Raw genomic sequence first — 56,025 nt, 5'->3', positions numbered from 1 at the left:
GGATCGGCCACCTGGAGGGCAAGATGGCCCCCGGCGTCACCGACCTCACCGCCGCCGTCCGCACCTCCTACCACCTGCACCTCGGCCACGGCCTCGCCGTGCAGGCGCTGCGCGCCGCCGTCCCCGGCGCCCGGATCGGCATCGTCAACAACCTCTCCACCATCGAGCCCGCCTCGCAGTCCGACGCCGACCTCGCGGCCGCCGTCCGCGCCGACGGCCACATCAACCGCTGGTGGCTCGACCCGGTCCTCGGCCGCGGCTACCCGCAGGACATGCTCGACCTGTACGGCGTCGAACTCCCGGTCCGCGACGGCGACCTGGAACTCATCGCGGCCCCGCTCGACTGGGTCGGCCTGAACTACTACTTCCGCCAGATCGTCGCCGACGACCCCACCGGCCCCGTCCCCGGCTTCCGCCAGGTCCCCGGCCCCAACCCCGAGCGCACCGCCATGGACTGGGAGGTGCACGCCCCCGGCATCGAGGAACTGCTGCTCCGCCTCACCGAGGACTACGGCGTCCGCGAGATCTACGTGACCGAGAACGGCTCCGCCTACCGCGACACCGTCACCGCCGACGGCCGCGTCGACGACCCCGAACGCACCGCCTACCTCGAGTCCCACCTCGCCGCCTGCGCCCGCGCCGTCGCCAAGGGCGCCCCCCTGGCCGGCTACTTCGCCTGGTCCCTCCTCGACAACTTCGAATGGGCCTACGGCTACGACAAGCGCTTCGGCCTCGTCCACGTCGACTACCCCACCCAGACCCGCACCGTGAAGTCCAGCGGCCACCGCTACGCCGACCTCATCGCGGCCCACCGCGCCCGCGCCTGACCGGTCGCGCCTCCGGACTCCGGACCGGGTAGATTGCGTCTACGTAGATGTCATCTACCGGATCGGAGTCCGGCGTGGTCCCCTCGTTCGTCGGCCGGAGGACGGAACTGGCCCTCCTGGGCAAGCGCCTCGACCGGGTCGCGGCCTCCGGGGCCGGCGCGGCGGTGGCGATCAGGGGCCGCCGACAGGTCGGGAAGTCCCGGCTGGTCCAGGAGTTCTGCGACCGGGCGGCCGTGCCCTACCTGTTCTCCACCGCCACCAAGGGCGCCTCCCCGGTGGAGGCCGTCGCCGGCTTCCTGTCCGACCTGCGGGAGTCCCCGCTCCCGCGCGACGCCGACCTGGTGCCCGCCGCCGCCGCCGGGAGCTGGCCGGACGCGTTCCGGATACTGGCGGCGGCCCTTCCGGACCGGCCGTCGATCGTGGTGCTCGACGAGGTGCCCTGGCTCGCCGAGCAGGACGGCCTCTTCGACGGGGCTCTGCAGACCGCCTGGGACCGGCTCCTGGCGAAACGCCCGGTCCTGCTGCTCCTGCTCGGCAGCGACCTGCACATGATGGAGCGCCTCACCGCCTACGACCGCCCCTTCTACGGCCGGGCCGACAACCTGGTGCTGGGGCCGCTGAACCCCGCCGAGACCGGCGAGGCCCTCGGCCTGGCCCCGGCCGACGCGGTCGACGCGCACCTGGTCTCCGGCGGCCTGCCGGGCATCCTGCGGGCCTGGCCGCACGCCGTGCCCGCGCTGCCCTTCCTGGAACAGGAGTGCGCGGACCCGGCCTCCCCGGTCTTCTCGGTGCCCGAGTCCTCCCTGCTGGCCGAGTTCCCGGCCCCGGACCAGGCCCGCCGCGTCCTGGAGGCCGTCGGCGGCGGCGACCGGACGCACGCCAACATCGCCGCGACGGCCGGCAGCCGCGAGGGCGCGCTGGCCTCGGGCTCGCTGTCGCCGCTGCTGCGCCGCCTGGCCGAGGAGAAGCGCGTCCTCGCCGTGGACGAGCCGCTCTCCACCCGCCCCGGCAGACCCGCCCTCCACCGGATCGCCGACAGCAACCTGCGCCTCTACCTGGCGGTGCTGCGCAGTGCGCAGGACCAGGCCCGCCGGGGCCGCCCGGAGGCGGCCTTCCGGGTGGTGGAGCGCCGTTGGACGGCCTGGCGCGGCCGGGCCGTCGAGCCGCTGGTCCGGGAGTCCCTCGAACTCGCCGCCGTGGACGGGGCGTTGCCCTGGGAACAGGTCGAGGCGGTCGGAGGCTGGTGGAACCGGCAGTTCGACCCGGAGGTCGACCTGGTCGGGGCCGACCGTGCCCCGGTCGCGCGGCGGATCGCGTTCGTCGGCTCCACCAAGTGGCTGCACTCGCCCTTCGACGGACACGACCTCGCGGCGCTGCTCCGGGCGGCCCCCCAGGTGCCCGGGTTCGCGCCGGACGGTGGCACCGGCCTGGTGGTGGCCTCGCTGTCCGGGATCGCTCCCGGCACGGACCCGCGGGCGATCGACCTGGTGTGGGGCCCCGAGCAGGTGATCGGCGCCTGGCAGTGAGACGGGCCGGGCCCCGGGAGCGTGCGTTCGCTCCCGGGGCCCGGCCCGTGTGCTTCCTGGTGGTGGCGGGGCGTCAGCGGCCCTGGAGGGACTTGGCGTTGTCGCCGAAGGACCAGCCCTTGGAGCCGTCCCAGTTGATGGACCAGGTCATCAGGCCCTTCAGCTGGCCGCTGTAGGAGCCGTAGGCCTGGGAGACCAGGCTGGGGGCCATGTAGCCGCCGCCCGCGCCGGGCTGGGCGGGGAGGCCGGGGACCTGCTTGTCGTAGGGGACCTTGATGGTGGTGCCCTGGATGGTCAGGCCGTTGTTGAGGCAGGTGGTCTGGGCGGTGAAGCCCTGGACGGTGCCGGCCGAGTAGGAGTCGCCGGAGCAGCCGTACATCGAGCCGTTGTAGTACTGCATGTTCAGCCACCAGAGGCGGCCGTTGTCGACGTACTTCTTGATGATCGGCAGGTAGGCGCCCCAGATCGAGCCGTAGGTGACGCTGCCGCCGGTGACGTACGCGGTCTCCGGGGCCATGGTCAGGCCGAAGCCGGCCGGCATCTGGGCGAGCACGCCGTCGATGATCCGGATCAGGTTGGACTGCGAGGCGGAGAGGGTGCCGATGCTGCCGCTGCCGGACAGGCCGGTCTCGATGTCGATGTCGATGCCGTCGAAGTTGTACTTCTTCAGGATCGGGACGACGGTGGCGACGAACTTGTCGGCGACCGTGCTGGAGCTCAGGTCGATGCCCGCGGCGGCGCCGCCGATCGACATCAGCAGGGTCGCGCCGGCGGCCTTGGCCTGGCACATCTCGGCCGGGGTGGAGACCTTGACGCCCGCGTCCATGCCGTCCTGCCAGAGCACGGTGCCGTCGGAGAGGATCACCGGGAAGGCCGCGTTGATCACGTTGTAGCCGTGCTGGGCGATCCGGCTGTCGGTGATCGGCACCCAGCCCATGCCCGGGTGCACGCCGTTGGAGGCGCCGTCCCAGTTCTCCCAGTAGCCCTGCAGCACCTTGCCGGCCGGCCGCGGCTTGGTGGCGCAGGTGGCGTCACCGGAGGTCGGGCTGGAGGAGGGGCTCGCCGAGGTGGACGGGCTGGTGGAGGTCGAGGGGCTCGCCGAGGTCGACGGGCTGGCGGACGTCGACGGGCTGGCCGAGGTGGAGGGGCTGGCGGACGTCGACGGGCTGGTGGAGGCGGTCGGCGAGGGGCTGCTGCCGCCGGGGCCGGAGAGCACCACGTCGTCGGCGTAGAAGGCGGGTTGGCCGTACCAGCCGTGCAGGAAGACGGTGACCGAGGTGGTGGTCGCGCCGGTGCTGAAGCTGGTGCTGAGCTGGCCGTACGAGGCGTTGTTCGGCGTCCAGGTGGAGGCGTTCACGCCGGTGCCGGTGGCGCCCAGGTAGGCGTAGCTGCCCTGGACGTAGGCGCTCAGCGTGTACTGGGAGTTGGGCTGGACGCTGATGGTCTGCTGGCACTGGCCGGTGTCCTGGCCGGACGGGGTGGCCTTCAGGGCCGAACTGCCGCCGTGCACCGGGGTGCTGACGACGGCGCCGGAGCCGCCGGAGCAGGTCCAGCCGGTGAGCCCGTTCTCGAAGCCGGGGTTGGCGACCAGGTTGGCGACGTCCGCCGAGGCGGAGACCGAGCCCGCGACGGCGAGGCCGCCCGCGATGACGGCGGCGGCGCTGATCCCGGCGACCGAGCGGCGCAGGGCGGTGGAGGACCCGGCCGCGGCGTGGCCGCTCCGGTGCGACGGGACGGCGCGGACCACGGGCGGGCGCGCGGAGTGCGACCTTCGACGGAACATGCTGTGCTCCCTTTCCCGCCGAGCGTCATGGACATGACCGACGCGTGGGGGCGTGACGCCCGGCTCTGGGGTGAGGTGGGGACATGTGGGGGCTGTGCCCGACCGGATCGTAGGAGCGGTGGCAAAACCCCGTCAATAGGTCTGGACCAATCGCAAGGGGGGTGAATCCGGACGGCGAGGGTCGCCGGTCGAGTCCGCTGCGGGAAATGGCCGGTGGGACACTTTCGTTCGGGTACCCCCGCCGCCATGCTGGACCGGAGCCCCCGCCGTCGAGTGGAACGAGCCCGAGACGTGGACTGCCGCACCCCCGCCGCCCTGCTCGCCGAGGCCTGCGCCGCCGCCGGCTACTCCGCCGCCGGGGCCGAGCTGATCAGGGCGGGCGAGAACACCCTGTGGCGGCTGCCCGGCGCCGTGGTGGCCCGGATCGGCCGGGAGGGACAACTCGCGGCGGCGCACAAGGAGTTGGCGGTGGCCCGCTGGCTGCGCGGGCACCGCGTCCCGGCCGTCCGGCCGCTGGACCGCCCGGCCGCACCGGTCGAGGTCCGCGGTCGGCCCGCCACCTTCTGGCAGGAACTGCCCCCGCACCGGCCCGGCCGCCCGATCGAACTCGCCACCGCCCTGCGCACCCTGCACCGCCTGCCGCCGCCCGCGGGCGTGCTCGGCCCGCTCGACCCCTTCGTCCGGCTGCCGCTGCGGATCGACGGCGCCGGCCTGGACGAGCCGAACCGCCGCTGGCTGCACGGCCGGCTCGCCGAACTGCGCACCGCCTGGTCCGAACTCGCGCTCCCGGCGAGCAGGTTCACCGTCGTCCACGGCGACGCCTGGAGCGGCAACCTGGCGGTCACCGCCGACGCCGCCCACCTGCTGGACTTCGAACGCACCGCGCTCGGCCCGCCCGAGTGGGACCTCACCACCACCGCCGTCGGCCACCACAGCTTCGGCGCCCTCGCTGCCCGCGGCTACGCCGAGTTCTGCGCGGCCTACGGCGCCGACGTCACCGAACGCCCCGGCTACCCGGTGCTCGCCGCCGTCCGCGAACTCCGGCTCACCTGCTACGCCCTCCAGCAGGCCGCCGCCGAGCCCCGCCACCTGCCCCAGGCCCGCTACCGGCTGGCCTGCCTGCGCGGCGAGCACGGGCCCCGCCCCTGGGGCTGGACGGCCCTCGGCTGACGCATCGTCAGGCAGCTTCGTCGGCAGGGGAGTTCAGTCCACACACGGCACCCCGTCCGGGTCGGCGGCGGCGGCGGCCGAGGCAGCGGCGGCAGCAGCGGCAGCAGCGGCAGCGTCGGCCGAGGAGGCGGAGGAGGCGGAGGAGGGCGAAGCGGCCACCGACGGCGCGGCCGGCCCCGTCGCGCCCCCCGTCGCGTCCCCCGTCAGCAACTCCCGGACCGCGCCCGGTTCGGCCCGCAGCCGGGTGCCGTCCACCACCACCGGGAGCGTCGCCACCGTGCCCCGGCCGACCGCGAAGGCCGGCACCTGGCGGACGAAGTCCACCGGGCTCCAGCCCCGGTCCACCACCAGGTCGGCGCCGATCGCCCCGTACAGCGCGGAGAGCTTCCGGGCGTCGGTCAGCGCCCCGCCCGCGCGCAGCTCGGCCAGCACCCCGGACATGAAGGCCTGCGCCCGCCGGGTCCGCTCCACGTCCGCCCCGGTGCCCACGCCGTGCCGCTGCCGGACGAAGGCCAACGCCTGGGCGGGGCCCAGCCGTTGCGGTCCGGCGGGCAGGTGCGCCCCGCTGAAGCGGTCGTCCACCGGCCGGTTCAGGCAGACCGGCACCCCGCCGAGGGCTTCCGCGACCCGGTAGAAGCCCGCCATCGACACCTCCGCGAAGTGGTCCACCCGCAGGCCGCCGAACCGCTCCACCGCGCCCAGCAGCGCCTGCCGCCCGGCCTCCCGCCCGCGCACCCGCAGCTCCGGGCCGGACACCCCGGACCCGCGCAGCCGGTCCGTCGCGGCCCGCTCCGCGTCCGCGTACACCTGGCCGATCGCCACCTGCCCGCCGCCGTCGGCCGGGACCAGCACGTCGCGCGGCACCGAGAGCTGCCGGACCTCGCCGCCGTCCGCCGACACGTGCACCAGCAGCAGGGTGTCCGCCGTGTCCGGGTCCCCGTTCGACCGGCCCACCGGCAGCTTCTGGTCCGGCGCCGGCCGCCCCTGCGCGTCCACCGCCGAGTCCAGGCCGATCAGCAGCACCGTCACCCCGCGGTCCACCGGCGCCGGGGCGTCGGAGGCGTGCGCCGCCTCCAGCGCCGCCGAGGTGCCGCCCGGCAGGCCGTGCGGCACCGTCAGCACGCCCGCGCCCGCCAGCACCGCCGCGGTCAGCGCCCCCGCCAGCAGCACCGACCGCCGCCGCCGGGCCCGCCGCAGCCGCCGCCCCGTCGCCAGGCCGCCGTCCACCAGCCGGGCCGTCAGCTCCGGGTCCGGGCCGCTCCCGGCCTGCCCGAACGCCTTCCCCAACCGCACCTCGAACTCCCCGTCCCCGTCGTCCACTCCGGCACTCCGTCCGTCTCGCCGCGCCCCGCCGTCCACGCCACCACCCCGTCCGTCCTGCCCGTCCTGCCCGCTCCGGCCGTCCCGCCCGTTCCGCCAGCCCTGCCGTTCCCCGGTCACCGCGCCACCAGCTCCGCCAGGTCCGCGCCCAGCAGCCCGCGCAGCTTCGCCAGCGCCCGGGTGCACCTGGTCCGGACCGCCGACGAACTGTCCTTCACGATCGCCGCGGTCTCCTCGACGCTGCGGTCCTCCCAGTACCTGAGCACCACCACCGCCCGGTCCCGGGGCGGCAGTTGGGACAGCGCGTCGACCAGCGCGAGCCGCAGCGCCGAGTCCGGGCCGTCCTCGGCCACCTCCGGCAGCACCTGGCTCGGCCGCTCGCTGCTGCTGCGCCGCCGACGGTGCGTCAGGTACGCCCGCACCAGCACCGTCTGCGCGTACCCCGCGGGGTTGTCGATCCGCCCCGCCCAGCTCGGCCGGTGCAGCCGGTGCCAGTGCGCGTACATCTGGCCCAGGGTCTCCTGCACCAGGTCCTCGGCCAGGAACCCGTCCCCGCCGGTCAGGTAGTACGCCGAGCGGTAGAGCGGCCCGGACCGGGCCGCCGCGAACGCGACGAACTCCTCCTCCATGGCGGCCCGCCGTCGAGCTGCGACCACGTTCTCCCTCTCCCCTCGCCGTGCCCGCCCTATGACGACCCGGAGGGGCCAGGATGTTTCATCCCGGTCCGCGAGCACTTCGCGGGGGCCGTCCCGCTGTCCGGTAGCGGACAGCTCTACCGACCCCGCCCGCTGGAAGGATGGGACGGCACCGCCTGTTCGCGCCCCGCACTGGAGTTCCCCCATGGCCCTGCCCGACGGCTCGCTCAGCCACCGCTACCGGGGCGAGCACCCCGTCCGCACCCTGGTCTTCCTGTTCCGCCCCGACCGCCCCCGGGTCCTCGGCGCGGTCGCCGTCTTCTTCGCCAAGCACGCCCCCGTCTGGCTGCTGCCCCTGATCACCGCCAACATCGTCGACGTGGTGGTCAAGCACCGCGACATCTCGGTGCTCTGGTGGAACTCCGCCGTCCTGCTGGTCATCCTGCTGCTCAACCTGCCGCTGCACATGCTCTACGTGCACTGGATGCACGGCTCCATCCGCCGGACGGGCACCCGGCTGCGCTCCGCCCTGTGCCACCGCATGCAGCAGCTCTCCATCGGCTACCACTCCCGGGTCAGCGCGAGCGTCCTGCAGGCCAAGGTGATCCGCGACGTCGAGGGCATCGAGACCGCCGCCCAGCAGACCGCCGACAACGGCCTCGCCGCGATCGCCACCCTGCTCGGCGGACTCGTCGTCATCGCCGTGCAGACCCCGGCCTTCCTGCCGGTCTTCCTGGTCCTCGTCCCGGCCGGCGCGCTGCTGGTGGTCCGGCTCCGCGAGCGGCTCCGCACCCGGAACGAGTCCTTCCGCCGCGAGGTCGAGCAACTCTCCTCCCGGATCGGCGAGATGACCACCCTCATCCCGATCACCCGGGCGCACGGCCTGGAACGCACCGCGCTGCGCCGGGTCGACCGCACCCTCGGCCGGGTCCTCGACGAGGGCCTCCGGCTCGACCTGCTGAACGGCCGCTTCGGCTCGCTCGCCTGGATCCTGCTCAACGCCCTCGGCGTCGGCTGCCTGGCCGGCTCCGCGCTGGTCGCCTACTACGGCTGGCTGGACGTCACCCCCGGCGCCGTCGTCATGCTCAGCGCCTACTTCTCCTCGCTCACCGGCTCCGTCACCACCCTGCTCACCCTCGCCCCGCAGCTCGGCAAGGGCCTCGCCTCGGTCCGCTCGGCCGGCGAGGTGCTGCAGGCCCCCGACCTGGAGGAGAACGCCGGCAAGGCCGAGGTCGCCGCCGTCACCGGCCGGATCGACTTCCAGAGCGTCGGCCACACCTACCCCGGCGCCGCCGCCCCGTCCGTCACCGGCTTCGACCTCACGGTCCGCCCCGGCGAGACCGTCGCCCTCGTCGGCGGGTCCGGCGCCGGCAAGTCCACGGTGCTCAACCTGGTGATCGGCTTCCTGCGCCCCACCGAGGGCCGCATCCTGCTCGACGGCCGCGACATGGAGGAGCTCGACCTGCGCTCCTACCGGACCTTCCTCTCCGTCGTCCCGCAGGAGTCCATCCTGTTCGAGGGCAGCATCCGGGAGAACGTCACCTACGGCCTCAAGGACGTCCCCGAGGAGACCGTCCGCGCCGCGCTCCGCGACGCCAACGCGCTGGAGTTCATCGAACGCCTCCCCGACGGCCTCGACACCGTCGTCGGCGAACGCGGCGCCCGGCTCTCCGGCGGCCAGAAGCAGCGCCTCGCCATCGCCCGCGCGCTGATCCGCGACCCGCGCGTGCTGGTCCTGGACGAGGCCACCTCCGCGCTCGACTCCCGCTCCGAGGCCCTGGTCCAGGAGGCCCTGGCCCGCCTGGTCCGGGGCCGCACCGTCTTCGTCGTCGCCCACCGCCTCTCCACCGTCCGCGGCGCCGACCGGATCGTCGTGATGGAGCACGGACGCATCGCCGAGATCGGCTCGCACGCCGAACTCCTGCGCACCGGCGGCCCCTACGCCGGGCTCCAGGCCGCCCAGATCGCCTGACCCTCCCCACCCTCCGCCAGAACAGGACCCTCCGCATGACCGACCCGCTCACCGGCAGACTCGTCCGCCTCCGCGAACTGCGCGAGGCCGACCTGCCGCTGCTCACCGCCTGGTGGCGCGAGCCCGGACTCGCCATCCAGCAGGTCACCGGCCCCGTCCACCCGCAGCCCGACGCCCGGCTCGCCGACATGTTCCGGGCCTGGAGCCAGAACGGCGGCACCGACCTCGGCCTCTCCGTCGAAACCCTCGACGGCGCCGACCTGGCCGGCCACGTCACCCTCTACGGCGCCACCCCCAAGGACCGCTGCGCCACCCTCGCCATCATCATCGGCCCGCCCCACCAGGACCGCGGCCTCGGCACCGACGTGCTGCGCACCACCATCCGCTACGGCTTCCAGGAACTCGGCCTGCACCGCGTCGAACTGACCGTCAACGGCTACAACACCCGCGCCCTCGCCGCCTACCGCCGGGCCGGCTTCACCGAGGAGGGCCGCCGCCGCGAAGCCGTCTTCCGGGCCGGCTCCTGGCACGACCAGGTCCAGATGGGCGTCCTCAGCACCGAGTGGCACGAGGACAGCTGACCCGCTGAGGGCCGGGCCGGAGCGCAACGCTGTTCTCCGGCCCGTCGGGCGGGCCCGAGACGGCCCCAGACCCTGTGCTGGGGGCGACCGGCAGCGCCGTGCACCGCGCTGCTGGCTCCGCTCACACCGCGTGCAGCACCTCGGCTGCCCTGAACAGTAGGTAGACCGTGCCGGAGAAGCAGCCCGCGGCCCAGGCCACCGCCGCACTGCGGGAGAGCCGGTCGCGGCGGGCGAAGAGGTAGCCGAAGCCCGCCAGCGAGAGCCCCATCAGGAGGGCGACGCAGACGACGAAGAAGGGGAGCGGGACACCGCTACGGACAGAGTCGTGATTCATGGAGCCGAGCTTCCGGCACCACACGGATGTTGCGTCAGCGGAGACGCGTTGACACTCCGTCGGGCAACACCGATGCCATGGATCATCGCTGTGCCCACCGAGGTGGCAACAGGCCCGGGGAGGGGAACGCTGTTGACGATGTCCCGCAACACCCCTGATCCGCCCTCCGCTGCTCCCTGCATCCGGGAGAGTGGATTCTCATAAAACCGGCCGTGACCGGGAGTTGAAGAGGGTGGGGACTTGGCAGGGGAGAACGACTGCTCGACGGAGCTGACCGTGCGGGTGGGGGCCCAGGTTGCGGAGCGCCAGGACTTCGCCGTGCAGTTGCGCGCCCTGTTCGAACGCCTGGGAACCAGCTACCGCGAGTACGGGAAGAGCCGCTTCGTCTCGCCGTCCACGCTGTCCCGGTACCTGAGCGGCGAGCGGCTGCCGTCCCGGGCGTTCGTCGAGGAACTGCTCGACGACCTGCGGACAGCCGGTCACTCGGTGTCGCCCGCCGACCGGGACGCGGTCCTCGATTCCCGCGAGCTCGCCCTGCGCAACGGGAACCGGGTCCAGCAACTGCATGCCCAGTTGGAGAGCGCCCAGTCGGAACTCTCCGATGCAAAGGCCCGTGGGGAGTCGCTGGCCCGCGACCTGGTCGAGCGGGAGCGCGACCTCAACGGCCTCGAACTGCAGTTGCGCCGGCTGAACGAGGAACAGGAGATCGAGCGCAGGTCCAAGGCCACCGCGCTGGCGGATGTCCTGCTGGAGTACAGGCGGTTGGAAGAAGAACGGGACCGGCTGCGGGCGGAGGTGGACGAACTCCGGCGGGAGGTACTGTCCGAGCGGATGCGCGCGCTGCGGGCGGAGGAGCAGTGCAGCATGCTGGCCTGGGACCTCGCAGAGGTCGGCGAGAAGCTGGCCGATGGATCGTTCGGCTTCCTGTTCCAGGACCTGGAGCGGGCACCCGTGCCCGACCTGGTGGCGCTCGTTGCCGGGGCGGACGCGGAGTACTCGGGCATCGCCACCGAGGTGGTGCGCTCGGCCGGCCAGCTGCGGCCGGTCGACGATGTGGTCGCGCTCTTCGTGGCACTGCAGGACGCGGGCCGCCAGCAGCACGCCGAGCTCGCGCTCCCGGCGGCAGTCGTCGCCCGGTCGGCTGACGATGTCTCGGCCCTGGTCGAGGGTTTCCACCGAGAAGGGCTCGACTCCTACACGTCGATCGTGGTTCGGACTGTGGTGGAGGTCTCGCCGCCCACCGATCTCGTCCACCTCATCACTCGGCTGCACAGTCGGGGGTTCCACGGTCCGGCCGAGGTGCTGACAGCTGCGGTGGCCGTCGCCAGACCGACGGACGAGGTCGTCCCCATCCTGGCCGCGGTGGACCGCCAGGGGCTGGGGGCCCTGGTGGTAGCGGCGCTGCGGGTTGCGGCAGATGAGCGTCCGGTGGCCGACCTGGCGGAGCTCATCGGTGCGTTGGACCGCGCCGGACAGCACGACCTCTGCCGTGTCCTCCTCATCGCTGCCCGAGGGGCGAGGAACCCGGCCGACATGGCTGGCATTCTTACCCGACTGCTTGCGCCCGGCCGTGAACGGCTTGCCGAGGAGGCACTCACGGACCTGGCGAAGGCCGGGCCGCCCCCGACTGTGGTGGCTGCGATCACTGCCCTGCACGGCGCCGGGGCGCACGAGTGGGCGACCGATGCCCGTCAGCAGGCCGTACTGCATCGACCGGTCCCGGACGTCGCCGAGTTGATCTCCGGTTTTCTCACTGAGGGGGTGCTGTCGCACGCGGCGGAGGCCATGGCCGAGTTTCTCCTGGACCGGGAGATCGGTAGCCGGGCCGACCTTTTCCGCCGACCCGACGGGCTAGCGGAGCAGGTCAGCGCAGAAGTCCTCAGCCATGCGGCGGTCACTCTCTCCCGAAACAGGGTGTCATCCATGATCGCGGCGTTCGCTCAGGGCTGCTTGGAGGACCGGGCGGTCTTCCTGCTCACAGCGGCCGTGGCAGGTCGGCCCCCGGGTGACGTGGTGGAGATCCTGGTCGCCCCCCGGCACGGAGCGTTTGATTCCAAGGCCATCCAGGTCGCCCTCCGGGAGGCCGCCCGACTGCTCAATGTTCCTAACCTCGCAGCGCTGATCGTGACACTGGACGAGACGAACCTGGTCGCCTTCGGGAAGATGCTGTGGCGGTCGGCCGTCGACGGCAGCAACCTCCGGCCGTGGCTCCAGGAGGCACTGCAGGAGGAACTCTCCCGGCGGCCCGGCTCCGCCCGCCCGAGCAACTGGCTCCGTGAAGTCCTCCCGCCGCCCGAGGATCTCCCTCGTTCGGCCCCGCCGGGCGGCTCGCCATCAGGGCCTCTCGGCCGGTTCTGGCGCCGGCTGACCGAGCGGGTCGACCGGCCGGGGCGGCGCGAACTGCTCGATCGCATCGACCTGCTCCGCCGTTCCCAGGGGCGGATGGAGGTCGAGAACGCCCGGCTGCGGGCGCAGCTGGATGCAGAGCGGATTCGCCGGGAGGCGGCAGAAACCCGTGCAGCCGAGGCCCGGATGGGGATTCCGAGATGACTACTCCCGGAGCGCCGCCAGGCCGTTCGGGGTGCCGAGGCCCGTGGGGCCGTCGTAGCCCGGAGCGGCTGTGCAGAGGTAGGCGGGGGTGCAGGTGGCGGTCGCGTCGGTGGTGACGTCGTGCAGGGCAGCTGGGTGGCGGTAGGGGAAGGAGGCGGGACGGGGCCCGCCAGAGCGTACGTGGCGGCGATCAGCGGTGCGGCCGCCGAGGTCCCGCCGTAGAGGTACCAGCCGTCGCCACCGTAGGACTGGTAGACGGCGACGCCGGTCGCGGAGTCGGCGACCGTGGCGGGATCGGTGACGGTGCGCCGGCCGCAGCCGATCCCGCCGACCAGACGCTCTCGGTCCAGCCGCGCGCCGACCTCGGGTCGGGCCACAGTGTGGTGCCACCGACCGCGACCACGTGCGGGGAGGAGGCGGGGAAGTCGACGCCTTACCCGCCGTCGCCCGCGGCGGCGGTGATCACGGTTCCTGGGTGGTCGAGGTACCGGCCTTGGCGGCGCAGGGAGTTGGCGGCCTCGGGCGCGCCAGCTGATCGAAACGTACTGTGCGCCGAGCGCCACCGTCGTGTTGACGGCCGCCCCGAGGTCGGAGGCGGCGGCACTGTCGGCCTCGACCAGCAGCCTGGCCCGGGACGCGACCGCGGAGACCACGGCGAGGTCGAGGACGATCTCGCTGGCCCAGGTGATGTCGGTGCGGGGAGCCGGGGCCGCCGCGCTGGCCGGCCTTGCGCAGGCAGCCGTCGTCGGCGGTGCAGGCGGGCAACCCGTAGTAGTGGCGATAGACGCCGAGGTCGGCCTCGGCATTCGGATGGTCGTAGGCATCGACGGCCGCGCCAGCCCCGCCGTCGTCGGGCAGCCCGTACGCGGCGCGCAGCTCGGCGGGCCCGTAGCCCCGGTCGGCCTCGGCGGCGGCGACCGCCCGCAGCACCCGGCAGGCGGCGGTGCCGGGCCGCAGCGGCGAGTAGGGCGGTGCGCAAGGCGGGCCTCCGGGCGTCGGGGACGGAACCGCCCGCCGGAGCTCCCTGCGCCCGCCAGTTCGAACGGGTGCAGGGAGTGTTGGCGGCTGATCGGGCCGATAGGCGTCCTACCGGCCCGCGGTCACTCCGCCGGCAGGTGGTCGACGGTGCCGACGGCGGCGGTGTGGGCGGCGGTACCGCCCTGGCCGTGCCGCCGGGCGGGCGCGCGGCCGGGCGGCTGGGTCGGGCGCTCCTCGCCCGACTCGGCCTTCGCGGTGGGGCGGGAGACCGGCTTGCCGGCCTCGACCCGCAGCGGCTCGTCGTCGTGCAGCACGGGCAGCGCGCTGCCGCGCCGCAGCGTGTACGTGGTGGCGGCGTGGGTGATCTCGACCCGCAGCAGGTGGTCGCGGACCGTCATGGAGAAGCACAGGCGGCGCAGCCCGGCGGGCAGCCGGGGCCGGAAGGACAGCTGCCCGGTGTGGTCGCGCAGGCCGCCGAACCCGGCGACCAGCGCGATGCAGGCCCCGGCCAGCGAGGCCATGTGCAGGCCGTCCCGGGTGTTGCCGCCCAGGTCGTGCAGGTCCATCAGGGCGGCTTCGGCGGTGTAGTCGTAGGCCAGGTCGAGCTGCCCGACCTCGGCCGCGACCACGGCCTGGGTGCAGGCGGACAGCGAGGAGTCACGGACCGTCAGACGCTCGTAGTAGGCGAAGTTCCGGGCCTTCTGCCCGGCCGTGAACGCGTCGCCGCGGACCTGCATGGCCAGCACCAGGTCGGCCTGCTTGACCACCTGCTTCCGGTACAGGTCGAAGTACGGGTAGTGCAGCAGCAGCGGGTACTTCTCCGGCGGGGTGGCCTCGAAGTCCCACAGCTGGTGGTCGGTGAAGCCGTCGGCCTGCGGGTGGACGCCCAACTGCTCGTCGTACGGGACGAACATCTTGTCGGCGGCGTCCCGCCAGGCCGCGGCCTCCTCGGTGTCGACGCCCAACTGCCCGGCCTCGTGCAGGTGCTTGAGCGCGGTGTCCGCCGCGTTCCACAGGTTGGACTGCGCCATCAGGTTGGTGAAGACGTTGTTGTCGGCGACCGCCGAGTACTCGTCGGGGCCGGTGACGCCCTCGATCCGGAAGTTGCCCTTGGCGTCGTGGTGGCCGAGCGAGCGCCACATCCGGGCGGTCTCCACCAGCAGCTCCAGGCCGTGGGTCCGCTCGAACTCGGTGTCGCCGGTGGCCCGGACGTAGCGGACGGCGGCCGCCGCGATGTCCGCGCCGATGTGGAACGCCGCCGTCCCGGCCGGCCAGTACCCGGAGCACTCCTCGCCGCGGATCGTCCGCCACGGGAACACCGCTCCCGCCAGGCCGAGTTGGGCCGCCCGCTCGCGCGCCATCGGCAGCGTGGCGTGCCGCCAGCGCAGCGCCTGCTTGACCGCGTCCGGCAGGCAGTAGGTGAGCACCGGCAGCACGAAGGTCTCGGTGTCCCAGAACGAGTGGCCGTCGTAGCCGGGCCCGGTCAGGCCCTTGGCGGGGATCGCCCGCTCCTCGCTGCGGGCGCCCGCCTGCAGCACGTGGAACAGCGCGAAGCGGACCGCCTGCTGGAGCTCGACGTCGCCGTCGATCTCGATGTCGGAGTCGCGCCAGAACCGGCCCAGGAAGTCGTGCTGCTCGGCGACCAGCCCGTCCCAGCCGGTGTACCGGGCCGCGGTCAGCGCCGCCTCCACCTGGTCCCGGACGGCGGGCAGCGACCGGGTCGCCGACCAGCCGTACGCCAGGTACTTGACCAGGCGCAGCTTCTGGCCGGGGTGCAGCACCGTGGTCGCGGTGATCCGGGCCTGGTCGTCGGAGGACTCGGCGGTGGTGTCGATCCGCTCCGGCCCGTCGATCACGTGGTCGATGGCGGCGGCCACCCGCAGCCCGGAGAACCTGGTCCGGTGCACCAGCACGCCCTTGAGTCCGTCGGCGTGGTGCAGCTCGGCGGCCAGCGGCGCCTCCAGCACGGCCGCGGCCCGCGGGTCGCCGTCGCCCGCGCCGCCCGGCAGCTGCTCGTTGGCGACCAGCTCGGACTGCACCACGATCCGCACCGGGCCGTCCACCGCCTCCACCGTGTACTCGATCGCGCAGACCGCCCGCTGGGTCAGCGACACCAGCCGGGCGGAGGTCACCCGCACCGTCCGCCCGGCCGGGGACGTCCACTCGGCCTCCCGGCGCAGCACGCCGTCCCGGAAGTCCAGGCTGCGGCGGTGGCTGCGCAGCTCGCCGTAGCGCAGGTCGAAGGGCTCGTCGTCGACCAGCAGCCGGACCAGCTTGCCGTTGGTCACGTTGATGACGCTCTGCCCGGACTCCGGGAAGCCGTAGCCGCTCTCCGCGTACGGCAGCGGCCGCAGCTCGAACACGCCGTTCAGGTAGGTGCCGGGCAGGCCGTGCGGCTCGCCCTCGTCCAGGTTGCCGCGCAGCCCGATGTGGCCGTTGGACAGCGCGAACACCGACTCGGCCCGGGCCTGCCCGGGCAGGTCCAGGCCGTGCTCGGAGATCCCCCACGGATCGACGGTGAACGCCTCCGACGGACTCATGCCTGCGTACCCCCGTTCATCGCGACTCCTCCAGCAGCTCGGACAGGTCGTCCACCACCAGGCTCGCGCCGTGCTCGCGCAGCGCGTCCGCCTGCCCGGTGCGGTTCACGCCCACCACGGCGCCGAAGCCGCCGGCCCGGCCCGCCGCGACGCCCGCCAGCGCGTCCTCGAACACCGCGGCGTGCTCCGGGGCGACGCCCAGCTGCCGGGCCGCCGCGAGGAAGGTGTCCGGTGCGGGCTTGCCCGCCAGGTGGTCGCGGGCGGCGGTCAGCCCGTCCACCACGACCTCGAACAGGTCGTCGATGCCGGCCGCCCGCAGCACGTCCCGGCAGTTCGCGCTGGAGGACACCACGGCCCGCGGCAGGCCCAGCTCGCGCAGCCGGTGCAGGTACGCCACCGAGCCGGGGTACGGCTGCACGCCCTGCTCGCGGATCATCCGCAGCACCGTCCGGTTCTTGGCGTTGGAGAGCCCGTTCACCGTCCGGGCGTCCGGCGGGTCGTCCGGCGCCCCCTCCGGGAGCACGACGCCGCGCGAGGCGAGGAACGACCGGGTGCCGTCCAGCCGGGGCCGCCCGTCCACGTACCGGTCGTACTCGCCGACCGGGTCGAACGGCACGAACTCCCCGCCGGTGCGCTCCGCCTCGGCGCGCAGGAAGGTGTCGAACATGTCCTTCCACGCCGCGGCGTGCACCTTCGCGGTCTGCGTCAGCACCCCGTCGAGGTCGAACAGGTAGGCCGTGATGCCGTCCGGGAGTCCCCACATGCTGCCAGTCTCACCCGTGCGCCCCGCTCCATGCCGGTCATCCTCCCGGACCGGCGCGTCGCACCCCTGACGGACCGTCAGTCCGCCTCCGCGTGCACCCCCGGATGCGGGTGGCCGCCCGGGACGAACAGCGGCTGGACCCGCCCGCTCTGCGCCCAGTCCTTCAACCGGACGGCCAGCTCCGCCCAGCGGCCCGCCACCGCGGGGACGGCCACCGCCGCGCCCGCCGACCAGCCCAGGTGCCGCAGCAGCAGCGAGGTGTGCCGCGGCCCGTCCGGATGGTCGAAGAAGTCCCAGGTCACCGTCGTCCCGGCCCAGCCGGCCGGCTCGGGGCCGACGCTGCGCCAGGCCACCCGCTCCAGGTCGGCCCGCTCCCGGCGCAGCCGCAGCGGCTGCGCCGCGTCCGGCACCGCGACCAGCAGGTCCGTGCCGTCCCGCTCGACCCCCGTCGACCACCAGGCGGTCAGGCCCTCGCGGGTGTCCAGCGCCGCCAGCAGGCGGCCCGGGGACGCCGCGACGTCGAACTGCAGGGCGATCTCGGCCATCGCACTCACCTCATCCCCCACCATCCCGCCGCGCCGGGGGCCGGGCAACCTCGTCAGGTGGTGAGCTCCAGGGTCTGGTGGATCGTGGTCGGGTCGTCCAGCAGCCGCACCAGGGTGTGCGCGACCTCCGCGCGGGAGACCTCGCCGAAGCGGTTCGGCGGCGGCGCGAGGTGCGGGTGCCGCTCGGTCGGGGCGTCGGTCAGCGCGGCCGGCCGCAGCACCGTCCAGTCCAGCGGCCGGTCCTTCAGCGCCTCCTCGGCCGCCCACTTCGCCTTCAGGTAGGCGTCGAACTCGGGCGTCACCGCCGGGTCGCCGATCCGCTCCAGGCCCATTGAGGACACCAGCAGGTAGCGCCGCACCCCGGCCCGCTCCGCGGCGTCCGCCAGCAGCACCGCCCCGGCCCGGTCCACCGTCTCCTTGCGGGCCGCCCCGCTGTTCGGGCCCGCGCCCGCCGCGAACACCACCGCGTCCGCGCCCGCCAGGTGCTCCGCCAACTCCTCGGCCGAGGCCCGCTCCAGGTCGCAGACCACCGGCCGGGCGCCCGCCGCGCGCAGGTCCGCGGACTGCGCCGGGTCGCGGATCAGCCCCGCCACCGAGTCGCCGCGCGCGGAGAGCAACTGCGAGAGCAGCAGCGCGATCTTGCCGTGTCCACCTGCGATCACCACGTCCATGGCACCGGACGCTACCCGCGCGGCGGTGGCGGCGGTCCGAGGCGCGCCCGCTCCCGGCTACTTCGGGGCGGGCGTCATCCGGCTGGCCACGCCGACCCGGTTCAGCGCGTTGATCGAGGTGATCAGGGCCAGCAGGTGGGCGAGTTCGACCTCCGCGAAGTGGGCCGCCGCCTCCTCGTACACCCCGTCCGGGACGTGCGTCCCGGCCACCAGCGTCACCGACTCGGTGAGCGCCAGCGCGGCCCGCTCGCGGGCGGTGAAGAACGGCGTCTCCCGCCACGCCGCCAGCGTGTGCAGCCGGTGCTCGGCCTCGCCGTTCGCCCGGGCGTCGGCGGCGTGCAGGTCCAGGCAGAACGCGCAGCCGTTCAGCTGCGAGGCCCGCAGGTTGACCAGCTCGGTCAGCACCGGATCGGCCAGGCCCTCGGTCGCCGCCCGCGAGGCGGCCAGCAGGTGGCGGTAGAACTCCGGCGCCAGGTGGCGCAGCGAGATCCGCTGCGCGGGCGCGGGAACGGGGGCGTCGGCGGTGTCGGCGGCTCCGGTGGCTCCGGCGGCTCGGACGGCTTCGACGGCAGGTTCGGCAGTGGTCACGCGATCGGTCATACGGCCCACCGTAGGCCCGCTTTGGACCAGGAGTGTGGTTCATTTGAGGCATGAGTTCCTGGGCCACTTTCGGCGGCGACCTGCACCTCGACCTCGACGCGGGCCGCGGCCGCGGCCTGGGCCGGCGCGCCGCCCTGGAGGACGCGCTGCGCACCGCGGTCCGGGACGGCCGGCTCGCCGCCGGCACCCGGCTGCCCTCCTCCCGGGCCCTGGCCGTCGACCTCGGCCTGGCCCGCAACACCGTCGCCGAGGCGTACACCCAGCTCACCGCCGAGGGCTGGCTGGCCTCCCGGCAGGGCTCCGGCACCGTGGTCGCCGCCCGCGGACCGCAACCCGCCCCGGCCGCCCCGCCGCCCGGCCTGGCACCCCGCCCGGCCGTCCGGCACAACCTCCGGCCCGGCACGCCCGACCTCGGCCGCTTCCCGCGCACCGCCTGGCTGGCCGCCGCCCGCCGGGCCCTGGCCGCCGCCCCGGACGAGGCGCTCGGCTACGGCGACCCGCGCGGCCGGATCGAACTGCGCCGCGCCCTGGCCGGCTACCTGGCCCGGGTCCGCGGCGTCCGCACCGACCCCGAACGCCTGCTGGTCTGCACCGGCTACACCCAGGGCCTCGGCCTGCTCTGCGCCGCCCTGCGCGAACGGGGCGCCACCGCCGTCGCCGTCGAGGAGTACGGACTGCCCCCGCACCACGCCGTGATCGCCTCGCACGGCCTCGCGGTCCGCCCGCTGCCGCTCGACGAGGACGGCGCCGACACCCGCGCACTCGACCGCACCGGCGCCGGACTGGCCGTCCTCACGCCCGCCCACCAGTTCCCCACCGGCGTCCCGCTCCGGGCTGCCCGGCGGGCCGCCGCCGTCGACTGGGCCCGCCGCACCGGCGGCTACCTGCTGGAGGACGACTACGACGGCGAGTTCCGCTACGACCGGCACGCCATCGGCGCCATGCAGGCCCTCGACCCCGAACGGGTCGTCTACGCCGGCACCGCCGCCAAGTCGCTCGCCCCCGGCCTGCGGCTCGGCTGGCTGGCGCTCCCCGCCGACCTGGTCGAACCCGTCGCCCGGCACAAGCGCCGCGCCGACGGCCAGAGCGGCGCCCTGGAACAGCTCACCCTCGCCGAACTGATCGACTCCGGCGGCCACGACCGGCACGTCCGCCGCAGCCGGCACCTGCTGCGCCGCCGCCGGGACCGCCTGGTCGCCGTCCTCGCCGAACGCGCCCCCGCCGTCCGGGTCACCGGCCTCAACGCCGGCCTGCACGCCGTCCTGGAACTGCCCGCCGACGGGCCCGGCGAGGCCGAACTCCTCGACCGGGCACGGCGGTCGGGCCTCGCCCTGAACACCCTCGGCTGGAGCCTGGCCCCCGGCGCGACCCCCGCCCCGGCCCGGCCGCCCGGCCTGGTGATCGGCTACGGGGCCCCGCCCGACCACGCCTTCGAGGCCGCGCTCGACGCGCTCTGCGCGCTGCTCGCGCCCTGACGGCCCGTCAGTGGCGGCTGCTGCCCACGTAGAACAGCAGGAACAGGAACGCCACGAACACGTGGCCCGAGACGATGTAGATCCAGACCCTGATCCACACCCGGTTCGAGGCGCGGTAGCCCGCGTCGATGGTCTCCTTGTACTTCGGGACGGCGGCGTGGGCACGGGCACGGGGGTTGGCGAGGTCGGCCATGGCACGGTCTCCTGACACTGGTGGGGGACTGGCTGGGACGGACTACAGGCGCGGGGCGTCGCCCAGGCACAGGTCGCCGCCCGGGCTCTGCATCAGCGTGTGGACGAAGATCAGGTCCAGGCCGGACGCCGAATCGGCCGCGATGCAGTGCGGCGTCAACGAGTCGAAGTGCGCCGAGTCGCCCTCGGCGAGCAGGTGGACCCGCTCGCCCAGGGTCAGCCGCATCCGGCCCTCCGTGACGAACAGCCACTCCTCGCCCGGGTGCACCCGCACCACCGCGTCCTGCACGCTCGGCGGCACGTGCACCCGCAGCGCCTGCATGGCCCGGCCCTGGGCCCCGGCCCGCCGGTACCCCCAGCCGCCGGCCCGCCCCGGCTCGATCACACCGCCCCGGATCACCGGGTCCGGCTCGCCGGGCTGCTCCCCGAGCAGCTCCGCCACGCTGGTCCCGTACGCCCGGGCCAGCCCCAGCAGCACCGGCAGCGAGGGCTGCCGCCGCCCGGTCTCCAACCGCGACAGGTACGCTGGCGAGAGACCGACCCGGGCCGCCGCGGCCTCCAGCGTCAACCTGCTGGAGCTCCGCCGTTCCCGCAGTCGCGCACCGAGGCCCGCGACCTCCTGGTCCTCGCCGAGAGGGCTTTCCGTCATGGGGCCCAGTCCACACCCTCCCTGCCCCCCGGGCAACAAACTTGCCTCCCTGGCAAACCCCTCCCGGGCCTCCGCCGCCCCCTCCGCACAGGGCCGGACCCGGCCGTGCGGCCTTCGGCCTGCTTCGCGGCGTTGCCGTGCGGCCTTCGGCCTGCTGCTCCTCTCCTCTCCTCTCCCTCTGTCTGCTTCCGGATTCTTTTCGTGCGGGCGGTGCCGGCCGGCGAGGCTCTCAGGGGCGGGGGATGTTGCGGAGGTTGGAGCGGGCCAGGTCGAGCATCTTGCCGACGCCGCCGGTGAGGACGGTCTTTCCGGCGGCCAGGGCGAAGCCCTTGAGCTGGGCGGCGGTGATGTGCGGCGGGATGGAGAGGGCGTTGGGGTCGGTGACCACGTCGAGGAGGGCGGGGCCGGGGCGTTCCAGGGCTTCGGCGAGGGCGGTGCGGACCTGGTCGGGGTCGGTGACCCGTTTGGCGGGGACGCCGCAGGCGCGGGCGATCGCGGCGTAGTCGACGTCGCCGTTGTCGATCTCGTACTCGGGGTAGCCGGAGACCAGCATCTCCAGCTTGATCATCCCGAGCGCCCCGTTGTTGAACACCACCGTCTTCACCGGCAGCCGGTACTTCGCCACCGTGAGCAGTTCGCCGAGCAGCATCCCGATCCCGCCGTCGCCCGACAGTGACACCACCTGCCGACCGGGGAAGGCGAGTTGGGCGCCGATCGCGTGCGGCAGCGCGTTCGCCATCGAGCCGTGCAGGAAGGAGCCGATCACCCGGCGGCGCCCGTTGGGGGTGAGGTAGCGGGCGGCCCAGACGTTGCACATGCCGGTGTCGACGGTGAAGACGGCGTCGTCCGCGGCGGTCTCGTCGAGCACCGCGGCCAGGTACTCGGGGTGGATCGGCCGGTGCCGTCCGATGTCCTTGGTGTAGGCCCCGACCACCGTCTCCAGGGCCTTGCAGTGGCGGTCCAGCAGGCCGTCCAGGAAGCTCCGGTCGGTCTTCTGCTCCAGCAGCGGGAGGACGGCCCGCAGGGTGGCCGCGACGTCGCCGTGGACGGCGAGCTCCAGGGGGGTGCGGCGGCCGAGCCGGGTCGCGTCGTGGTCGACCTGCACGGTGCGGGCCTGCGGGAGGAAGGAGTCGTAGGGGAAGTCGGTGCCCAGCAGCAGCACCAACTCGGCTTCGTGCAGGGCCTCGTGGCAGGCGCCGTAGCCGAGCAGGCCGCTCATCCCGACGTCGAAGGGGTTGTCGTACTGCACCCACTCCTTGCCGCGCAGCGAGTGCCCGACGGGGGAGTTCAGGGTGCCGGCCAGCCGCATCACCTCCTCGTGCGCGCCCCGGACGCCGGCCCCGGCGAAGACCGTCACGGTGCGGGCCCCGTTCAGCGCCTCGGCGAGGGCCCGCACCTGGGACCACGGCGGCGCGGCCACCGCCCGCTCGGTGAGGAAGGTGCTGCGGCCGGTCGGCCCGGCGGCCGGGAGCGCGGCGACGTCGCCGGGGAAGGCCAGCACCGAGACGCCCGGCGTGCCCAGCGCGTGCTGGATGCCGATCCGCAGCAGCCGGGGCAGCTGGGCCGGGTTGGTGAGCATCTCGCACCAGCCGCTGCAGTCGGTGAACACCCGCTCCGGGTGGGTCTCCTGGAAGAAGCCGGTGCCGATCTGCGCGGACGGGATGTGCGAGGCCAGCGCCAGCACCGGGACGCCGCTGCGCTGCGCGTCGTACAGGCCCTGGATCAGGTGGGTGTTGCCGGGGCCGCAGCTGCCCGCGCAGACGGCGAGCCGACCGGTCAGCTCGGCCTCGGCGGCGGCCGCGAAGGCCCCGGCCTCCTCGTTCCTGACGTGCACCCAGGAGATGCCCTCGGTGCGGCGGATGGCGTCCACCACCGGGTTCAGGCTGTCGCCCACCACCCCGTAGACCCGCTCGACCCCGGCCTCCCGGAGGACCGCCACCAGCTGGTCGGCCACGCTGCCCACAGGACCACCTCATGCCACGACGCACCACGACAGGAACGGACACGAAGCACCATATCGGGCGAAAACCGGCAGCAGGCCGACCGCCTCGCCAGTACCGCGTCAGGCAACCTCCGCCCGTCGCGACGCCCGGCACGCCCTCTCGCCGCACCGGCCGAAAACCCGAGTACACCCAGTACAAGGGCTTCCGTCCGGCACGCCGAGAGCACGCACCGGACGCCGCTCCTTGACGGCGAAGGCTGCCTGACGCGGCACTAGAGGGTGGAGCCGAGCGCCTCGCAGGCGCCGGTGGTGGAGTCGACCAGCGGACCGGCCACCGGGTACTGGGCGAGGTCGCGGTGGCACAGCTCGGCGGTGCTGGGCAGCGGGCCCTGGTAGCCGGTGTCCAGGCCCTGGGCCTGGCCGAGGCCGCCGGCCTGGGCGAGCGGGGTGGCGGAGGCGGGCGCGGCGGCGAGGGCCAGCCCGGCCACCGAGAGGGCGGCGAGCGCGGTGAGCTTCTTCATGGCAGGTGCAACGAGCGTCGCCCCCGCCCGGTCACGTCGACCGGGGCCGGGCGGAGGCGCGGTCCGACAATCGGTTCAGGAGGTGCGCACCGGCAGGGTGCTGATGCCGTTGCTGACGAAGGACGCGATCGGCTTCGGCTCCGCGCCCTCGGCGAACCGCAGGCCGGGGAAGCGGGCGAACAGCTCGCGCAGCGCCGTTTCGGCCTCCAGCCGGGCCAGCGCCGAGCCGATGCAGAAGTGCGGCCCGTGCCCGAGCGAGAGGTGCCGGGCGTCCCGGGTCAGGTCGAAGCGGTCCGCCTCCGGGTAGTGGTTCGCGTCCCGCCCGGCCGCCGCGTACGAGGCCAGCAGGGCGTCGCCGGCCGGGATCAGCACGCCGCCGACCTCGATGTCCTCGGTGGCGTAGCGCATCGGGAACTGGCCGACCGGGCTGTCCCAGCGCAGCGTCTCCTCGACCACCGCCGACCAGCCGACCGTCCCGTCCAGCACCAGGGCCAGCTGCTCGGGGTGGGTGAGCAGGGCCCGGACGGCGTTGCAGATCAGGTTGAGGGTGGTCTCGTGGCCCGCCACCACCAGCTGCATCAGGATGCCGATCAGCTCCGGCTCGCTCAGCCGGTCCTGTTCCTCGCGGGCGGCGATCAGCGCCGTGGTCAGGTCCTCGCCGGGCTCGGCCCGCTTGGCGGCGACCAGCCCGGCCAGCAGCCCGGCCAGGTCGCGGGCCGCGACGGCGCCCGCGCCGGGCGTGGCGGACGAGCTGACCAGGGTGTTGGACAGCTCGTGCAGCCGGTCCTTCTCCAGGTCGCCCAGGCCCAGCAGCTCGCCGATCACGTACATCGGCAGCGGCAGCGCGAACTCCCGGCGCAGGTCCAGCTCGCCGTCCCGCCCGGCCATCGCGTCCAGCAGCTCGCCGATCCGCCGCTCGATCGCCGGGGCCAGCGCGGCCACCCGGCGCGGGGTGAGGGCCTGCGAGACCAGGCCGCGCAGCCGCCGGTGGTCGCCGCCGTCGGCGGTGGTCATCCCCGGGATGGTGATGAAGGTCATCAGCGGCCAGCCCTCGGGCAGCCGGTTCTCCCGGAACAGCCGCCAGTGCTCGGCGCCCTTGGCCACCCGCGGGTCGGCGAGCAGCTGCTGCAGCGTGTCGTGGTGGGTTATCGCCCAGACCACCACGCCGCCAGGGAGTTCGACAGGCGTCGCCGGGCCGAGCGCGCGGAGCCGTCGGTTCTCGGCGTGCTGGTCCCCGCCGAGGGGGTCGAGTCTGTGGGCGACGGGCGCTGCGGTGCGGTCCATGGGGTCCTCTCGGGATCGGTGCGGGTCGGTACGAAGGCGCTGTACAGCACCGGGAGGCTGACCAGGGCACGCGACCAGGGCGACTGGCGCCAGGTCAACTCGTGCGCGGGGACGGCCAGCTGGAGGTCGGGGAGGCAGTGCAGCAGGGTCTCGACCGCGGTCTCGACGATCAGCCGGGCCGGGTCCTGGGCCGGGCAGACGTGCGGCCCCGACCCCCAGGCCAGGTGCGCCCGGTTGCCGGCGATGCCCCCGGCGCCGTGCACCGCCGGGTCGTCGTTGGCCGCGGCCAGGCCCTGCACCAGCATGTCGCCCGCGCTGATGTACTGGCCGCCCAGCACGGTGTCCGAGACCGCCCACCGGCCGGGGAAGTTCTGCACCGGCGGGTCGCGCCACAGCACCTCGTCCAGCGCGTCCGCCACGGTGGCCCGGCCGCCGGTCAGCGTGATGCGGAACCGGCGGTCGGTCAGCAGCAGCCGCACCGTGTTGCCGATCCAGTTGATGCACGGCTCGTTGCCCGCCACCAGGATCACCATCAGGTGGTGCACCACCTCCTCGTCGGCCAGCCCGACCGGGTGGTCGAGCAGCCAGGACACCAGGTCCTCGCCCGGCTCCGCGCGCCGCCGCCGGACCAGCTCGGAGAGCAGGGCGAAGAACTCGGCGGCGGCCCGGTGCGAGTCCGACCCGGAGTCCACCAGTGCGGTGATCAGCTCCACCAGCCGCGGGCCGTCCGCCGCCGACAGGCCGAGCAGCCGGGTGAACACCAGCAGCGGCAGCTGCCGGGTGAACTGGGCGACCAGGTCCGCGGTGCCGTCCGGCCCCCAGCTCCCGATCAGCGCCAGCGCGGCGGCCTCGGTGGTCTCCCGCAGCTCCCGGTGGTCGATCCGGGCCAGCGTGTCGGCCACCGCCGTGCTCAGCCGCTGGTGCTCGGCGCCGTCCATGCTCTGCAGGGTCGGCCGCCACATGATCATCGGCACCAGGTGCGAGTCCGGCCGCAGCCGGCCCTCCCGCAGCACCCGCCAGCGCCGCGAGTCCTTGGAGAACTGCTGCTCGTTGCGGGTCAGTTCGAGCAGCTCCTGGTAGCCCAGCACCAGCCACGCCTCCGCGCCCGGCTCCAGCTCGATCGGCGCCACCGGCCCGTGCTCGGCCCGCAGCCGGGCGTACAGGCCGTGCGGGTCCTCGGCGACCGCCCGGCCGTACAGCGGCGCGCCCGGCGGCCGGGTGTACGGGCAGCCCCCGGTCGCGGTCTGCTCGGGAACGGTCACGACGGCTCCAGGGCGCCGGTGTACAGGTGGTCCACGAAGTCGACCAGCAACTGGTGGGCGGCGTCCGGGTCGCGCACGTCGCAGGACAGGATCGGCACCCCGGGCAGCAGGTCCAGCGCCGCCCGCAGCTCCTCCTCCGGGTGCTCCGGGGTGTCCGGGAAGACGTTCACCGCCACCGCGAACGGGATGCGCTGCTCCTCCAGCAGCCCGAGCACGTCGAAGCACTCCTCGATCCGGCGGGTGTCCACCAGCGCGATCGCCCCCAGCGCCCCGCGCGACAGGTCCTCCCACAGCGGCCAGAACCGCTGCTGGCCCGGCGTGCCGAACAGGTACAGCGCCAGCTGCTCGGACAGCGTGATCCGCCCGAAGTCCAGCGCCACCGTGGTCGTGGTCTTCAGCGGGCGGCCCGTCAGGTCGTCCACCTCCGCCCCGGCCTCGGTCATCGTCTCCTCGGTGCGCAGCGGCGCGATCTCGCTCAACGCGCCCACCAGCGTGGTCTTCCCGACCCCGAACGGGCCGGTCACCAGGATCTTCACCGCCCCCTGGACGGTGTCCGGCAGGTACACCGGTTCAACGGAGCTGGCGGAGGCCAACGAGCACCTCCTCCAACAGTCCGGCCGGAGCCCGCTCGGCCTGCCGCACCGGCGGCAGGACCTGAACGGCCCCGGACTCCCACAGATCGCCGACCAGCACCTTCGACACGCTGATCGGCAGGCCCAGGTGGGCCGCCACCTCGGCGACCGACAGCAGCTCCCGGCACAGCGCCAGGATCGTGCGCTGCTCCCGGTTGACCGCCATCGGGTCCACCCGGGCCCCCGGTACGGTCCGCACCAGGCTCTCGAACTCCAGCGCACCCCGGCCCGCCCGGCTGCGCCCCCCGGTGATGACGTACGGCCGGACCGGCCCGCGGCTCACCGCAGGTCCCCTGCCCCGGCGGCCTCCTGCCGGGGCGCGACGCCCAGGTGGCTGCCGATCCGGGCGACCAGGGTCTGCATCTGGTACGCCACCAGGCCCGCGTCCACCGTCTCGGCCGCCACCACCGCCAGGTGGGTGCCCGCGCCGGCCGCCACCAGGAACAGGTAGCCGCCGCCGTACTCGATCACGATCTGCCGGGTCGTGCCGTCGCCGAACCCGCTCGCCACCCCCCGGGACAGCGACTGCAGCCCCGAGCAGGCGGCGGCCAGCCGCTCGGCGTCGTCCCGGCCGATCCCGGGGCTGCGGCCCATCTCCAGACCGTCGTTGGACACCACGACGGCGTGCTGGACCTCCGGGACGGAGACGATCTCCGTCAGCATCCAGCCGAGGTCAGGGTTGGTGGTCATGGGAGTCTCCCGAGCGCTGGGGCAGTTGGGGGGAAGCGGGGAAAGCGTCCGGCCGGGCCGCCGAGCGGCCCTCGGCGGTGCCGGACTGGAACAGCGACATGAACGCCTGCGCCTCGCGCGCCGATCGCGGCGGCGCCGACTGCTCCTGGGCCGGGAAGGAGCTGCGCGGGACACCGCCCCGGCGGTTGACCCGCCGGGGCAGGCCGCCGCCCTGCGGCGGCACGGCGGGCGGCGGCCCGGCCGGGGGGAAGGCCGGGCGGGCGGACGGCCCGGCGGCGGGGGCCGCCGGGAACACCACCGGGGAGCCCACCGTCAGCGGGTCGGTCAGCAGCGCGGACGGCAGCAGCACCACCACCCGCACCCCGCCGTACGGGGACGGCGCGGAGTGCACGGTCACCCGGAAGCCGTACTGCCGGGCCAGCAGGCCGACCGCGGCCAGGCCCAGCTGCGGCACCTCGCCGATCCGGGAGACCTCCAGCGCGCCGTCGCCGGCCAGCGCCGCCGCCGCCTTCGCCACCGTGGTCGCGGTCATCCCGACGCCGCAGTCGTCGATCTCGATCACCGCGCCGTTGTGCACCGGCAGCAGCGACACGTACACCTGCGAACTGGGCGGCGAGTAGCGGGTCGCGTTGTCCAGCAGCTCGGCCACCGCGTGGATCAGCGCCTCGGCGGCCGCGCCGAGCACCGCGGTCTCCAGCCGGCTGCTCACCACCACCCGCTGGAACGGCATGATCCGGGACTGCGCGCCGCGCACCACGTCCTCCAGCGGCACCGGCTCCGGCCAGTGCCGGCCGGCCCGGGAGCCGCACAGCACCGCCAGGGTCTGCGCCAGCCGGGCCTGCTGGGCGGCCGCGTGGTCGGCCCGCAGCAGGCCCTCCAGCAGCACCGGGTCGTCGTGGGTGCGCTCCATCTCGTCCAGCCCGGCCTGCTGGTCGTGCGCCATCACCAGGATGCGGCGGGCCACGGTCAGGAAGGCCCGCCGGGTCGCGGCGTTGATCTCCTGCTCCCGTCGGACCACCTCCACCCCGGCCTGCCGGTCGGCCAGCTCGGCCGCCAACTTCACCCGGTTCTCGGCGAGTTCGCCCTCGACGGCGGCCAGCCGGCCGCGCAGGGTACGGGTGACGGCCCGGTACCGGGCGGCGGCCGCGAGGGCGAGGAGGGCGAGCAACGCGACTGCTGCCAGGCACCATTGAGTGGTCGTCACGCGCGAATTCTAGGGCGGAGATACTACTGGCGTATGAACGGAACGGCCCCTCGGCGTTCGGATCACGACAAAACCGGTCACTGCCGGGGGCGGTCGGTGGACGATCCGTCCGCCGACCGGTGCAACAGCAGCAGCGCCACGTCGTCCGGCCGGACCTCGCGCTCCGTCGCGCTCGGCGCCAGCAGGTCCGCCAACCGCTCCAGCGCCCCCGGCCGCCCCAGCCGCTCCGCCCCGCCCGCCTCCGCCGTCCACCGCCGCAGGCCGCCCAGCAGCCGCCGCACCGACACGTCGTAGTCCTCGCCCCGGGTCTCCACCAGCCCGTCCGTGTAGGCCAGCAGCGTCTCGCCGCGCTCCAGCCGGGCCCGCGCCGACGGGTAGCGCACCCCCGGCAGCACCCCCAGCGGCGGGCCGCCCGGCAGCTCCAGCTCGGCCGCCCCGCCCGCGCCGATCCGCACCGGCTGCGGATGCCCCGCCCGGGCCGCCCGCAGCGCCCCCGTCGCCGGGTCCAGCACCACGTACAGGCAGGTCGCGAACAGCTCGGTCTCCATCCGGGACAGCAGCCGACTGGTCCGCTCCAGCACCGCCGCCGGATCGTCGTCGCCGTCGCCGTCCGTCGCGTACGCCCACAGCCCCGAACGCAGCTGCCCCATCACCGCGGTCGCCTCCGCGTGGTGGCCCTGCACGTCCCCGATCACCAGCCCGACCCGGCCGCCCGGCAGCCGCAGCAGGTCGTACCAGTCGCCGCCGACCTGCATCCCCTCGGTCGACGGCAGGTAGCGGGCCGCCGAGGCGATCGACGGCAGCACCGGCAGCGACCGCGGCAGCATCGCCCGCTGCAGCTCGCCGGCCCGCTCGTGGTGCACGTCGTACAGCCGGGCCCGCTCCAGCGACTGCGCCAGGATGCCCGCGAACGCCGAGAACATCGTCCGGTCCCCGGGGTCGAAGCCGCGCCCGTCGGCGAAGGTGATCAGGCAGGAGCCGACCTGCCGGCCCGAGGCCACCAGCGGCAGCACCGTCCAGGCCGGCGGCGCGCCCGGGCCCGGGACGTCCGGGCCGCCGAACAGCGGCGTCGCCCGGGCCGCGTGCTCCGCCGCCCCGTCCGACCCGTCCGCGCCGGACCGGCCGCCCCGGGACACCGGGGCCATCGGCAGCAGCCGCTCCTGGTCCACCAGGTCCAGCACCACCTCGGACGCCCCCAGGGCGGGCCGGACCACGTCGGTCAGCGCCGCCGTCACCTCGCGCACCGTCACCGCCCGGGTCAGCGCCCTGGTCAGCGCCAGCAGCAGGGTCGACCGCGCGCCCTCCCCGCCCGGCCCCGGCGGCCCCGGCCGCCACTCCCGCCCGGTCAGCAGCCCGGCCGCCCGCACCGGCCGCCGGTCCCCGTCCAGCACCACCTCGCCGGCCTCGTCCACCAGCACCACCGAGCCGTCCGGCCGCACCGCCCGGTACGACAGCCGGTACGGGCCGCCCGCCGCCAGCGCCTCCGCCAGCCCCGCCCGCAGCTCCGGCAGGTCCTCCGGGTGCACCACCGACGCGGGCTCCGGCGCCAGGCCGTCCGGCCCCGGTGCCCGGCCGACCACCCGGTGGGCCCGCACGTCCCAGCGGGTCTCGCCCGTCACCAGGTCCCGCTCGAACACCCCGGCGCCCGCCGCGCGCACCGCCGCCGACGCCGCCCGCTCCGTCGGCCGCGCCAACCGGGCCAGCCGGTGCGCGGCCGCCTCGGCGAAGGTCTCCAGCAGTTCGACGTCCTCGCGCGGGACGGGGCCCCCGCGGGTCAGGGCGAGCGTCAGCGACCCCACCGGGGCGCCGTCCGCCACCAGCGGCAGCACGACCGACACGTCCGGCCCGGCCGGATCGACCGCCCCGGACCCGGCGACCGGCCGCAGCACCCCGTCGCCGTCCGGCAACCGGAGGGCGGAACCCGCCGCGGCGATCCAGTCCGGCCCCTCGGCCAGCAGCGCCGCCAGCACCCCCGCCGGGTCGGACGCCCGCAACAGGGCGCGCACGCAGCGCAGTTCGGCCCGGCCGACAGGTCGGGGCGCGCTCTGGTCCATGGGCAGCGCCCGGCCCTTCCGCTCGACGTCCCGGTGCCGACCATCTTATGGACGCACCGGGCGTACCGGCGGTTTCACGACACGTGGTGATACGACCGTTTCGCCCCGGGCCGCACCCCGCCCTACTGGCCGTCGACCTCGCCGTACCCCCGCTGGCACCCGGCCGCCACCGGCCGCCGGGACCGGAACGACCAGGCCACCGCGATCCCCCGGACCACCGAGGCCGCCAGCCCCGGCTCCCCGCCCCGGGCCGGACGCGGGTGCGCCACCGCGGCGGGACGGCCCGCCGCCCGCCGCCGGGTCGGCGTCAGTACGATCCCGGGCGCGATGTGCTGGGTCGGCTGCGTCATTGCCCTGTCCTCCGTGCTCGTCGGTCGGGGACCCGTACGGGGTCTCCGAGCGATATGACCGCCCGACCGGCGGGCGGCGTTACACGGAGTCGGGACCGAATCCCCGACGTGCCGTCAGATCCGTTCGAACCGGCCCGGACCACCCGGCCCGGATCGGCCTCAGACCTGCGGGGTCTGCGCCACGCCCTGCGCCACCGTCTCCGCGAAGTCCTCGCCGATCGGCAGGTCGGGGGCGGACACGGCGTCCTTGAGCGGGCCGCCGCCGACGTGCTCCGGGGCGGCGTGGGCGGCGCTGGGCGCGGTCAGCGAGGCGACCACACCGACGGCGAGGGAGGCAAAGGCGAGCATGCTGCGCTTCTTCATACCGGGTAGAACGCGGCACCCCGGCCGGAGGTCACGGGGCCTTCGCGCCCGGCCAGCCGGCGAAGCCCTCGATCAGCACCCCGGTCAGCCGCTCCAGCGTGGTGTCGGTCCCCTCGGCGAGCTGGAACGCCCCCGCCGTGGTCAACGAGGCGTAGCCGTGGGCCGCCGCCCGCAGGGTCCGCACCGCGTGCACCGCCTCCGAGCCCTCCAGCCCGTACCCGCGCAGCACCGCGAACAGCACCCGCACCAACCGCTCCGCGGCGGCCTGCAGCTCGGCGTCCGGCTCGGGCGCCTGCGGCAGCGCGGCGTAGCGCCGGGGGTACGTCAGGGCGTAGTCGGCGTAGGCGGTGAGCAGGGCCCGGACCGCCTCGTCCCGGGACAGGCCGAGGACGGCGGCGGCCAGGTGCTCGGCGAGCTCCTCGGTGGTGCGGACGGCGATCAGCCGGCGCAGCTCGGGCAGGCCGCCGCTGACGTGCTTGTACAGCGAGGGGGTGGCCACCCCGGCCCGGGCGGCGACCGCGGCCAGCGTGAGGGCGGACTGCCCCTGGGCGTCGACCAGTTCGAGGGCGTGGTCCACCACCGCGGCGGTGGAGAGTCCGGCGCGGGGCATCAGCGGGCGTCCTCGTTCGGCTCGTTCGGCTCGTCGGTCTCGTTCGGCTCGCCGGCCAGGCCCGCCAGGAAGGGCAGCAGGGCGTCGGCGACCGCCCGCGGGTGGCTGGCCATCGGGTAGTGGCCGGCGTTGCCGATCATCACCTTGCGGCCGCGCAGCGCGGTGGCCTGCCGGTCCGCGATCAGCTCGGGCTTCGGGAAGTCGGGGTCCTTGTCGCCCATCAGCACCAGGGCCGGGACGTCCACCGCCGCGCACCAGCCGACCGGCGCCGAGTCGCCGCCCAGGTAGCCGCGCAGGGCGGCCTTGCGGGCGGGCTCGCGGAGCATCGCGGACAGGTCGGCCCGGTAGGCGTCGAAGTCGGCCGGGCGCTCGGTCGGGTAGTAGAACTTCTGCAGCGCGCCCCACAGGCCGGGGAAGGTCGCCACCAGCGGGCCGACCAGGCCGAACAGGGCCTTCTGGAAGCCGTTCAGCGGCAGGTTCTCGATGAACGCGTCGATCAGCACCACGCCGCCGGTGCGCTCGGGGGCCAGCGCGGCGGCCCGGACCACGGTGGCGCCGGTGTAGGAGCTGCCGACCAGCACCGCGCCGCGCAGGTCGAGGTGGGCGAGCAGGGCGACCAGGTCCTCGGCGATCGCGGCCGGGGTGTAGCTGTCGAACCCGGTCGAGGACTCGCCGAGGCCGCGCAGGTCCATGGTGACCACCCGGTGGCCCGCGGCGGTCAGCAGCGGGGCGAGGTGCCGGTAGGCGGAGCGCTTGTCGAGCATGCCGGGCAGCAGCACCACGGGGACGCCGGCGCCGGGGGTGTCGTCGTAGGCGATCCGGCCGCCGGTGACGTCGAGGTACCGGGTGGTGGTGCCGAGGGTGCTGTTCATCGCGGGCCTCCTGGGCGGGCGTCCGGTGCTCCGGGCCCTGGCGGTCCGGCTGCTTCCGATAGCCATAAAGCTAAGGCTAATAGCCTTAGCCGTCAACCCGCCGGCCGGGACCGGCCCGACTCGGCCCGACTCGGCGTGGCCCGGCGTGGCCCGGCCCGGCGGTCAGATTCCGTCCACCTTGAACGGGTCGTGCTCGGCGAGCAGCTTCTCCAGGCGGGCCTGGTCGACCCGGCTGGTGATCGCCCCCTCGTCCTGGCGGTCCCGGATCACCTTGGCCAGCGTGAACGCGGAGGTGATCAGGTAGAGCATTCCGACGGCGAGGAAGGCCCGCATCCAGGCGCTGACCGGCAGGTAGGCGATTCCGAGGGCGAGGGCGACGGCGGCCAGCGAGAAGGAGGCGACGGACTGCAGGTAGTAGGCGGCGGTGGTGCGCTGCGGCACGGGAGCGGTCATGGCCCCAGGGTCCCGCCGGGGCGGCGGCCGGTCGTGAGTACGGATACTCAACGGGCCCGTCACGATCCGTCATGGGCCACCTGGCGAACCATCACAAATCGCCCATAGGGCGTCAGAAAACTTTCATCGCCTCCCGGGAGGAGCTTGGAATCATGGGGTCCATAGGATTAACGTTTGATAACGCAGCGCGGTCGGCAACGCCGTATCCAAGCGGCACCGTGCGCCACGCCTAATCCCACGGGTCTGCCTCCGGGCGACCCGGGAGCCGGGGAACCACTTTCCACCGGGGTGAATCGGAACGGCCCCAGGGCCCGACCGTAGGAGACCTTCCACCTCCGAACCCGTCAGCTAACCCGGTCGGCGGCAGGGAAGGAAGGAGCACGCCTCCGTGGCGTCGACGTACCCCCAGAGCACCGGCACCAAGGTGCTCGACCACCCGACCGGCAACGAGGGCGCCCGGCACCGGCTGCCCCGCCAGTCCTCCCGCTCCAACGCACCCCTGCTCGGCGTGACCGCGGTGACCGCCGCCTTCGGAGCCACCGCCTTCGCCCAGGCCCCGGCCGCCGCCCCCGCCATCGTCAGCCCCGACGAGGCCTCGGACGGCCTGCTCGCCGCCGACCCCGGGCTGGCCCTCGCCGCCCGCATCCAGCAGCAGGCCGACGGCCAGCGCACCGCCGCCGACGAGTCCGCCCGGATCGCCGCCGCCAAGGACGCCGAGGCCAAGCGCGCCGCCCAGCAGGCCGAGGCCAAGCTCGCCTCGCACACCCTGCCGGTCGCCGACTACACGCTGAGCGCCGAGTTCGGGCAGGCCGGCGTGCACTGGTCCCGCCTGCACACCGGCCTCGACTTCGCCGCCCGCACCGGCACCCCCGTGGTCGCCATCGGCGCCGGCACCATCACCTCGGCCGGCTGGTCCGGCTCCTACGGCTACCGGATCATCCAGACCCTGCCCGACGGCACCGAGATCTGGTACTGCCACCTGTACCGGATCAGCGTCGCCACCGGGAAGGTCACCCCCGGCACCGTCCTCGGCTCCGTCGGCGCCACCGGCAACGTCACCGGCCCGCACCTCCACCTGGAGGTCCGCCCCGGCGGCGGCGCGCCGATCGACCCGCTGCCCTGGCTGCAGAAGCTCGGCCTCCAGCCGTAACCCCCGCGCTCCCGACGGCCGGGCGACGCCTCCGGGCGGACCCCGGCCGTCCGCACGCCCGGCCCCGTCCGCACCGGGCCCGCCGGTTCCGGCCCGTCAGTTCCGGCCGCCCCCGCGGCGGCCGAACGCGGCCAGGCCGAACAGCAGGCCGCCCGCCAGGAAGAACGGCTCGTAGAGGAAGGTCGCGAAGCGGGCCATCGTGTCCAGGTCCGCCACCGACTCGTGGCCGAACGCCAGGGCGGCCCAGTCCGGTATCGACGGCAGGGCGTGGAACACCAGCAGGGCGGCGGTGGCCCGGGCCGCGAGGAGCAGCCGAGCGGCCGGTATCCGGCCGGTCGGCGGCCGGAGCAGCGCCAGCGCCAGCGCGGCGGCCACCGCGCACATCGGCACCGCCGCGATGTCGATCACCAGCAGCGGGGTGTTGTCCAGCACCGACAGCTCGTCGGGCAGGCCGACCCGGCCGCCCAGCAGCCAGTACAGGTGCACCAGGGAGAACAGCGCCGACCAGCCCGCGGCGGCCAGGGCGGCGGCCCGGCGGACGGGAGCGGTCAGCGGGAGCCGGGGGAGCGGGGCGGCGACGGAGCGCGCGCCCGGAGCGGTCGTGGTGTCCATGCCCCAAGGATGCTCCCGCCCCCGGCCCCCACGGATCGTCCGTACGGCCACGGTTGATGGTCCGTCAGGTCGATCCGCGGGTCGTCCGACCGGCCGACCCACCCCGAGCCCACCCCGAGCCGGCGCTACCCCACCCGAGGTACGCCCCGGCCGGAACCGCACGTCACGGGGGCTCCGCGCCACCGGGGCCGCACCGCCGGGGTCAGTACTCCGCCGGGGTCAGTACTCCTCCGGCGCCAGGTCCGGGAACTCCTCCAGCAGCAGCCGGGCCAGCCCCGGCACCGTCCACTCCCCGCACAGGTCGATCGCGGCCTGCGCCACCGCCTCCTCGAACTGCTCGAACTCCCCGGCCAGTTCGGCCGGCATCGGCAGCCCGCGGGCGTTCAGCTCGGCCAGGTTCCGGTACGAGCGCGTCATCAGGCCCTGCTCCAGCAGCCGCCGCGCCCCGTCGGTGGACACCCCGACCAGCAGCGGCCGGCCCGGCTGGTCCCAGTTGCCGTCCCCGTCCAGGTCGGGGGCCCGGTCGAAGGCCGCGTGCCGCTCCTCCTCCGGCAGCTCCCGGAACGCCGCCAGCCACGCGCGGACCGCCGCCGGGTCGTCCGCCGGCACCCCGTCCGCGCGCAGCAGCAGCGCGTACAGCCGCGGCCAGGTCACCAGGTCGGCCCGGCGCAGCAGCGACACCAGCACCTCGCCCTGCCACTCCGCCTCCGCGAGCAGCTTCTCCCGGCGCTTCGCGTTCAGCCGCCGCGCCGCCCGCTGGTGCTCGATCAGCAGCCGCACCGCCGCCGCGTACTGCGCCGGGTCGCCCACCGGCTGGACGTACAGGTGCAGCTGCTCGTACAGCAGGTGCTCCAGCACCGGCGAGGACAGCTCGGGGAAGCCCTCGTGCAGCCGGGCCCCGCCCAGCTCCAGCAGGGTCAGGACGGTCCGCACCGCCGGCTCGGGCACCGGGTCGAGGCCCGCCTCCGCCGCCCAGGACAGCAGTTCGGCGGCACGGGTGCGCGGGATCAGGTGCAGGTCTTCGTCGTCCACCCAGGTACGGTAACCGGTCCCCGCGGGCCCGCCCGGCACCCCGACCCCCGGCCCCGCCCGCCCGCGGGGGTGGCCCGACCCCCGGTCGGGGCGGGGGTTAACCCCACCCGGAAGTCGGCAGCAGACCTCATTCCGACGGACCCCTCCGCTGCGGCACCTTGGAGACGTGCCCGGCACCGCCGACCGGCGGCGCCGACCGACCACCCGAACCGAAGGGCCTGCGGATGTCCACCGCTGCGTACCCCGCCGCCACCGGCGGCCACCACCACCTCGGCCGACCCGGGTTCTGGCGCGCCCCGTTCTCCGGACACACCTACCGCGAGTACAGCTACACGGTCAGCGGCCTGCCGCTGGCGATCCTCGGCTTCACCCTGGTCGTGACGCTGTTCAGCACCGGCCTCGGCCTCGTCGTCACCATGCTCGGCCTGCCCGTGCTCGCGCTGCTGCTCGCGGTCTCCCGCGGCCTCGGCGCCGCCGAGCGGCTCCGCGCCCGCACCCTGCTCGGCCTGGAACTCCCCGAGCCGCCCGCGCTGAAGGTCACCCGGGAGGGCGCCTGGGGCGCGATCACCGCCCGGCTGGCCGACCCGGTCGGCTGGAAGGCCGCCTTCCACCAGTTCGTGACGTTCCCCTGGGCGGTCCTCAGCTTCACGCTCTCCACCGTCTTCCTCAGCGTCGGCTGGGGGCTCGCGCTCTTCCCCTGCTACCAGTGGGTCTTCGCCCGCTACACCCCCTGGAACGGCTACCGGATCGCCGACTGGACGGACTCGCACGGCGTCCAGCACGTCTACGACATCACCGAGACCTGGCAGATCGCCGCCGTCACGCTGCTCGGCCTGGTCTTCCTGTTCCTCACCCCGCAGGTGATCCGCGCCCTCACCAACGCCAACCGCTTCGCCGACCGCGCCCTGCTGGCCGGTCGCTGAACAGCCGCCGGACGGCCGCCGGACGTGCGCCGGAAGATTGCCGGACCGTCGCCGGACGTGCGACACCCCCGGGCCCGTGGTCGGATGGCCGCGGGCCCGGGCCGCACCCCGGGCCCGCCGAACGTCCGGAGGACACCCATGACCAGCCCGGCCGCCAGCACCGGACCGACGGGCCGTCAGCGGCCGGGCGGCGCACCCGTCCTGGTCACCTCCCGGCCGCTGGACGAGTACTGCGCCGCCTTCGGCCTCACCCGCGCGGCCCTGGGGCGGCTCCCCGGCCCCGTCCTGGACTGCCCGGGCGGGGCCGCCGCCCTCGCCGCCGAGGCCCGCGCCCTCGGCTGCGAGGTGGTCGCCGCCGACCCCGGCTACGCCCTCGGCCCGCACCGGCTGGCCGCGCTCGCCGCCACCGGCCGCGCCACCATGGCCGAGGACCTCCGCCGCCGCCCGCCCCGCCGCCTCCCGGCCGGCCACCGCCGCCCCGAGAAGTACCTGCGCAGCTGGGACCGCGCCCGCCGCCTGTTCGCCGCCGACGCCGCCACCGGCCCCGAGCGCTACATCGCCGCCGCGCTGCCCCGGCTCCCCTTCGCGGACGGCAGCTTCGCCCTCACCCTCAGCGCCTACCTGCTGTTCGCCTACCCCGCCGTGTTCGCCCCCGCCGACCAGCTCCGCGCCCTGCGCGAACTCGCCCGGGTCACCGCCCCCGGCGGCGAGGCCCGGGTCTTCCCGCTGTACGACCACCTCGGCCGCCGCTGCCCGCACCTGCCCGAACTGCGCGCCGCGCTCCGCCACCACGGCATCGCCAGCCGGGTGCTCAGCACCGGCCCCGCCCAGCACGTCCTGGTCCTGGGCCGCACCCGCTGACCCGACCCGCACCCGCTGACCCCCGGCCCTCGCCGACCGGCCCCGGGAACGCAGACGGCCCGTGGGCTGCTTCCTCGGGCCGGGCCCCGACGGACGGGGACGGCGGTCGAGGCACCGGGGATGTACCGGTGAGCCCACGGGCCGGGTGACTGCTGGGAATTAGCCTGAGCCGGGGGCCGAAGGCCCCGACACTGCACAGGCAGGGGCGGCTCTAGCGAGCAGCCACCTCACGCATCCTGAAAGAACTCAACTCAGGATCACCTCCTTTCAGTGTGCCGCCACCATAGGCACCGCCCACCGCCCCGGGCAACGGATTTATCCGGCGGGACCGGACCGGAACACGACGAAGGCCCGGAGGCGATGCCTCCGGGCCTTCGTGCTACTGAGTAGCGGGGACAGGATTTGAACCTGCGACCTCTGGGTTATGAGCCCAGCGAGCTACCGAGCTGCTCCACCCCGCGTCGGTGAACACGACTCTACGGGAGTCCCGCGCAGAAGGGAAATCCAATCCCGCCACACGCGTCACCGCAGGTCGGTGCCGGGGTCCGCGAGCGGTTCCGCAGCCGGTGGCTCGGGTGGCTCGGGTGCCTCCGGCGGCTCCGCGGGTGGCGGCGGCCCGGTGGCCGGCTGCCGGGTGCGGCGGGTCTGCGCCCAGACCGCGAAGCACACCAGGGCCGCGAAGCACGGCACCATCACCAGGCCGTAGACCAGCAGGAAGCCGTCCGTGCCCAGCCCCGCCGCCGCGTTCCACACCCCGTGCAGCCCCATCGCCAGCAGCAGCCCGACCGGTGCGCCGAGCCGGGCCGGCAGGCGGCGGGCGGTGGTCAGCGTGACGGCCAGGCCGAGGCCGGTCATCGCGGTGAACAGCGGGTGCGCGAACGGCGACAGCAGGGCCCGCAGGACGAAGGTGTGCACCGTCCCGTCGAAGTCCCGCAGGCTCGGGGCCTGGCCCAGGCCGATCGCGTCGATCCGGGCCTGCCGGTCCGCGGTGAACGCCCGGCCCAGGTACAGCGCGTTCTCGGTGAAGGCGAACCCGCAGGCCGTCACCCCGCCCAGCACCGTGCCCGCCGCCAGCGTCCGCGGGCTCGACCGGGCCCGCTGCCGGCCGGCCGGGGCGGGCCGGAAGTGCGGCACCGGCCGCTCCGGGCCCCGCCGGTGCCAGAGCAGACGGCGCAGCCGCCCGCACGGGCGGTCCGGCTCGCAGCGGTGCCCGCGCCGCAGCGGCACCAGCAGCACCAGCAGCGCCGAGCCCTTCGCCACCTCCTCGATCAGCGGGGTGGCGAACTCCGCGCCCAGGGTCTCCCCGCGCAGGCCCTGGTGGGCGAGCAGGAAGTCGCTCGCCCACCCGTTGGCCAGGATCGCCACGGTGGTCGCGGCGCACGCCCCCCAGGCCAGGCAGAACAGGGTGTGCCGGATCGGCACCCGCGCGGTCTGGTTCAGCCAGGCCAGCGAACCCAGCACGAACGGCAGCGGCAGCAGCGCCAGGCCCAGCCCGACCAGCAACCCCGTCGTCCCGGTCTGCCGCTGCACCAGGTGCAGGATCAGCACGCCCGAACCGGCCAGCGCCAGCGCCGCCAGGGCCGAGGAGAGCGCCGGCAGCCGCAGTCGGCGCAGCAGCGGGAGGGCCGGCAGCCGGCGCAGCAGCGGGGGCACCGTCCGGCTCGACGGGGGAGCGGTCGACTGCCGGGGCACCCGCCCCGCGGCCACCGAGGACCGCGACCGCCCCGGGAGCAGCCCGCAGGACCGGCGCGCGGCCGGCTCCGGGAGCGACCGGAGGCCGGTGGGGGGCGTCGGGGACTCGGCGGCCATGGCGGCCGCCCCCACGGGCGGCCCGGGGGAGGCCCGGCCGCCGGGCGGACTGCTCACCTGCAGCAGGGTAGGGGAAGCCCGCGTTCCGGTGGGAGGGGTCGGTACGATCCGCACCCGGAGGGTGACCGATCGTCAGCACGGTCGCACGGGTTCCGCCGGGTGCTCGGCCTCCCTAGCATGGCGCCATGGGGGAGAAGAAGCAGTCGGAGCAGTTGCCGCCGTCCGGGCGCCGGGAGGTCACCGGGCCGGACGGCGTGCGGGTCGAGATGTTCTTCCGGGAGCCGTTCCCGCTGGGGAAGGGCGACTGGGGCGGAGCGCTCGTCCATCCGGTCGGCCTGCTGGTCGTGATGGCCGCGCCGGTGCTGTGGGGGATCGCGGGCCTGGTCCGGATCGGTCGCGGCCGGCGCCGGTTCGGGGTCCGGGTCCTGGTGCACGCCGCCGAGCCGTACGAGCGTCGGCGCGGCTTCGACGACCGGGGCCAACTCTTCGCCTACCAGGCCTGGTTGGCCGAGGAGATCGGCGAGCGCGGCGCCGCGGCGGTCCCCCGGGGAGCGGCGGCCGGCGGCTCGTGACATCCGTCATGCGGACCTGGTGACGGTGCATCCTGGGCCCGGGCGGGGCCGCCCGGGCAGAGTGGTGCCACCGCCGGACAACGGGTTCGGGCGGGTCGCGGGGACGGACCGGGGGACACCATGAGCAGCATCGCCATCGACACCTACGCCACCACCACCGCCGTCCTGGCGGAGCCGGTGCAGCCCGTGCAGCCCGTGGAGTTCGTGAAGCCCGCGGCGCCCGCGGAGCTCGCGGCGGAGGAACCGCCGAGCGCGGCCGCGATGCGGCTGCCGGTCTGGTTCTTCGGCTTCGAGGGCGTCCTCGCCGGGGCCTTCGACCTGCTGCGGGCGCTGCCCGACGCCTGGCCCGCCCTGGTCGCCCTGGGCGTGGTCAACCTCGCGGTGTCGCTGACGATGATGCGCGGCCGGCTCAAGCTCGCCAAGCTGATGTGGCGCGGCAAGGGCACCCGGAACACGGCGCTCGCGCTGGTCGGCCTGCGGATCGGCAGCCACTTCCTGCTCGGGCTGCTCGGCGCGGCCGTGACCGGCGTCCTCGGGCACCTGCTGTTCGGCCTGCTGATGTCCGCGGTCACCGTCGCGCTGCTGGCCTACGCGCAGCGGACGGCGCTGGCCGCGCTGCTCGCCGCCGGGAAGATCACCGCCTGACCGGCGGCGGGCCCGGCGGGGCGGCTTAGCGGCGGCGGAACAGCAGGTCGTGCACCACGTGGCCCTTGGCCAGGCCGGCCCGCTCGAACTTCGTCACCGGACGCCAGTCGGGCCGCGGCGCGTAGCCCGGCACGCTGTCGGCCGGGTGCTCGGCCGGCTCCAGCCAGCCCGAGCCGTCGCCCTCGGGGTGCAGGTTGTCCAGCTCCGGCGAGGCGTCCAGGACGGCCAGCATCTGCTCCGCGTACGGCTCCCAGTCCGTCGCGCAGTGCACCAGCGCGCCCGGCGCGAGCCGCGGCAGCACCAGGGCCAGGAAGGACTCCTGGATCAGCCGGCGCTTGTGGTGCTTCGGCTTCGGCCACGGGTCCGGGAAGTACACCCGCAGACCGGCCAGCGAGGCGTCCGGCAGCATGTCGCGCAGCAGGATCACCGCGTCGCCCGCGGCGAGCCGGACGTTGTCGGAGCCGTCCCGCTCCAGGAACTGCAGCAGGTTGCCGTGGCCCGGGGTGTGCACGTCGGCGGCGAGGATGCCCGCGTCGGGGGCGGCGGCGGCCATCGCGGCCGTGGTGTCGCCCATCCCGAAGCCGATCTCCAGCGTCACCGGACGGCCGGCGAAGAGCGTCGCCAGGTCCAGCGGCGTCCCGTCGATGGCGAGGCCGTACCGCTCCCAGCCGCGGTCCAGCGCCCCGGCCTGGGCCTTGGTCATCCGGCCCCGGCGGGGCTGGAAGCTGCGGATGCGCTGCTCGCGGTGCTGGGCCTCGGTGGCCTTGTGCGGGTACATGGGCGCGGGGTAGCCCGCCGGGGCGGCGGACAGCCGGGCCGACGCGGACAACTGGGTGCTGGGGGCGGAGGAGGTCACAATCGCACCAGTCTAAACGGGTGACGCGGCGGACCGGGCGCGGTCGGTCGACCGCCCGGCACCCGCCCGGGACCCGGCCCGCCGCCCGGCCCGTCGCCCGGGGTTCAGCCCGCGGCCAGCGCGGCCACCGCCCGGCGGGCCACCTCGCGGCCGATCCCCAGCGAGGCCGTCGCCGCCGGGGAGGGCGCGTTGAGGACGTGCACCACCCGGCGCGGGGAGCGCCGGTCCGCCGGGTCGAAGCCGGCGAAGGCGAAGTCGTCGAGCAGGGTGCCGTCGGCGGCCACCGCCTGGGCCCGCACCCCGGCCGCGGTCGGGACCAGGTCGGCCTCGGTGACGGCGGGCAGCAGGCGGCGGACCGCGGTGGTGAAGGCCCGCTTGGAGAGCGAGCGGTGCAGCTCGCCCAGCTCGTAGCGCCAGTGCCGGCGGGCGATCCGCCAGGCGCCGGGGAAGCGCACCGTCTCGGCGGTGTCCCGGGCGCTGAACGTCCGCCAGTCGTAGCCCTCGCGGGCCAGCGCCGGCACCGCGTTCGGCCCGACGTGGACGTCCCCGTGGACGCCCCGGGTCAGGTGCACGCCGAGGAACGGGAAGGCCGGGTCCGGGACGGGGTAGACCAGGCCGCGGACCAGCTTGCGCCGGTGCGCGGCGAGTTCGTAGTACTCGCCGCGGAACGGCACGATCCGGACGCCGGGGTCGTCGCCGGCCAGCCGGGCGATCCGGTCGCTGTGCAGGCCCGCGCAGTTGACCAGCACCGCGCAGCGGATCTCGCCGTGCGGGGTGGTGACGGTGACCCCGTCGGACCGCCGGGCGATCCCCAGGACGGTGGTGGCGAGCCGGAGTTCGGCCCCGCGCTCGCCGGCCAGCGCCGCGTACCGGCGGGCCACCGCCGGGTAGTCGCAGATGCCGGTGGTGGCGAGGTGCAGGCCGGCGATGCCGGACACCTCGGGCTCGTGCTCGCGGATGCCGGCCGGGTCGAGTTCGAGCAGCGGGATGCCGTTGGCCCGGCCGCGCTCGGCCAGGTCGGCGAGCCGGGGCAGTTCGGCCCGGTCGGTGGCCACGATCAGCTTGCCGGTGACCTCGTGCGCGATGCCCTGGTCGCGGCAGAACTCGACCATCTCGCGGGCGCCGCCGGTGGCGTACCGGGCCTTGAGCGAGCCGGGCCGGTAGTAGACGCCGCTGTGGATCACCCCGCTGTTGCGGCCGGTCTGGTGGGTGGCGAGCGCGCTCTCCTTCTCCAGGACGGTGACGCCCAGTTCGGGGTGCTCCCGGGTGAGCGCGTACGCGGTGGACAGGCCGACGATGCCGCCGCCGACCACCAGGACCTGGACGTCGTGCTTCAACCCCGCACCCCTTTGCGAACGTTCGGACCGGACCCGCCCCGATGGTGCCACGGGCGGGCCCGGCGCGCGTAGGGGTCGACGGGCCGTCAGCCGGTGGTCAGCACCAGCCGGGCCCGTTCGGTCAGCTCCTTGACCCGCTGCTCGTCCCGGTACGGCTCCAGCCGGCGCAGCAGCTCCACCATGTACTCGCGGCTGCGGTGCGAGGAGATCCGCCCCGCCACCTCGACGGCCCGCTCGCCCGCCGCGACCGCGGCGTCCAGGTCGCCGGCCTCCGCCTCGGCCATCGCCGAGACCACCAGCCGCAGGCCGTGCGAGCGGACGAAGCCCTCGGTCGGCCGGGCCAGCGCCTCCCGGGTGAACTGCCGGACCTTGCTGGGCACGCCGAGGTCGCGGAAGCACTCGGCGGCGTCCGCCGCCAGCCGGTCGTAGGCGTAGAAGTCGATCCAGGTCGGGTCGGCGTCGCCGGGCCGGGACCGGTCCAGCGCGGCCTCGGCGGCGGCCAGCGCGCTGCCGCAGGCGGGGGCGTTGCCGGCCTTGGCGTGCGCCCGGGCCTCGACCAGGTGGAAGAAGCTCATGGTGCGGGCGGTGGCCAGGCCCCGGTTGCGCTCCAGCGCGGCCTGCGCGAGGTCCACCGCCTCGTCCGGGAAGGAGCGGTAGGACGCCTGCAGGCTCATCGAGGCCAGCACGTAGCCGCCGAGCGGCACGTCCCCCGCCGCCCGGGCCAGCCGCAGCGCCTGGATGTAGTAGCGCTGCGCGGCCTCGTGCTGGCCGGTGTCGAAGGCCATCCAGCCCGCCAGCCTGGTCAGTTCGGCGGTCGCGCCGAACAGCGCCCGGCCCACCGCGTCGCTGTACGAGGCGAGCAGCAGCGGGGCCGCCTCCACCCGCAGGCACTCCGGCACCATCGAGGAACGCCAGTCGCCGCCACCGTACTTGGAGTCCCAGCGGCGGGCCTCCTGGGCGGCTTCGCGGAGCTTCGCGGCGTCCACGTGCCCGACTCTCCCCCGGTGCCCGGGGGCACCGGGAGGTGCCCCCCTGCCCGTCAGGTCCGGGACGGCCTCGCGGGCCACCGAGCCGTCCGCGGGCGTGATCAGCCAGCGCGAGACCGGCGTCGCGTACGCGGCCACCGAGAAGGTGCCGGCCAGGCTGTCGCTCCACCGGCCGCCGCCGGGCCCGCGCCGCAGGTCCAGGTCGACCCGCCAGAGCTCGGTGGCGGAGCGGACCGCCTCCGGGACCTCGCGCGGGAACTCCAGGCCCAGCTCGGGCGTGGGGTGCGAATCGGCCAGGCCGATCTCCTCCAGCGGCACCGGGCGGCCCAGCTTGTTGCCGAGCGCGGTGGCGATCAGGTGCGGCACCGGGCGCTGCGGAACCATGCCCTTGGTCACCCAGCGGGCCACCGAGGTCTTGTCGTAGCGGAGGGTCAGGCCGCGTTGCGCGCCCAGGTCGTTGACCCGGCGGGCGAGCCCGGCGTTGCTGATCTGGGCGAGCGCGAGGAGTGCCCCGAGCCGGTCGTTCGGCCCTCGTGAGCTGACGGTCATGGTGGCGGTGGCACCCCCTGGCGACGTCGTGCGCGGATGGCGACGGGGCGCTGGGACAGCAGCACGCCACCGGACTGCAGCACCTAGCGTAGTCGCCCGCCTTCCCAGGGTTAAGAGGTCGCATTCCGGTTGGCGGGAACGCGCCGCGTCCGGGCGGGGCGCGCGGGGGCCCGCGGCACGGTCCTCCGGCACCTGCCGGACGCTCGTGCTCCGGTCCCGTGCCCGTGTGCGCCACCCGTGCTCCCTGTCCGCAGCGGCAGGTGGGCGATTCGCTGGACCCCGTGGATCGGCCCGCCGTCGAGGACCCGGCGGGCCGGGGGAAACGCCGCCCCGATCCCCGCGGGCGGCGGCGCGTCCGGGAGGGCATGCGGATGCCCTCCCGGTCCGTGCGGCGCCTTTCGGCCAAAAACGGCCGGGCCGTGGCGTCCGCGGACCGGTCCGGCGCCCCCGCGACCCGTCACCGACCGTACCCCGAAGGGGAGTTCGAGACCCGTACGGTCCGGGCCCCGGAGGGGGAGGCCCGGGCCGTGCGTTCCCGCGACCCCGGAAAGCCCGGCTCCCGACGGCCCCGGTGGTGGCACGATGTCTCCTGACGGCGCGCCAACCCCGTACGCCCGCCCGGCCGTTCGCCGCGCGCGCCCGCACCACAGGTGGAGGCGCGATGCGGTGGCTCACCGGATGGGGCGGCCGGACCGCCGCCGACCCGACCCTCGCCGCGGTCCGCCCGATCGCCGGCACCCTGCTCTGGGGCGGCCCCGGCCCGCTCTGGGCGGTCGGCGACTGGCGCCCCGACGAACTGCGCCTCGCCGTGCTCCGCCCCGGCGGCCCCGCCACCGTCCGCGGCGGCCTCGACCCGCACGACCCCGCCGACGACGCCGGCCACGACACCCCCGCCACCCTGCGCCTCGCCGTCGCCGGCCGCTGCGGCGCCACCGACCGCGAACTCGCCGACGGCCTCGCCGCCGCCCGCGGCGGCGCCCTGCGCCACCTCACCCGCTGGCCCGGCAGTTACACCGTCGTGCTGCGCACCGGCACCCGCTCCACCGTGCTGCTCACCGACCTGGCCGGCGCCCGCCCCGTCTTCCACGCCCCCTTCGCCGGCGGCACCGCCTACGCCACCGCCGCCCTCCCGCTCGCCGACCTGGTCGGCGCCCCCGTCGACGCCGGCCACCTCGCCGCCCGGCTCGCCACCCCCGAGACCCCCGAGACGCTCGGCGACCGCACCCCCTACCGCGGCGTGCACCGCGTCCCGCCCGGCCACGTCCTCGGCATCCGCGGCGACCGCGCCGACCACACCTCCTACCTGGAGGACCCCGCCGAGGAGCGCGCCGAGGCCCCCGCCGTCCGCGAACTCACCCGCGCCCTGCTGGAAGCCGTCCGCTGCCGGGTCCGCGCCACCGCCCCCACCGACCGGCCCCGGCTCGGCGTCGACCTCTCCTACGGCACCGCCTCCGCCACCGTCGCCCTGCTCGCCGCCGCCGTCCCGCTGCCCGCCGGACCCGGACCCGACGCCGGACCCGACCGGCCCACCGCCCGCACCGGAGCCGTCAAGGGCTCCTGGGCCCGGCGCCCCGACCGGCCCGAACCCGAGTCGCTGCCCGCCGTCACCCTCGGCGACGCCACCGGACTCGCCCTCGCCGTGCACGCCCCCCGGCTGCGCCACCTCGTGCTCGACCCGGTCGCCCCCTACACCGGCCTCGCCGACCCCCTCGCCGGGCCGCTCACCGACGAACCCGGCCCCGTCCTGACCGAGGCCGCCCGCTACGCCGCCGCCCACCGGGCCGGCGGCGCCGACCACCTCACCGGCCACGGTGCCCGCCAGGTCCTCGACGGCCACCCCGCCCGGCTCTCCGACCTGATCCGGGCCGGCCGCCCGCTCGACCTGCTCGCCCCGCTCGCCGCCCTGGCCGGCGCCGACCGGGCCACCGCCGGCGCCCTCACCGGCACCCTGCAGACCCCCGTCACCGTGCTCCGCGCCGCCCGCCGCCTCGCCCGCGGCCGCTACGCCGACGCCCTCGACGAACTCGCCCACCGGCTGACCCTCCGTCAGGAACCTTTCACCGGACGGACGATGGGAAACTCCACGGTCGCCGAACTCGCCTGGCACCGCCCCGGCCCCGCCGCCCACCTGCTCGCCGACGAACCGCTCGCCGCCCTCGCCCAGCACCTGCGCACCGCCGCCCGCGGCCCCGCCCCCGCCGAACCCCCCGGCGCCCGCCGGGCCCGGCTCGCCCTGCACCGGCACGCCGCCCACTACCGCACCCTGGAACACGCCGCCGAACAGCACGGCCAGCGCCTGCACGCCCCCTTCCTCGACAACCAGGTGCTCCGGGCCGCCCGCCTGCTCCCCGACGACCTGCGCCTGCAGCCCGGCTCCCGCCCCGCCCTGCTCGCCGCCGTACTGGCCGGCGCCGGCCGCACCGACCTCCCCGCCGACTGGGGCCGCACCCCCGGACCCGACCGGCACGACCTGGCCCGCCGCGGCCTGCGCGCCGCCGCCCCCGCCCTCGCCGAACTCCTCGACCGCCCGCTGCTCGGCGAGGCCGGACTGCTCGACACCCCCGCCGCCCGCAAGGCCCTCGCCGCCGCCGCCGACCCCGCCCGGACGGCGTCCCCCGCCGCGCTCGCCGCCCTCGCCGAGGTGATCGGGACGGAACTCTGGCTGCGCCGCCTCGCCGCCCGCCGCCCCGGCTCCTCCTGGACCGGCCTGCCCGCCCCCCGGCGCACCGCGCTCGCCACCTGACCGGCCGCCGGTCCGCACCGGGCCCGCGACCCGGCCGTCCGGCTCGCGCGCCTGCACGGCCGGAGGACGGCCCCGGGGTAGCGTCGGTGCCCGTCCCGCCCCTGCCCCCGGAGGCCCGCGATGACCGCCGAGCTGCCCGTCCGCGCCGAGCCGCCGCCGCCCGGCCCCGCGATCCTCACCGGCTGCGACGGCTCCGACGCCTCGCTCTGGGCCCTCGACCGCGCCATGACCGAGGCCGAGGCGCACGGCCTCCCGCTGCACGTCCTCGCCGTGGTCAACCCCTCGCCGACCGGCTACCCGCCGGGCATGGCCGACCTGGTCCAGGAGAGCGTCGAACGGCTGACCGCCAGCATGTCCGACGGCCTGCGCCGGGCCGTCGCCACCGTCCAGGCCGCCCGCCCCCGCCCCTACGCGGGCGAACTCACCCTGCACGTCGTCCTCGGCAACGTCGTCGACCTGCTGCTCCGGGCCGCCGCGGGCCGGCACACCCTGGTCCTCGGCACCCGCGGCAACGGCGGCTTCGCCCGGCTGCTGCTCGGCTCGGTCAGCACCGCCGCCGTCCACCACGCGACCTGCCCGGTGCTGGTGGTCCCGCCGCCCGCCGCGGAGGGCTGACCGGTCCGTCCCGGGTCCGGTCCGTCCCGTTCTGGAATGACTCCTGATGGTTGAGCGTTCATCTTCTTCCGGAGGCCGACCGGCCGCCGCGAACCGCCCGACAGGAGTCACCCCCGCCATGAAGGTCGAAATCTACTCGGACATCGCCTGCCCCTGGTGCTACGTCGGCAAGCGGCGCTTCGAGCAGGCCCTCGACACCTTCGAGGGCAAGGACGGCGTCGAGGTGGTCTACCGCCCCTACCAGCTCGTCCCGGACGCGCCCGAGCAGGCCCGCCCGCACCGCGAGTGGCTCGCCGAGCGCTACGGGCCGCAGTCCCTGGCCATGGACGCCCGGATCACCGAGGTCGGCCGCGACCTCGGCATCGACTACGACTTCGACACCGTGCAGGAGGTCAACACCCTGCGCGCGCACCGCCTGCTGCACCTCGCCGAGACCGAGTACGGCCCCGCCGTCCAGGCCGCGCTCAAGGAGCGCCTGCTCAAGGCCCACTTCACCGAGGGCGTGAACGTCGGCGACACCGAGGCGCTGGCCGACCTCGCCGCCGAGGCCGGGCTCGACCGCGGGCGCGCCGCCGCCTACCTGGCCGGCGACGAGGGCGAGGCCGAGACCAGGGCCGCCCTCGCCGAGGCCCGCGCCATCGGCGTCACCGCCGTCCCCACCTTCGTCTTCGAGGGCAAGTGGGCGGTCCAGGGCGGCCAGGAGGCCGAGACCTTCCTCCAGGTGCTCCGCCAGGTCGAGGCCGAGACCGCCCAGCGGATCGTCCCGCTCGCCCCGGCCGCCGACACCTGCGAGGACGGCGCCTGCGCGATCTGACCGGGCCGCCGGCTCAGCAGGTCAGCCGGGCCTGGGCCCAGTCCGCGAGGTCGACGACCGGGACGGAGCCCGGGACCGGCGTGACCAGCAGGCGGAGGGCCGACTGCCCGTCGAGCGGGACGTGCACCGGCACCGGGCGGTCCCACGGGGACATCTCGGGGGAGCTCCACAGCACCGTGCCGTCGTCGCCCTGGACGGAGAACACCGCCCGGCCGAACGAGACGCCCAGGTCGTCCAGCCCCACCACCGCGTCGAACGCCCGGCAGGGCCGGTTCAGGTCGATGGTGACCCGGGCCGGCACCGGGACGGCCAGCACGTGCTGGTAGCGGTTGCCGTGCAGCCAGGCCGCCGGCCGCTGCAGCACCGGGCCGCCGCCGCGGATGGTCGGACCGGCCTCCGCGGCCCGGTGCCCCCGGTTCAGCGGCAGCTCGTCCAGCCAGAACTGGCTGACCACCGGGGTGGGCGACGGCGTCGGGGTCGGCGTGGGGGTCGGCGTCGGTGACGGCGCGGGGTCCGGCGCCGGCGCGGGCGGCGGAACCTGCCGGGGCGTCGGGGTCGGCTTCGGCGTGGGAGTGGGCGTCGGGGTCGGCGTGGGAGTCGGCGTCGGCTCCGGCTCGGGAGTCGGCGTGGGCGTCGGGGACGGCGTCGGCGCCGGCGCCGGGCTCGGCACCGGCGCGGGCGTGTCCGGTGCCGTGGTGACCGGCGGCGCGGCCACCGGCGGGGCCGGCGCGGGCGAACCGGTGAGCGCGAACGCGGCGACCGCGGCGGCGACCACCGCGATGCCCGCGGCGATGCCCGCCTTCGCGGCCGTGCCCAGCCCCTCGCCGGCCGCCGCGGCACCGCCGCCGCCGGAGGACCCGGCCCCGCCCGCGGCCCCCGCCGCGGCACCGGCCGTGCCCGTCCCCCCGGTGGCCGTGCCGCCCACCACGGCCGCGCCGGTGACCGCCGCGCCCGTGACGGCGGCGCCGCCGACCGCCGCGGCCGCGACCGAGAACCAGCCGGTGCCGATCCAGAGCAGCGCCCCGCCGGGCAGCACGGCGCGCAGGCTGTGGTTGATGTCGGCCAGCTCCAGGTACGCCGCCGTGCACCGGGTGCAGTCCTGGACGTGCTTGCCCACCTCCGCGGAGGCGCGCTTGCGCAGGGAGCCGCGGGCGTACGCGCCGAGCCGGTTGGCGTACGCCGCGCAGCCGGACTCCTGGCTGCCCGACACGTGCGCCTGCAGGAACGCGGCGGCCAGCCGGTCGCGGGCCCGGTGGGCCTGCACCGCGGTCGCGTTGGCGGTCTTGCCGAGCATCACCGCGACGGTCTTCGGCGACTCCCGCTCGACCTCGGTGTGCCAGAGCACCACCCGGTCGTCCTCGGGCAGTTCGGCGTACGCCCGCATCACCATCCGCCGGTCGGCCAGTGCCAGCGCCCAGGCGTCCGCGCCCGGGTCGGCCAGGTCGAACTCGATGGTGGCGGCGGAGCCCTCGGCGAAACCGGTGAAGTCGTCGACCAGCTGCTCGCGCCGGTCGGACCTGGCCCAGGCCGCCGCGACGTTCCGGACGGCCGTCAGCAGGTACGCGCGGACCGCGAACTCCGGCCCCTTGCCCGCCTTGAGCGCCTGCAGGGTGCGGGCGAACACCTCACCGGCCAGGTCCTCGGCGGTGAAGCTGTCCCGGCAGCAGGTCCGGGCGTAGCGGCGGACGGCGTCCGCGTGCCGCCGGTAGATCTCCTCGTACGCGGCGTCCTCGCCGGCCCGCACCCGGGCGGTCAACTCGGAGTCCGAGGCCGGGCGTTCCCCGTCGACCGGATCGGCGGGCGCGGGCACCGTGGCCCGCAGCTCGTCCGGGACGAAGGAGTCCTCGCCGACGAACGCCTCCGGGGCGACCCCGCCGAGGCCGGCCGGGGCCTGGCCCGGCACCCGCCCGCTCAGCGACTCCCGGGCGGGACTGCCGCCCTGGTCCGGGACCTGCCCGGGGGCGACCGGACCGGCACCGAACTCCCCGGCCTCGTTCTGCTCCTCGGGACTCACCGGGCACCGCCCCGCGGCGCGGCGTACGGAACGGGCCGCCCCCCGGATTCGAGGGCGGTCACGGTACGCAACGGGACAATGGCTCCAACCACGGGCAAAGGATGGCATAGCGCAGCGACCACCGGTAGCCGCTTCCGCCCCGGCCCACTCTTCCGGGCCGCCGCTCGCCGAGGTGTTCGGAACCCGGCGGCACAGGCACCGCGCGTATTCGGACGGCCGGTCGCCCGACCGCCCCGCAACCCGCGGCCCGGCCGGGCCCGTCACTCGAACGATGCGCCCGGACGGTTCCCCGCCCCGGCCATCGTCCCGTACGGTCCGTCAATCCGTCGACCCCCCGGCCCTGTTCGACCCCAGGTCCGGTGCGCCGCGGCGGCCGGGCCGCCGGATCAGGCCGCGCGCAGCCCCTGCAGCAGGATCTGCAGCAGCCGGTCCCCGGCACTGCCCTCGCCGGACTCGCCGGCCGGCATCGCCGCCGCCGCGTGCACCGGCACGGCCGCCGTCAGCACCAGCACCACGTCGGCCACCGTCACCCCGGGCCGCAGCTCGCCGGCCGCCCCCGCCCGGGCCACCAGCGCCGCCAGCAGCTGCAGCAGCAGCCGCGGGTCCGCGCTCTGCTCGGTCGGGTCCGCCGCCGACTGGCCGCCGAACGGCCGGAGTTCGGTGCCGCGCTGCTCGGGCACCCGGCCGATCTCCTCGGCGTACCGGAACGCCTCCGGCGGCAGCAGCCGGCCCGCGCCCGAGGCGGCGGCCCGCTGCAGGAAGCCCGCCAGCGCGTCCCACGGGCCGGTCAGCCCGCCGTACAGCGACTCCCGGGCCTGGGTGGTCAGCCAGGTGACCTCCTCGGCGGCGATCCGCTGGACCAGCACCTCCTTGCTCGGGAAGCGCCGGTACACCGTGCCGACCCCGACCCCGGCCCGCCGGGCGACCTCCTCCATCGGCGCCCCGTAGCCGAGCTCGCCGAACACCTCGCGCGCGGCGCGCAGCACGCTCTCCAGGTTCCGCCGGGCGTCCACCCGCAGCCGGGAGTTCGCCCCCCGGCCCGACTCCGCCACCCGCTCGCCGGGCGGGAACGCGTACCGCTCCCGACCGCCCGGGCCGCGCTGCTCCGGCACCACATCCACCGCGGCCCTCCCGAACGCAGACACCGGCACCCGCCCCGCCAACTGATCCTGATCCGACATGCGATACCTCCCCCGAGGCGCCCCGTCGTGGGCACCCGCACGGCTACTGCGCCATGGCGCGCGTCCCGGTCCGACGTCCGCGCACTACCTTCCCCGGTCGACCGCCGGGCAGTCCGCACCAACGCCACCGGATACCGGGCGATCGGACCGGCACCATCGGCGGCCCGAAGCACAATCCGACCATAGTTCAGGGAAGTTCGCCGCAGAAGTGGACCACTCGACGCACCGGATCGGACCGATCCCCGCTCCACTCCGGACAAAACCCTCGCCGAACCGGCCCTCACCCTACGTGAGACCCGTCACGGCACTCCGTCACCACCCCGGTGGGGCGTTCCGCCCGCGACACCATTCTTTGCCCGCTCTTGACGCACCATCAGGAACCCCGAAGGCCACGCCCCCCTCCGCCGAGGACGAAACGTGCGCGTTCCCCCGCCGGAACCGACCGCCATTCGCCGGCGCGACGGCGCCCGACCCCCTTTCCACGACCGGATTCGGTCCGATCCGGCCCGGAGTGTGGACAAGAGGCCACCCCCGGGTGCGTCATAGGGGGAACGTGAAACGGGTCACAGCACGAGGGCCGGCCGGAGGTGCCCCATTCGAGTCCTGATCATCGGCGGCGGCTGCGCCGGACTGAGCGCGGCCCTGCGCCTCCAGCAGTTGCTGCGACCGCAGTTGAAGGACCGCCGGATCGAACTGACGGTCGTCGAACCGCAGCCCTACCTGACCTTCCAGCCCCTGCTGGCCGAGGTCGCCGCGGGCTCCATCGACCCCCGCCACGTGGTCGTCCCGCTGCGCGCCGCGCTCCCGGACTGCCGGGTGCTCACCGCCCGGGTCACCCGGATCGACCACGCCTCCCGGACCGCCTGGGTGGACGCCGCCCCGCGCGGCGAACTCCGGCTCCCCACCGAAGTCCCCTACGACGTCCTGGTGATGGCCCCCGGCTCGGTCTCCCGCACCGCGCCCGTCCCCGGCCTCGCCGAGCACGGCATGGGCTTCGCCACCGTCGGCGAGGCGGTCGCCCTGCGCAACCACGTCCTGGAACAGCTCGACCTGGCCTCCTCGACCCGCGACCCGGAACTCCGCCAGGCCGCCCTGACCTTCGTCTTCGTCGGGGCCGGCTACGCGGGCGTCGGCGCGCTCGCCGAACTGGAGGACATGGCCCGCACCGCGACCAAGGGCTACCACAACCTCGAACCGGACGACCTGCGCTGGGTGCTGGTCGAGGCCAAGGACCGGATCCTCGGCGAGGAGACCTCCGAACTCGCCGACCACACCCACGCCGAACTGCGCGAACGCAACATCGACGTCCGGGTCGCCACCACCCTGGAATCCGCCGCCGACCGGATCATGGTGCTCTCCGACGGCAGCCGCTTCGCCGCCCGCACGCTGGTCTGGACGGCCGGGGTCCGCCCGGCCCCCGTGCTCTCGCTGACCGACCTGCCGCTCGACGGCGCCGGCCGGATCACCTGCCTGCCCACCCTGCGGGTGGTGGACGCCGAGGGCGTCGCCCTCCCCGACGCCTGGGCGGCCGGCGACTGTGCCGCCGTCCCCGACCACACCGGCGAACTCTGCGCCCCCAACGCCCAACACGCCCTGGATCAGGCCAAGTTGCTGGCCGAGAACCTGGCCGCCGAGCTGGCCGGGAACCCGCTCACCGGCTACCGCTCCGACCGGCCCGCCTGCTCCACCTCGCTCGGCCTGCACCGCGCCGTCGCCCACACCAGGCGCGGCACCCGGCTCACCGGCCGCCGCGCCTGGTGGCTGCACCGCGCCCGCCAGCTGCGCCGACTGCCGAGCCGGGAACGCCGGGTCCGGGTGCTGATGGACTGGCTGTTCGGCGGACTGTTCCCGCGTGAGGTCGTCTCGCTCGGCACGATCGAGCACCCGCGCGCCGAATTCGAGTCCGGATTCGAGTCCGACCCGGCCACCGGTCCGGGCGGCTGATCCAGCGTTTCCGGGGGAGTCCGGCGGGGGCCGGAAGCACATCCCCGGCGCGCGTGTCACGAGACGCGCCGTACCGGGGGCGCGACTTCCGGAATCGCGCCGGAGCCTGACAGGATCGACCCGACGGGGCCATTACGGCGAGTGTCGTATCGCATACACATTGTGATAATCACACCGCGATGGTCCATCGAACAGGCACCACCCCCATCAGCCCCCGAGGAAGCGGCCGACGTTGAACCTCATGCGCTGGAGCGCCCGGCTCACCGGAGCCCCCTGGCGGGTCGCCCCCGCCACCGCGGACGACACCGTCACCGTCCCCGGCCCCCGCGAGCCAGCCTTCGCCGCCGACCTCCGCGACCCCGAGCACCTCTACGACCTCCGCGAGGTCCTCCGCCGCCTGCCCGCCCCCGTCGCCCTCACCCACGGCCCGCACCACCTGCTCGGCTACGCCAACCAGGCCTACCGCGACCTGTTCGGCCCCCGCACCCCCGGCCGCCCCGCCGCCGAGTCGCTCCCCGAACTCACCACCCTCGGCGTCCTCCCCCTGCTCGACCAGGTCCTGCGCAGCGGCCGCCCCCGCAGCGTGAAGTCCCGCTGCATCCTCGGCCTCGGCGGCAACCGCTACTACAACATCGCCTGCGTCCCGCTCGGCCCCGAGGAACGCGCCACCCCCGCCGGCGTCCTGGTCTTCGCCACCGAGGTCACCGACCAGGTCCAGGCCGCCGGCCGCCTCCGCGAAGCCGAACGCCGCCAGCGCGAGGCCGCCGTCACCCTCCAGCACAGCCTGCTCCCGCAGAAACTCGAACAGCCCGCCGACCTCCACGTCGCCGCCACCTACCAACCCGGCGGCGCCGACGCCGCGGTCGGCGGCGACTGGTACGACGTCATCGGCCTCGGCGGCGGCCGCACCGCCCTCGTCATCGGCGACGTCATGGGCCGCGGCCTCCGCGCCGCCGCCGTCATGGGCCAGCTCCGCACCGCCGTCCGGGCCTACGCCCGCCTCGACCTCCCCCCGCACGAGATCATGACCCTGCTCGACGGCATCGCCATGGAGATCGACGCCAACCAGATCGCCACCTGCACCTACGCCGTCTGGGACCCCGCCACCACCACCCTCGTCTACGCCTCCGCCGGCCACCTCCCCCTCCTGCTCCGCGGCCCCGACGGCACCGTCCTGCGCGGCGAGGAACAGAACGGCCCACCCCTGGGCACCGGCGGCGCCGGCCACCTCTCCCACACCCTCCGCCTCCTCCCCGGCACCACCGGCGTCCTCTACACCGACGGCCTGGTCGAACGCCGCGACCAGGACATCGACCACGGCCTCGACCTGCTCGCCGACACCCTCGCCGGCCCCGTCGCTGCCCCCGACACCATCTGCGCCCGCCTCCTCCGCGCCCTCGGCGTCACCGCCGAGCACGACGACGACGTGGCGGTCCTGGCCTTCCAGGTGCCACTTGATCCCGGCCCCGCCGATGTGTAAAGTTCTTCGAGTTGCCCGACAGGGAGCACCGAGCACGCAACAGCGTGGACGGTCCCGGGGCGGCCAATCCCTGAGAACCATCAGTTGATCCGTAGCGGGTCGCGTTCTTTCGCGGCTTCGTTCGTATTTGCTGTGCGCTTTTTCGGAGATTGCGGCGGATTCGCTTTTCGGAGCGGGGATCGGCTAGAGTTTGAAACGTCGGACGGGCCGTCAGGTCGCAGAAGACGAAAGTGAGTCGGGAAAGAGCACGAGCTCGGATCTGATAAGCTGGAAACACGAAAGAACGAAGCGCCCGGAGGGTCCGCAGGAATGCGGTCCGAAGGAAGCGTCCGTTCCTTGAGAACTCAACAGCGTGCCAAAAGTCAACGCCAGATATGTTGACATCCCCGGCCAGCCGGTATCGGTTGGTTGGAGATTCCTTTTGAAGTAAAAACACTAGCGAGGACGCAGTGCGCGGGACCGCCTTATTCCGGTGGTTGCTGTGCCGCTCCCCGTGGAGACATTCACGGAGAGTTTGATCCTGGCTCAGGACGAACGCTGGCGGCGTGCTTAAC

Annotated in this window: 48 protein-coding genes, 1 tRNA gene, 3 pseudogenes and 1 riboswitch (1 of these 53 only partly in view); of the genes and pseudogenes, 17 read left to right on the top strand and 35 right to left on the bottom strand. The window is 75.2% G+C overall.

The window, feature by feature from the left end; all coding sequences use genetic code 11:
• Positions 1 to 827 carry the 3' portion of a GH1 family beta-glucosidase gene (locus ACIQBJ_RS08935; RefSeq protein ID WP_400705992.1) on the top strand. 517 nt of this gene lie to the left of the window's left edge, so 827 of the gene's 1,344 nt are visible here — the last part of the coding sequence; its start codon lies off the left edge, out of view; the stop codon is at positions 825 to 827.
• Between the two features lie 47 nt (positions 828 to 874).
• Entirely contained in the window at positions 875 to 2,353 is a 1,479-nt protein-coding gene (locus ACIQBJ_RS08930; RefSeq protein ID WP_400705989.1) for an ATP-binding protein, read from the top strand.
• A 73-nt stretch (positions 2,354 to 2,426) separates the two neighbouring features.
• Here ACIQBJ_RS08930 and ACIQBJ_RS08925 read toward each other — a convergent pair.
• Together ACIQBJ_RS08925 and ACIQBJ_RS08920 are read right to left on the bottom strand one after the other, a co-directional pair.
• Positions 2,427 to 3,386 (bottom strand): annotated as a pseudogene (locus ACIQBJ_RS08925) (chitinase); the annotation flags it as partial.
• 228 nt (positions 3,387 to 3,614) lie between these two features.
• A pseudogene (locus tag ACIQBJ_RS08920) lies at positions 3,615 to 4,136 on the bottom strand (carbohydrate binding domain-containing protein); the annotation flags it as partial.
• A gap of 291 nt (positions 4,137 to 4,427) precedes the next feature.
• On the opposite strand from ACIQBJ_RS08920, the gene ACIQBJ_RS08915 reads away from it, so the two are divergent.
• Positions 4,428 to 5,306 (top strand): phosphotransferase family protein, encoded by an 879-nt coding sequence (locus ACIQBJ_RS08915; RefSeq protein ID WP_400705986.1) that lies wholly within the window; start codon positions 4,428 to 4,430, stop codon positions 5,304 to 5,306.
• A gap of 33 nt (positions 5,307 to 5,339) precedes the next feature.
• On the opposite strand, the gene ACIQBJ_RS08910 is transcribed toward ACIQBJ_RS08915, so the two are convergent.
• Positions 5,340 to 6,626, bottom strand: coding sequence for an LCP family protein (locus tag ACIQBJ_RS08910; protein WP_400705983.1), 1,287 nt, complete (start codon positions 6,624 to 6,626; stop codon positions 5,340 to 5,342).
• 116 nt (positions 6,627 to 6,742) lie between these two features.
• A complete protein-coding gene (locus ACIQBJ_RS08905) occupies positions 6,743 to 7,255 on the bottom strand; it encodes a SigE family RNA polymerase sigma factor (RefSeq protein ID WP_400708097.1) in 513 nt (170 codons plus the stop codon).
• 211 nt (positions 7,256 to 7,466) lie between these two features.
• Between ACIQBJ_RS08905 and ACIQBJ_RS08900 the strand changes: the two genes are divergently transcribed.
• Positions 7,467 to 9,233, top strand: a complete 1,767-nt coding sequence (locus ACIQBJ_RS08900) for an ABC transporter ATP-binding protein (protein ID WP_400705980.1) — start codon at positions 7,467 to 7,469, stop codon at positions 9,231 to 9,233.
• Positions 9,234 to 9,268: 35 nt separating this feature from the next.
• Complete coding sequence (locus ACIQBJ_RS08895) at positions 9,269 to 9,814, top strand: GNAT family N-acetyltransferase (protein ID WP_400705977.1); 546 nt, start codon at positions 9,269 to 9,271, stop codon at positions 9,812 to 9,814.
• 121 nt (positions 9,815 to 9,935) lie between these two features.
• Here ACIQBJ_RS08895 and ACIQBJ_RS08890 read toward each other — a convergent pair whose 3' ends face one another.
• Positions 9,936 to 10,148, bottom strand: coding sequence for a hypothetical protein (locus tag ACIQBJ_RS08890; protein ID WP_400705974.1), 213 nt, complete (start codon positions 10,146 to 10,148; stop codon positions 9,936 to 9,938).
• A 240-nt stretch (positions 10,149 to 10,388) separates the two neighbouring features.
• Between ACIQBJ_RS08890 and ACIQBJ_RS08885 the strand changes: the two genes are divergently transcribed.
• Positions 10,389 to 12,698 (top strand): hypothetical protein, encoded by a 2,310-nt coding sequence (locus ACIQBJ_RS08885; protein ID WP_400705971.1) that lies wholly within the window; start codon positions 10,389 to 10,391, stop codon positions 12,696 to 12,698.
• A 1,100-nt stretch (positions 12,699 to 13,798) separates the two neighbouring features.
• Here the strand turns inward: ACIQBJ_RS08885 and ACIQBJ_RS08880 are convergent.
• The 5 genes from ACIQBJ_RS08880 to ACIQBJ_RS08860 form a co-directional block, all read right to left on the bottom strand.
• Complete coding sequence (locus ACIQBJ_RS08880; RefSeq protein ID WP_400705968.1) at positions 13,799 to 16,216, bottom strand: glycoside hydrolase family 65 protein; 2,418 nt, start codon at positions 16,214 to 16,216, stop codon at positions 13,799 to 13,801.
• A 16-nt stretch (positions 16,217 to 16,232) separates the two neighbouring features.
• The gene (locus ACIQBJ_RS08875; protein ID WP_400705965.1) at positions 16,233 to 16,979 is read right to left on the bottom strand and encodes an HAD family hydrolase; all 747 of its coding nucleotides are present in this window, start codon (positions 16,977 to 16,979) and stop codon (positions 16,233 to 16,235) included.
• Positions 16,980 to 17,056: 77 nt separating this feature from the next.
• Positions 17,057 to 17,524, bottom strand: a complete 468-nt coding sequence (locus ACIQBJ_RS08870) for an SRPBCC domain-containing protein (protein ID WP_400705963.1) — start codon at positions 17,522 to 17,524, stop codon at positions 17,057 to 17,059.
• Positions 17,525 to 17,577: 53 nt separating this feature from the next.
• A complete protein-coding gene (locus tag ACIQBJ_RS08865) occupies positions 17,578 to 18,195 on the bottom strand; it encodes an SDR family oxidoreductase (protein WP_400705960.1) in 618 nt (205 codons plus the stop codon).
• A gap of 57 nt (positions 18,196 to 18,252) precedes the next feature.
• The gene (locus ACIQBJ_RS08860) at positions 18,253 to 18,795 is read right to left on the bottom strand and encodes a carboxymuconolactone decarboxylase family protein (RefSeq protein ID WP_400705957.1); all 543 of its coding nucleotides are present in this window, start codon (positions 18,793 to 18,795) and stop codon (positions 18,253 to 18,255) included.
• Between the two features lie 50 nt (positions 18,796 to 18,845).
• Here ACIQBJ_RS08860 and ACIQBJ_RS08855 point away from each other — a divergent pair, with 50 nt between their 5' ends.
• Positions 18,846 to 20,270: a PLP-dependent aminotransferase family protein gene (locus tag ACIQBJ_RS08855; RefSeq protein ID WP_400705954.1), complete on the top strand. Its 1,425-nt coding sequence runs from the start codon at positions 18,846 to 18,848 to the stop codon at positions 20,268 to 20,270.
• A gap of 7 nt (positions 20,271 to 20,277) precedes the next feature.
• Here ACIQBJ_RS08855 and ACIQBJ_RS08850 read toward each other — a convergent pair whose 3' ends face one another.
• The 16 genes from ACIQBJ_RS08850 to ACIQBJ_RS08775 form a co-directional block, all read right to left on the bottom strand.
• The gene (locus ACIQBJ_RS08850; protein WP_400705951.1) at positions 20,278 to 20,463 is read right to left on the bottom strand and encodes a DUF6126 family protein; all 186 of its coding nucleotides are present in this window, start codon (positions 20,461 to 20,463) and stop codon (positions 20,278 to 20,280) included.
• Positions 20,464 to 20,505: 42 nt separating this feature from the next.
• The gene (locus ACIQBJ_RS08845) at positions 20,506 to 21,111 is read right to left on the bottom strand and encodes a helix-turn-helix domain-containing protein (protein WP_400705948.1); all 606 of its coding nucleotides are present in this window, start codon (positions 21,109 to 21,111) and stop codon (positions 20,506 to 20,508) included.
• A gap of 229 nt (positions 21,112 to 21,340) precedes the next feature.
• Positions 21,341 to 23,074, bottom strand: a complete 1,734-nt coding sequence (locus ACIQBJ_RS08840; protein WP_400705945.1) for a pyruvate dehydrogenase — start codon at positions 23,072 to 23,074, stop codon at positions 21,341 to 21,343.
• Between the two features lie 251 nt (positions 23,075 to 23,325).
• A complete protein-coding gene (locus ACIQBJ_RS08835) occupies positions 23,326 to 23,574 on the bottom strand; it encodes a hypothetical protein (protein ID WP_400705942.1) in 249 nt (82 codons plus the stop codon).
• A 75-nt stretch (positions 23,575 to 23,649) separates the two neighbouring features.
• Positions 23,650 to 24,735, bottom strand: a complete 1,086-nt coding sequence (locus tag ACIQBJ_RS08830; RefSeq protein WP_400705939.1) for a cytochrome P450 — start codon at positions 24,733 to 24,735, stop codon at positions 23,650 to 23,652.
• The gene (locus ACIQBJ_RS08825) at positions 24,720 to 26,120 is read right to left on the bottom strand and encodes a cytochrome P450 (RefSeq protein ID WP_400705936.1); all 1,401 of its coding nucleotides are present in this window, start codon (positions 26,118 to 26,120) and stop codon (positions 24,720 to 24,722) included. Before ACIQBJ_RS08825 ends, ACIQBJ_RS08830 begins: the two co-directional genes overlap by 16 nt.
• Positions 26,117 to 26,713 (bottom strand): GTP-binding protein, encoded by a 597-nt coding sequence (locus ACIQBJ_RS08820; protein ID WP_400705933.1) that lies wholly within the window; start codon positions 26,711 to 26,713, stop codon positions 26,117 to 26,119. The genes ACIQBJ_RS08825 and ACIQBJ_RS08820 overlap by 4 nt, the downstream gene beginning before the upstream one ends.
• Positions 26,691 to 27,035: a DUF742 domain-containing protein gene (locus tag ACIQBJ_RS08815; protein ID WP_400705930.1), complete on the bottom strand. Its 345-nt coding sequence runs from the start codon at positions 27,033 to 27,035 to the stop codon at positions 26,691 to 26,693. Before ACIQBJ_RS08815 ends, ACIQBJ_RS08820 begins: the two co-directional genes overlap by 23 nt.
• Positions 27,032 to 27,442 (bottom strand): roadblock/LC7 domain-containing protein, encoded by a 411-nt coding sequence (locus ACIQBJ_RS08810; RefSeq protein ID WP_400705927.1) that lies wholly within the window; start codon positions 27,440 to 27,442, stop codon positions 27,032 to 27,034. The genes ACIQBJ_RS08815 and ACIQBJ_RS08810 overlap by 4 nt, the downstream gene beginning before the upstream one ends.
• Positions 27,426 to 28,646: a sensor histidine kinase gene (locus ACIQBJ_RS08805; protein WP_400705924.1), complete on the bottom strand. Its 1,221-nt coding sequence runs from the start codon at positions 28,644 to 28,646 to the stop codon at positions 27,426 to 27,428. Before ACIQBJ_RS08805 ends, ACIQBJ_RS08810 begins: the two co-directional genes overlap by 17 nt.
• A gap of 77 nt (positions 28,647 to 28,723) precedes the next feature.
• A complete protein-coding gene (locus ACIQBJ_RS08800; protein WP_400705921.1) occupies positions 28,724 to 30,700 on the bottom strand; it encodes a SpoIIE family protein phosphatase in 1,977 nt (658 codons plus the stop codon).
• A gap of 122 nt (positions 30,701 to 30,822) precedes the next feature.
• Positions 30,823 to 31,050: a hypothetical protein gene (locus tag ACIQBJ_RS08795; protein WP_400705918.1), complete on the bottom strand. Its 228-nt coding sequence runs from the start codon at positions 31,048 to 31,050 to the stop codon at positions 30,823 to 30,825.
• A 159-nt stretch (positions 31,051 to 31,209) separates the two neighbouring features.
• Positions 31,210 to 31,413, bottom strand: a complete 204-nt coding sequence (locus ACIQBJ_RS08790; RefSeq protein ID WP_400705915.1) for a hypothetical protein — start codon at positions 31,411 to 31,413, stop codon at positions 31,210 to 31,212.
• A 31-nt stretch (positions 31,414 to 31,444) separates the two neighbouring features.
• A complete protein-coding gene (locus tag ACIQBJ_RS08785; protein ID WP_400705912.1) occupies positions 31,445 to 32,023 on the bottom strand; it encodes a TetR/AcrR family transcriptional regulator in 579 nt (192 codons plus the stop codon).
• Positions 32,023 to 32,895 carry an alpha/beta fold hydrolase gene (locus ACIQBJ_RS08780; RefSeq protein ID WP_400705909.1) on the bottom strand — a complete coding sequence of 291 codons (873 nt, stop codon included), beginning with the start codon at positions 32,893 to 32,895 and terminating at the stop codon, positions 32,023 to 32,025. The genes ACIQBJ_RS08785 and ACIQBJ_RS08780 overlap by 1 nt, the downstream gene beginning before the upstream one ends.
• A 162-nt stretch (positions 32,896 to 33,057) precedes the next feature.
• Positions 33,058 to 33,348 carry a YiaA/YiaB family inner membrane protein gene (locus ACIQBJ_RS08775; RefSeq protein ID WP_400705906.1) on the bottom strand — a complete coding sequence of 97 codons (291 nt, stop codon included), beginning with the start codon at positions 33,346 to 33,348 and terminating at the stop codon, positions 33,058 to 33,060.
• Positions 33,349 to 33,564: 216 nt separating this feature from the next.
• Positions 33,565 to 33,726, top strand: a riboswitch (cyclic di-AMP (ydaO/yuaA leader).
• A gap of 10 nt (positions 33,727 to 33,736) precedes the next feature.
• Between ACIQBJ_RS08775 and ACIQBJ_RS08770 the strand changes: the two genes are divergently transcribed.
• Positions 33,737 to 34,498, top strand: a complete 762-nt coding sequence (locus tag ACIQBJ_RS08770) for a M23 family metallopeptidase (protein ID WP_400705903.1) — start codon at positions 33,737 to 33,739, stop codon at positions 34,496 to 34,498.
• A gap of 96 nt (positions 34,499 to 34,594) precedes the next feature.
• Here ACIQBJ_RS08770 and ACIQBJ_RS08765 read toward each other — a convergent pair whose 3' ends face one another.
• Positions 34,595 to 35,110, bottom strand: coding sequence for a DUF3995 domain-containing protein (locus ACIQBJ_RS08765; RefSeq protein ID WP_400705900.1), 516 nt, complete (start codon positions 35,108 to 35,110; stop codon positions 34,595 to 34,597).
• Between the two features lie 219 nt (positions 35,111 to 35,329).
• The gene (locus ACIQBJ_RS08760; RefSeq protein ID WP_400705897.1) at positions 35,330 to 36,142 is read right to left on the bottom strand and encodes a hypothetical protein; all 813 of its coding nucleotides are present in this window, start codon (positions 36,140 to 36,142) and stop codon (positions 35,330 to 35,332) included.
• 224 nt (positions 36,143 to 36,366) lie between these two features.
• Here ACIQBJ_RS08760 and ACIQBJ_RS08755 point away from each other — a divergent pair, with 224 nt between their 5' ends.
• Entirely contained in the window at positions 36,367 to 37,065 is a 699-nt protein-coding gene (locus ACIQBJ_RS08755) for a sensor domain-containing protein (RefSeq protein WP_400705894.1), read from the top strand.
• A 138-nt stretch (positions 37,066 to 37,203) separates the two neighbouring features.
• Entirely contained in the window at positions 37,204 to 37,926 is a 723-nt protein-coding gene (locus tag ACIQBJ_RS08750) for a class I SAM-dependent methyltransferase (RefSeq protein ID WP_400705892.1), read from the top strand.
• Between the two features lie 387 nt (positions 37,927 to 38,313).
• Here ACIQBJ_RS08750 and ACIQBJ_RS08745 read toward each other — a convergent pair.
• Positions 38,314 to 38,387, bottom strand: a tRNA-Met gene (locus tag ACIQBJ_RS08745).
• Between the two features lie 61 nt (positions 38,388 to 38,448).
• On the bottom strand, positions 38,449 to 39,792 hold the full coding sequence (locus ACIQBJ_RS08740) for a PrsW family intramembrane metalloprotease (protein ID WP_400705890.1): 1,344 nt from the start codon (positions 39,790 to 39,792) through the stop codon (positions 38,449 to 38,451).
• A gap of 128 nt (positions 39,793 to 39,920) precedes the next feature.
• Between ACIQBJ_RS08740 and ACIQBJ_RS08735 the strand changes: the two genes are divergently transcribed.
• Both ACIQBJ_RS08735 and ACIQBJ_RS08730 read left to right on the top strand, forming a co-directional pair.
• Positions 39,921 to 40,307 carry a hypothetical protein gene (locus ACIQBJ_RS08735; protein ID WP_400705888.1) on the top strand — a complete coding sequence of 129 codons (387 nt, stop codon included), beginning with the start codon at positions 39,921 to 39,923 and terminating at the stop codon, positions 40,305 to 40,307.
• Between the two features lie 120 nt (positions 40,308 to 40,427).
• Positions 40,428 to 40,952, top strand: a complete 525-nt coding sequence (locus tag ACIQBJ_RS08730; RefSeq protein WP_400705886.1) for a hypothetical protein — start codon at positions 40,428 to 40,430, stop codon at positions 40,950 to 40,952.
• A 25-nt stretch (positions 40,953 to 40,977) separates the two neighbouring features.
• Here ACIQBJ_RS08730 and trmB read toward each other — a convergent pair whose 3' ends face one another.
• The 3 genes from trmB to ACIQBJ_RS08715 form a co-directional block, all read right to left on the bottom strand.
• The gene (gene trmB / locus ACIQBJ_RS08725; protein ID WP_400705884.1) at positions 40,978 to 41,808 is read right to left on the bottom strand and encodes a tRNA (guanosine(46)-N7)-methyltransferase TrmB; all 831 of its coding nucleotides are present in this window, start codon (positions 41,806 to 41,808) and stop codon (positions 40,978 to 40,980) included.
• A gap of 104 nt (positions 41,809 to 41,912) precedes the next feature.
• Positions 41,913 to 43,145 carry an L-2-hydroxyglutarate oxidase gene (lhgO, locus tag ACIQBJ_RS08720; RefSeq protein ID WP_400705881.1) on the bottom strand — a complete coding sequence of 411 codons (1,233 nt, stop codon included), beginning with the start codon at positions 43,143 to 43,145 and terminating at the stop codon, positions 41,913 to 41,915.
• Positions 43,146 to 43,231: 86 nt separating this feature from the next.
• A complete protein-coding gene (locus ACIQBJ_RS08715) occupies positions 43,232 to 44,680 on the bottom strand; it encodes an MFS transporter (RefSeq protein WP_400705878.1) in 1,449 nt (482 codons plus the stop codon).
• Between the two features lie 661 nt (positions 44,681 to 45,341).
• Here ACIQBJ_RS08715 and ACIQBJ_RS08710 point away from each other — a divergent pair.
• The 3 genes from ACIQBJ_RS08710 (at position 45,342) to ACIQBJ_RS08700 (ending at position 48,852) form a co-directional block, all read left to right on the top strand.
• Positions 45,342 to 47,423: an asparagine synthase-related protein gene (locus tag ACIQBJ_RS08710; RefSeq protein ID WP_400705875.1), complete on the top strand. Its 2,082-nt coding sequence runs from the start codon at positions 45,342 to 45,344 to the stop codon at positions 47,421 to 47,423.
• A 120-nt stretch (positions 47,424 to 47,543) separates the two neighbouring features.
• Positions 47,544 to 48,038 carry a universal stress protein gene (locus ACIQBJ_RS08705; RefSeq protein WP_400705872.1) on the top strand — a complete coding sequence of 165 codons (495 nt, stop codon included), beginning with the start codon at positions 47,544 to 47,546 and terminating at the stop codon, positions 48,036 to 48,038.
• Between the two features lie 118 nt (positions 48,039 to 48,156).
• On the top strand, positions 48,157 to 48,852 hold the full coding sequence (locus ACIQBJ_RS08700; protein WP_400705869.1) for a DsbA family oxidoreductase: 696 nt from the start codon (positions 48,157 to 48,159) through the stop codon (positions 48,850 to 48,852).
• A 13-nt stretch (positions 48,853 to 48,865) separates the two neighbouring features.
• Here the strand turns inward: ACIQBJ_RS08700 and ACIQBJ_RS08695 are convergent, their stop codons facing one another.
• Entirely contained in the window at positions 48,866 to 50,866 is a 2,001-nt protein-coding gene (locus ACIQBJ_RS08695; protein ID WP_400705866.1) for a sigma-70 family RNA polymerase sigma factor, read from the bottom strand.
• A 386-nt stretch (positions 50,867 to 51,252) separates the two neighbouring features.
• On the bottom strand, positions 51,253 to 52,047 hold the full coding sequence (locus ACIQBJ_RS08690; protein ID WP_400705863.1) for a TetR/AcrR family transcriptional regulator: 795 nt from the start codon (positions 52,045 to 52,047) through the stop codon (positions 51,253 to 51,255).
• A 657-nt stretch (positions 52,048 to 52,704) separates the two neighbouring features.
• On the opposite strand from ACIQBJ_RS08690, the gene ACIQBJ_RS08685 reads away from it, so the two are divergent.
• Complete coding sequence (locus ACIQBJ_RS08685; RefSeq protein ID WP_400705860.1) at positions 52,705 to 53,991, top strand: NAD(P)/FAD-dependent oxidoreductase; 1,287 nt, start codon at positions 52,705 to 52,707, stop codon at positions 53,989 to 53,991.
• Positions 53,992 to 54,223: 232 nt separating this feature from the next.
• A pseudogene (locus tag ACIQBJ_RS08680) lies at positions 54,224 to 55,459 on the top strand (PP2C family protein-serine/threonine phosphatase); the annotation flags it as partial.
• Positions 55,460 to 56,025: the final 566 nt, after the last annotated feature.

This window comes from Kitasatospora sp. NPDC088391, assembly GCF_044753345.1.
Taxonomy (GTDB): Bacteria; Actinomycetota; Actinomycetes; order Streptomycetales; family Streptomycetaceae; genus Kitasatospora.
This window is presented reverse-complemented; position numbering and strand designations above follow the sequence as displayed.

What these genes read in the sequence shown, in the direction of transcription:
- ACIQBJ_RS08895 (WP_400705977.1), top strand. Translation starts at nt 9,269, where the DNA reads ATGACCGACCCGCTCACCGGCAGACTCGTCCGCCTCCGCGAACTGCGC.
- ACIQBJ_RS08845 (WP_400705948.1), bottom strand. Translation starts at nt 21,111, where the DNA reads ATGACGGAAAGCCCTCTCGGCGAGGACCAGGAGGTCGCGGGCCTCGGT.
- ACIQBJ_RS08875 (WP_400705965.1), bottom strand. Translation starts at nt 16,979, where the DNA reads ATGTGGGGACTCCCGGACGGCATCACGGCCTACCTGTTCGACCTCGAC.
- ACIQBJ_RS08880 (WP_400705968.1), bottom strand. Translation starts at nt 16,216, where the DNA reads ATGAGTCCGTCGGAGGCGTTCACCGTCGATCCGTGGGGGATCTCCGAG.
- ACIQBJ_RS08755 (WP_400705894.1), top strand. Translation starts at nt 36,367, where the DNA reads ATGTCCACCGCTGCGTACCCCGCCGCCACCGGCGGCCACCACCACCTC.
- ACIQBJ_RS08835 (WP_400705942.1), bottom strand. Translation starts at nt 23,574, where the DNA reads ATGAAGAAGCTCACCGCGCTCGCCGCCCTCTCGGTGGCCGGGCTGGCC.
- ACIQBJ_RS08715 (WP_400705878.1), bottom strand. Translation starts at nt 44,680, where the DNA reads ATGACCGTCAGCTCACGAGGGCCGAACGACCGGCTCGGGGCACTCCTC.
- ACIQBJ_RS08850 (WP_400705951.1), bottom strand. Translation starts at nt 20,463, where the DNA reads ATGGCCGACCTCGCCAACCCCCGTGCCCGTGCCCACGCCGCCGTCCCG.
- ACIQBJ_RS08780 (WP_400705909.1), bottom strand. Translation starts at nt 32,895, where the DNA reads ATGAACAGCACCCTCGGCACCACCACCCGGTACCTCGACGTCACCGGC.
- ACIQBJ_RS08735 (WP_400705888.1), top strand. Translation starts at nt 39,921, where the DNA reads ATGGGGGAGAAGAAGCAGTCGGAGCAGTTGCCGCCGTCCGGGCGCCGG.
- ACIQBJ_RS08800 (WP_400705921.1), bottom strand. Translation starts at nt 30,700, where the DNA reads ATGGACCAGAGCGCGCCCCGACCTGTCGGCCGGGCCGAACTGCGCTGC.
- ACIQBJ_RS08905 (WP_400708097.1), bottom strand. Translation starts at nt 7,255, where the DNA reads ATGGAGGAGGAGTTCGTCGCGTTCGCGGCGGCCCGGTCCGGGCCGCTC.
- ACIQBJ_RS08730 (WP_400705886.1), top strand. Translation starts at nt 40,428, where the DNA reads ATGAGCAGCATCGCCATCGACACCTACGCCACCACCACCGCCGTCCTG.
- ACIQBJ_RS08765 (WP_400705900.1), bottom strand. Translation starts at nt 35,110, where the DNA reads ATGGACACCACGACCGCTCCGGGCGCGCGCTCCGTCGCCGCCCCGCTC.
- ACIQBJ_RS08790 (WP_400705915.1), bottom strand. Translation starts at nt 31,413, where the DNA reads ATGAAGAAGCGCAGCATGCTCGCCTTTGCCTCCCTCGCCGTCGGTGTG.
- ACIQBJ_RS08795 (WP_400705918.1), bottom strand. Translation starts at nt 31,050, where the DNA reads ATGACGCAGCCGACCCAGCACATCGCGCCCGGGATCGTACTGACGCCG.
- ACIQBJ_RS08690 (WP_400705863.1), bottom strand. Translation starts at nt 52,047, where the DNA reads ATGTCGGATCAGGATCAGTTGGCGGGGCGGGTGCCGGTGTCTGCGTTC.
- ACIQBJ_RS08890 (WP_400705974.1), bottom strand. Translation starts at nt 10,148, where the DNA reads ATGAATCACGACTCTGTCCGTAGCGGTGTCCCGCTCCCCTTCTTCGTC.
- ACIQBJ_RS08750 (WP_400705892.1), top strand. Translation starts at nt 37,204, where the DNA reads ATGACCAGCCCGGCCGCCAGCACCGGACCGACGGGCCGTCAGCGGCCG.
- ACIQBJ_RS08870 (WP_400705963.1), bottom strand. Translation starts at nt 17,524, where the DNA reads ATGGCCGAGATCGCCCTGCAGTTCGACGTCGCGGCGTCCCCGGGCCGC.
- ACIQBJ_RS08775 (WP_400705906.1), bottom strand. Translation starts at nt 33,348, where the DNA reads ATGACCGCTCCCGTGCCGCAGCGCACCACCGCCGCCTACTACCTGCAG.
- ACIQBJ_RS08865 (WP_400705960.1), bottom strand. Translation starts at nt 18,195, where the DNA reads ATGGACGTGGTGATCGCAGGTGGACACGGCAAGATCGCGCTGCTGCTC.
- ACIQBJ_RS08710 (WP_400705875.1), top strand. Translation starts at nt 45,342, where the DNA reads ATGCGGTGGCTCACCGGATGGGGCGGCCGGACCGCCGCCGACCCGACC.
- ACIQBJ_RS08930 (WP_400705989.1), top strand. Translation starts at nt 875, where the DNA reads ATGTCATCTACCGGATCGGAGTCCGGCGTGGTCCCCTCGTTCGTCGGC.
- ACIQBJ_RS08855 (WP_400705954.1), top strand. Translation starts at nt 18,846, where the DNA reads ATGAGTTCCTGGGCCACTTTCGGCGGCGACCTGCACCTCGACCTCGAC.
- ACIQBJ_RS08810 (WP_400705927.1), bottom strand. Translation starts at nt 27,442, where the DNA reads ATGACCACCAACCCTGACCTCGGCTGGATGCTGACGGAGATCGTCTCC.
- ACIQBJ_RS08700 (WP_400705869.1), top strand. Translation starts at nt 48,157, where the DNA reads ATGAAGGTCGAAATCTACTCGGACATCGCCTGCCCCTGGTGCTACGTC.
- ACIQBJ_RS08785 (WP_400705912.1), bottom strand. Translation starts at nt 32,023, where the DNA reads ATGCCCCGCGCCGGACTCTCCACCGCCGCGGTGGTGGACCACGCCCTC.
- ACIQBJ_RS08860 (WP_400705957.1), bottom strand. Translation starts at nt 18,795, where the DNA reads ATGACCGATCGCGTGACCACTGCCGAACCTGCCGTCGAAGCCGTCCGA.
- ACIQBJ_RS08900 (WP_400705980.1), top strand. Translation starts at nt 7,467, where the DNA reads ATGGCCCTGCCCGACGGCTCGCTCAGCCACCGCTACCGGGGCGAGCAC.
- ACIQBJ_RS08705 (WP_400705872.1), top strand. Translation starts at nt 47,544, where the DNA reads ATGACCGCCGAGCTGCCCGTCCGCGCCGAGCCGCCGCCGCCCGGCCCC.